The sequence below is a fragment of the Streptomyces sp. NPDC006174 genome (assembly GCF_040614075.1).
Lineage (GTDB): Bacteria > Actinomycetota > Actinomycetes > Streptomycetales > Streptomycetaceae > Streptomyces.
This window is the reverse complement of sequence record NZ_JBEXTJ010000014.1, coordinates 1-57,671: the sequence shown is the minus strand read 5'-3', so window position 1 is coordinate 57,671 and position 57,671 is coordinate 1. Positions and strand designations below refer to the sequence as shown.

Sequence of the window (57,671 nt, the reverse complement as noted above, 5' to 3'; positions counted from 1 at the left end):
CCATGCAGGAGTCCGGCCGCTCGACGGAGGGCCGGCTGTTCCAGGCTCCGTACAACCGTTACGACGCCTATCAGGTGGCCCTCGGCCTGCTCGCCGGCCCGGACCGGCCGCCGGCGATCTTCTGCGCCACGGACGACCAGGCCATCGGCGTGCTGCGGGCGGCGCGTGAGCTGCGCATCGACGTGCCGGGTGAGCTGGCGGTGGCGGGCTTCGACGACGTGAAGGAGGCCGGGCTCACCGATCCGCCGCTGACCACGGTCTTCTCCGACCGGCCGGCGATGGCGCGGGCGGCGGTGGACCTGGTGCTGGACGACTCGCTGCGGGTCGTCGGCTCGCGGCGGGAGCGGCTGAAGCAGTTCCCGTCGGCGCTCGTGATCCGGCGCTCGTGCGGCTGCGGAGAGCCGACGGCGTAGGACCGCTCGCTGGTCTTTACAGCGGGCATACGCGCTTCTTCCGGGCTTCTCAGGACGTACTCAGGTTGCTCTCATGTTCGGTGGCCAGCCTGATGGACATGACGGAGAACCTTCGCCCGAGCGGCGCGCACTCGACGGACCAGGACCCGACCTCGTACGCCTACGGCACCACGGCGTACGACGGCAGCACGGCGTACGACGGCGCGTCGAGCAGCTACCCGCCGCCGCCTCCGTACGCTCCCACCGACCGGCGCAAGGCCAAGCGGCCGGTGGCGCTGCTGGCGGCGGTCGCACTCGCGGCGGCGGTGGTCGGCGGCGGTACGGCGACGCTGGTCGGCCAGCTGAACGGTGGCTCCGCCCAGGCGACCGGCTCCACCGGCACGGTTCAGGGCACCACCGTCTCGCAGAGCAGCAAGGGCACGGTCTCCGGCGTCGCGGAGGCGGTCTCCCCTGCCATCGTCGAGATCGGCGCGGCCTCCTCGGCCGGCAGGTCGACCGGGTCCGGCGTCGTGATCACCGGCGACGGCGAGATCGTCACCAACAACCACGTGATCTCCGGCGCCCAGCAGATCGAGGTCACGCTCTCCACCGGCAAGACCTACACCGCCGATGTCGTCGGCACCGACCCGGACAAGGACCTCGCGCTCATCAAGCTGCGCGGCGCGAGCGGGCTGAAGACGGCCGCGCTCGGTGACTCCTCGCAGGTCAAGGTCGGCGACCAGGTGGTGGCGATCGGCTCGCCGGAAGGGCTGACCGGTACGGTCACCAGCGGGATCATCTCGGCGCTGGACCGGGACGTGACGGTGGCGAAGGACGACTCCGGCGACTCGGGCCAGAGCCAGGGCGGCGGAAGCGAGCGGTGGCCGTTCGAGTTCGGCGGGCAGCAGTTCAACGGCGACACGGGCGAGAAGACGACCACGTACAAGGCGCTCCAGACCGACGCGTCCCTCAACCCCGGCAACTCCGGCGGCGCGCTGATCAACATGGACGGCGAGATCATCGGCATCAACTCCGCGATGTACGCGCCGAGTTCCTCGGCGGCGGGCAGCGGTTCGACGGCGGGCAGCGTGGGCCTCGGCTTCGCGATCCCGGTGAACACGCTCAAGGCCGACCTGGACACCCTGCGCGCCGGGAACACCTCCTGACCGTGCGAGGCTGAACCACTCCCACCGGCCGGAACGAGAAGAGGACGACACCGCGATGAGCCCCGCCGAAGACGATCCGCAGCGCATCCTGATCGTCGACGACGAACCGGCCGTACGGGAGGCGCTGCAGCGCAGCCTCGCCTTCGAGGGGTACGGCACGCAGGTGGCGGTCGACGGCTACGACGCGCTGGCGATGGCCGAGGCGTACGCTCCCGACCTCATCGTCCTGGACATCCAGATGCCGCGCATGGACGGCCTCACCGCCGCCCGCCGCATCCGCGCCACCGGCTCCACCACGCCGATCCTCATGCTCACCGCGCGCGACACCGTCGGCGACCGGGTCACCGGACTTGACGCGGGCGCGGACGACTACCTGGTCAAGCCGTTCGAGCTGGACGAGCTGTTCGCCCGCATCCGGGCCCTGCTGCGCCGCAGCTCGTACGCGGCGTCGGCGGCGGGCGCGGAGGTGTCCGACGACGATGTGCTCTCCTTCGCCGATCTGCGGATGGACCTGGCGACGCGCGAGGTCACGCGGGGCGCGCGCCGGGTGGAGCTGACGCGTACCGAGTTCACGCTGCTGGAGATGTTCCTGGCCCATCCGCGCCAGGTGCTGACCCGGGAGCAGATCCTGAAGGCGGTCTGGGGCTTCGACTTCGAGCCGAGCTCCAACTCGCTGGACGTGTACGTGATGTACCTGCGCCGCAAGACGGAGGCCGGCGGCGAGCCGCGCCTGGTCCACACCGTGCGCGGCGTCGGCTACGCGCTCCGTACGGGCGGGAGCGGCGAGGCGTGAGCACGGCGGCACCTCCTCCCAGGAGGGCTCTGGTACGGCGTTTCCGCGCGCTGCCGCTGCGCTCCCGGCTCGCGCTCCTGGTGGCGACGGCGGTGGCGGTGGCGGTCGCGGCGGTGGCGGTGGCGTGCTGGTTCGTGACCCGGGCCCAGCTGGAGGACCAGCTGGACGACTCGCTGCGCAACGCGAAGATGGACAACGAGCCGATGCGCGACCTGCTGTCCTCGTGCCTGAGCGGCGGCCAGCTGCCGGCGCAGGAGTTCCCGGGCCAGTACACCGTGCAGATCGTGGCCGCGAACGGCAGCTACTGCACGGCCCCGAACACCACGCCCGTCCCGGCTCAGCCGAGTGATGTCGCCGTGGCGGCCGGGCGGCGGAGCGACGCGCTGCACACGACGGCGAACGACGACGGCAAGGACATGCGGGTCTACACGCGCAAGCTGCCGCCGGTGGTCAGCTCCGGCCAGGCCAACAATCAGCTCGCGGTCTCGGTGGCCCGCCCGCTCAGCGAGATCGACGCGCCGCTCTCCACGCTCGCCTGGGTCCTCGCGCTGGTCGGCGGCATCGGCGTGATCGGCGCGGGCGCGGCCGGGCTCTGGGTGGCGCGCGCGGGCCTGCGGCCCGTGGACGAACTCACGGAAGCGGTGGAGCATGTGGCGCGCACGGAGGACCTGACCGTACGGATCCCGGTCGACGGCGAGGACGAGATCGCGCGCCTGTCGCACTCGTTCAACTCCATGGCGGCCCAGCTGGCCTCGTCCCGCGACCGCCAGGCGCAGCTGATCGCGGACGCGGGCCATGAGCTGCGCACGCCGCTCACCTCGCTGCGGACCAACGTGGAGCTGCTGGCGCGCAGCGACGAGACGGGCCGGGTGATCCCGCCGGAGGACCGCAAGGCGCTGATGGCCTCGGTGAAGGCGCAGATGACGGAGCTGGCCGCACTCATCGGCGACCTCCAGGAACTGGCCCGCCCGGACGCCGCCGGTCCCGGCCCGCTCCAGGTGGTGGCCCTGCACGACATCACCCGCACCGCCTTGCAACGCGCCCGCCTGCGCGGCCCCGAGCTGACCATCACCGCCGACCTGGCCCCGTGGTACGTACGGGCCGAACCGGCGGCCCTGGAGCGGGCGATCGTCAACGTCCTGGACAACGCGGTGAAGTTCAGCCCGCCCCGCGCCACGATCGACGTGCACCTGCACCGCGGCGAGCTGACGGTACGTGACCGAGGTCCCGGCATCCCCGCCGAGGAGCTCCCGCACGTCTTCGAACGCTTCTGGCGCTCGCCCTCCGCCCGCCAGCTCCCGGGCTCGGGCCTGGGCCTGTCCATCGTGGCCCGCACGGTCCAGCAGGCGGGCGGCGAGATCACGCTGAAGCCGGTCCCGGAGGGCGACGGCCCGGGCACGGTGGCGACGATCAGGCTGCCGGGGGCGCCTACTCCGCCGCCGGGGATGTGAGCATCCGACGGCGCCTGCTGCCCTCATGACGCTATTTCAGGATTTGCATACGTGATCCTTTTCACTTCACGAATAAGTCATTTAGTGAAGTCCTTGTGGAGGACTCGGCGGATGGCATAGAGATTCCCCTGCTCACCGTCGTTGGCCCTGGGGGATTCCGTGCGCGCCGCACGTTCACACGTCATAGCCGTTGCCTTTCTGATGACCGTTCTGGCGGGTACCGAGACCGCACTGGCGGCCCTGCCCACCGGACGCGACGGGGCAACGCCCGCGGCCGCCACCGGGGACGCACCGGACCAGCGCTGGGGATCGGCCCGCGGCCGTGGCCACGCCGCCGATGCCGAGGCCACCGAGGCAGCCGCCAAGGGCGGCCGGGCGGACGCCCTGACGGCTCCCGGCGAGCTGCCCGCCGAGACTCCTCCTCCGGCGACGGACCTCGGTGGCCTGCCCGAGGTGCCGGAGCCCGGACCGGCGGTCGAGACATCGGTGCCCTCCCCGTCGGAGGTCACCGGGTACGACGCCGAGGCCAGCCGCGAGGTGCCCGAGGAGCGCAAGGAGCGCGAGCGCACGTTCCGGAACCCGGATGGCACCTTCACCACGCGCTTCTTCACCGAGCCGGTCAACTTCCGTGGTCCGAGGGGCGACTGGCCGGCCATCGACACGGAGCTGGTCCGCCGGGAGGAGCAGGGCGCGCGGACGATGAGCGGCGACGGCCAGGAGGAGTGGCACACCCGCTCCACCGAGTCCCCCGTCACCTTCGCTCCCACGGCCGACGGCGACCCCGTCGTGAGCATCGGGCTGCCCGGCGGAACCACGATCGGCTACGCCGTGGACGGCGCCGCCGCGTCGCCCGGCCGGGCCGACGGCAGCGTGATGACCTACGCGGACCTCCGCGAGGACTCCGACCTGGAGTTCATCGCGGCGGCGGATTCCGTCAAGGAGACGATCATCCTCAAGAGCAAGGACGCGCCGGCCGAATGGCGCTTCCCGCTCGCCCTCACCGGCCTGACCGCGAGCGTCGCGGAACACGGCGGAGTGGTGTTCACCGACGCGGCCGGCACTCAGCGGGCCTGGACGCCGGCGGGCTGGATGGAGGACTCCGACTTCGCGGAGAACGCCAACGAAGGCACGATCTCCTCCGGCGTCACCTATGCCGTCGAGTCGTCCGGCGGGCGGCAGGTCCTCGTGGTGCGCCTGGACGAGAGCTGGCTCGACGCTCCCGAGCGGGTCTACCCGGTCCGGGTCGACCCCTCGGTCAAGTCCGTCGACGCCAGCTCCGGTACCTACGTCCAGCACCCGTACAACCAGAACTTCTCCAGTGACTCGGTCCTCAAGACCGGTACGTACGACGGCGGTGGGCACAAGGCCGCGTCCTTCCTCCGCTTCAGCGGTGTGGAGACCACTCTCAAGAACGCCTGGGTCCTCGACACCCGCCTGAACGTCTACAACACCTGGTCCCTCTCCTGCACCGCGCGTCCCGTCACCGTGCACCCGATCAACTCGAACTGGTCGGAGAGCACGACGACGAAGTACCCGGGCCCGACGACCGGCGCCTCGCTGGCCTCCAAGAGCTTCGCCCACGGCTGGCGCCCCTCCGGCACCACCACCTGGTCCTGCGGCCCCGCCTGGGAAGGGATCAAGCTGGGCGAGGCCGGACGCAAGCTGGTCGACGACTGGACGCACGGCCGCAAGCCGAACTACGGCCTCGCCCTCAAGGCGTCCACCAGCGACTCCAAGGGCTGGAAGCAGTTCGGATCGGACGACTACCCGGACGGCAAGCCCCGCCTGGACATCACCTGGACCAAGTACGGAGCGACGTACAAGGTCGGGGCGCTGGTGACGCCGATGACGGCGACCGCCGAGGGCGTGCAGAAGGTGACCGTCACCAACCTGGGCCAGGAGACCTGGCCCAAGGGCGGTAACTACAAGCTGCGTTACAACCTGATGGACGCGTCGGGCAAGGAGATCACCGACGCGGCGAAGATCCGCTCGACCCTCATGCCGAGCGCCGTCCCGCCCGGCGGCACCGTGACGCTGGACGCGAAGATCGCCCCGCTGCCCCCGGCGACCTACACCATCCAGTGGACCATGGACGACGCCGGCGTCAGCAGGTTCACCACCGCGGGCGTGCCCGGCCCCGCCGTGAAGATCTCCGCGGTGAACGTGCCGCCGGGCCTCACCAAGGCCTCGCCCGGCAGCGGCGCGGTCATGGACTCGCTCACCCCGACGCTCTGGGCCCAGGGGAAGGACGTCGACCACTACCCGGGCAGCGCGCTCCAGTACACCTTCGAGGTCTGCGAGGTGGCGGGCAACAACCTGCGCAAGAACTGCCGCACCGGCGCCCGGGGTACCGCCCAGCAGTGGACCGTGCCGCGCGGCTGGCTCTCCTGGGGCCGGACCTACGCCTGGTACCCGTACGCCTACGACGGCCAGGCCACGTCCGCCCGCCCCGGCCCCGCCCTCTTCACCACCCAGGTGCCGCAGCCGGCCGTCACCGGCTTCCTCGGCGGTGAGGACGGGCGCGAGTTCTCCGCCCGCCAGGGCAACTACGCCACCGCCGCCGTCGACGCGGCCATACCCACGGTCGGCCCTGAGCTGGCGGTGCGCCGCGAGTACAACTCGCTGGACCCCCGTACCGACGTCTCCTTCGGCGCGGGCTGGACGAGCCAGTGGGACATGCGCCTGTGGGACGACGCGGCCAACGACACGACGCTGGTCATGCTCGGCAACGGCACCCGCGTCCGCTTCGGCCTCAACCCCGACGGCACCTACACCGGCCCCTCCGGGGGAGCGCTGAGCCTGGTCCGCGAACCGGGCGCCTCCGAGTACCGCGGGTGGGTGCTGCGCGAACGGTCGGGCACCACCTACCACTTCAGCGGCTACAGCGGCAAGCTGATGCGCATCGTCGACGGACTGGGACGCGGGCAGTCGCTCACGTACGCCCAGGAGGGCGAGGGCCCGCTCACCCAGGTGAAGGACGACCTCTCCGGCCGCGCCCTGCGCTTCACCTGGTCCGGCCCGCGCGTGGCGTCGGTGACCACCGAGGGCACCGGAACCGGCGCGCCGAGCCTCACCTGGTCCTACACCTATGACGGCGACCGGCTGACCAGGGTCTGCCCGCCCGCCTCGACCACGGCGTGCACCACCTACACGTACGAGAACGGCTCGCTGTACCGCAGCGTGGTCCTGGACGAGAACCCCGTCTCCTACTGGCGTCTGGGCGAGAGCGAGGGCGGTACCGGCCGCAGCCAGGCGCCCTCCACCTCCGGCCGGAACGACCTCACCTACCGCGACATCGAGCTGGGCCGGCCGGGCGCCGCCACCGGTTCCACCGACACCGCGGCCGCCTTCGACGGCACCGCCTCCTACGCCGAACTGCCGGACGAGGCGCTGAGCACCTCGGCGTTCCTCTCCGTGGAGTTGTGGTTCAAGACGGCCGAGCCAGGTGTGCTGCTGGGCTTCCAGGGCGGAGCCCTCGACGACGGGCAGCCGGACCACTGGAGCCCGCTGGCCATCGGCAGCGACGGCAAGCTGCGCGGCCAGTTCGAGATCACCGGCAAGGCCGTCACCCCCATGGTTTCCCCGGGCGCGGTCACCGACGACCGCTGGCACCACGTGGTCCTCGTCGGTGAGGGCACGACCCAGAGGCTCTACCTGGACGGCAAGCAGATCGGCTCGCTCAGCGGTCCCATCGACCACTACGAGAAGGCCAACGCCTACCTCGGGGCCGGCTGGTCGAGCAGCGCGTGGGACGGGGTGAGCGCCACCGGCGTCCGCTACTTCACCGGCCTGATGGACGAAGTGGCCGTCTACCACCGCCCGCTGAGCCCCGGAACGATCGACGAACACTACGCGGCCCGCACCGGCGCCCCCCGGATGACCAAGGTCACGCTGCCCTCCGGCCGCGTGCACGCACAGAACACGTACGACCCGGCCGGCGGACGCCTGTCCCGTACGACGGACGAGAACGGCGGGGACTGGGAGATCTCCGACCCGTCGTACTCCGCCGCCTCCTCCTCGTACGAGACCACCATCACCCGCTCGGGCCCCACCGGATACTGGCGGCTCGGCGAGCGGAGCGGCGCCACGGCGGTGAGCCCGCTGGACGAGTCGCTCGACGGCGACTACGACGGCGTACGGCTGGGCAGCGCGGGCATCTTCGCCGACGGCGACGACACCGCCGCCACCTTCACCGGCGACAGCTCCCTGAAGGTGCCGGCGGAGTCGCTCGGCACGCAGAAGGCCATGTCGATCGAGATGTGGTTCAAGACCGAGGCACCCGGTGTCCTCGTCGCCATGCAGAGCAGCGAGCTGGACGAGACACCGGCCGGCTACCGCGCCATGCTGACGATCGGCGCCAACGGCGTGCTGCGGGGCAAGTTCAGCCCCGACGCCACCAGCCTCCAGTCCGGCAAGGCCGTGACCGACGGCAAGTGGCACCACGTCGTGCTCACCGGCAACGAGTTCGCCCAGGCGCTGTACCTCGACGGCGACCTCCAGGGCCAGACCGACACCGGTGTGCCGACGTTCCGGCACCCCCACGTCTACATCGGCGGCGGCTACAGCTCCTCCGGCTGGGACGGATCGCCGGCCGGATACCGGTACTTCACGGGCCAGCTGGACGAGGTCGCCTTCTACGACAAGCCGCTCGTCCCCTTCCACCAGGCGTCCGGCGGTCAGTGGACCGTCGAGCCCTCGCCGAACGGGGCCGCGACCGCACCCGAACTGCACTTCCAGGCCCGCGGGGCCCGGCTGTCGGGCAGCGGTGAGCAGTACCGCGGTGTGACGGTCGCCGACGCGCCCGCCGCGTACTGGCGCCTCTCGGAGACCGAGGGCACCACGCTGAGCAGCCAGGTCGGCGACGCGTCCACGGCGGCCGCCTTCCGGCCGGACACCGGGACGGTGCGCACCTCGAAGACCGGGGTGACCGGCATCTTCGGGCAGGGCGACAACCGCTCCCTCAAGCTCGGCAACGGCGGCCACGTACAGCTGCCCGGCGGAACCCTCGCCGGCACGACGGACCTCTCCGTGGAGCTGTGGTTCCGTACGACGGCCCACTCGGCCGTGCTCCTGGGCTTCCAGAACACCCCCATCGGCCAGACGCCGACCTCGTGGCGGTCCGCGCTCAACATCGACGGCGCGGGCAAGCTCCGCGGCGAGTTCTACCTGGCGGCCGGTACCGGTGCCACGCCCATCACCTCCACGCAGGCGGTGACGGACGGCAAGTGGCACCACGTCGTGCTCAGCGGCTCGGGCAGCACTCAGAGCCTCTATCTCGACGGTACGAAGGTCGGCTCACTGGCCGGAGCCATCTCCGACCAGGCACGTCCCTACACCTACCTCGGCGGCGGCCACGGCAGCTCGGGCTGGATGGGCCTGCCGTCGAACACCTACTACTTCCAGGGCGACCTGGACGAGGTCTCCTTCTACCGCCGGGCCCTCACCGAGGACCAGGTGGCCGGCCACTACCGCGCCTGGTCCGAGTCCGCCGACTCGGGGCTGGCCTCGGTCGTCCGGGTGACCGACCCGCTCGGCAACACCAGCAGCACCAGCTACGACGCCGTACGCGGCCAGCGGGTGACCGCCCGCACCGACGAGCGCGGCGGAGTCACCTCGTACGCCTATGACACCGGCGGCTTCCTGCACACGGTGACGGACCCCAACGGGCACTCCACGGTCAGCGGCCACGACGCGCGCGGCAACGTGGTGTCGACCACGACATGCCGGGACGCCGACTCCTGCTGGACGTCGTTCCGCTCGTACCACCTCAACACGGCGGACCCGTTCGACCCGCGCAACGACAAGCTGCTCACCTACCGGGACCAGCGCTCCACCGACCACCGCGACGACCGCTACCGGGTGGCGTACGCCTACAACGCCAAGGGCCAGCCGACGAGCGTGACCCGCCCCGGAAGCGCCTCGACGACGCGGACGTACACGGCCGGGACCGAGGCCGCCGTGGGCGGCGGGGTCGTACCGGCCGGTCTGACCGCCTCCCAGCGCACGCCGGGCGGATCGCAGACCACCTACCGCTACTATGCGAACGGCGAACTGGCGCAGGCCACCGCGCCGTCCGGACTCGTCACCAGGTACACGTACGACGGACTGGGCCGGCTGCTGACGGAGACCCAGGACGCCGCCGGCCACCCCGGCGGAGTCACCACCACCTACGCCTACGACTCCGGCTCCCGCGTGGTGACGGAGACCGGTGCGGGGGTGCGCAACGAGATCACCGGTGTCACCCACACCGCGAGGACCACCCGCACGTTCGACCCGGACGGACTGCTGCTGACCGAGGCCGTGGAGGACCTGACCGGCGGTGACACCGAGCGGACCACCACGTACCACCACGACACCCTGGGCCGGAACGACAGCGTGACCGACGCCGAGGGCAGCACGACCGCCTACGGCCACGACGCCCTCGGCCGCGTGATCCGTACGACGGACTCCGCGGGCAACGTGCTCACCTACGCCTACTCCCCGACCGGCGAACACACCGAGACCGTGCTGAAGGGGTGGACCGGTGGCCCGTCCGGTGCGCCGGCGGACCTGGTGACGGAGTCCAACAGCTACGACCCGGCCGGCCGTCTGGCAGCCGGCACCGACGCGATGGGCGCCACCACCGCGTACACCTACTTCGACGACGGGCTGCCGGCGGCCACGACCGCCAGGCAGGTCAGCCGGCCGGACGGGACGAAGCGCGACATCGTCCTGGAGAGCACCGCCTACGACCCGGCCGGCAACGTGGTCCGGACCGTCGGCGGCGGCGGACGGACCACCGTCGAGCAGACCGTCGACGCCCTGGGCCGCACCACCCGCAGCGTCCTCGACCCCGGCGGCCTCGCCCGGGTCAGCACGTTCGGCTACGACCCGGACGACCGGCTCACCACGCAGACCCGGTCGGTCTCGGCCGGCCGGACGGTGACGGCGGCCTCCGAGTACGACACGGCGGGCAACCTGGTGCAGGAGACCGTGACGGACGGATCCGACTCGTACGTCACGACCAACTCCTACGACGCCCGCGGGCTGCTCCTCACCACGGTCGCCCCGCGCGGGAAGGTCACCGGCGCCGACCCGGCGGCCCACACCACGACCCACCGCTACGACGCGCTGGGACGCGTCGTCGAGCAGACCGCTCCCCCGGTCCGGACCGAACGCGCCGGCCAGGTGGTGGAGGCGGCCAGGCCCACCTCCACCACCGGCTACAACACCTTCGGCGAGGCCACGCACACCAGGGACCCGAACGGAGCCGTCACCCGGACGGAGAGCGACCGGCTCGGCCGGACCGTCGCCGTCACCCTGCCGGACTACACCCCGCCGGGCGGCCAGAAGATCACCGCGGTCGCGCGGACGGAGTACGACGGGCTGGGGCGCACCTCCAGCACGACCGACCCGCTGGGCCGCACCACCCGGTACACCTACGACCAGCTCGGCAACCTGGCGAGCAAGGTCGACCCGGTCGCCGCGACGCCCTCGGTGCAGAACCTGGCCGAGAGCCGGTTCGGTTCGCCGAACCAGGCCCAGGGCGACCTCGACGGCGCGGGCGTGACCCGCTTCACCTGGACCCCGACCGGGCTCCAGCTCTCCGCCACCGGCCCGACCGGAGCCCGTACCGAGGCCACCTACGACGAGCTGGGCCGCAGTCTCACCAGCACCCTCATCGAGAGGTACCCGACCCCGCAGAACCTGGTCACCCGCTTCACCTGGGACGACGCCGGCAACCAGACGGCGTCGGTCACCCCCGGCGGGCGCACCACCACCGCCACCTACAACGCGGCGGGCGAACCCCTGACCGCGACCACCCCGGCAGGCACCACGCGCTTCGGCCGCGACGGCCTGGGCCGGACCACGGAGACCACCGACGCCACCGGCCGGCGCACCACCACGGCCTACGACGCCCTGGGCAACACGGTCGCCACGGCCGACTACGGCACCGGCAGCACCGCCCTGCGCACGGCGACGGCGGAGTTCGACGCGGACGGCAACCGCACCGCCGTGACCTCGCCCACCGGTGACCGGAAGACCTACACGTACGACGCCCTGGGCCGGCTGACGAAGCAGGTCGAGCCGGTCACGGACACCTCGTCCGTCTCCGTCACCTTCGGCTACGACGCGCTGGGCAACCGCACCCGCGTCACGGACGGCAAGGGCAACACGACCGCCTTCACCTTCACCCCGTGGAACCTCCCGGAGTCCACCGTCGAGCCGGCCACCACGGCCCACCCGGCGGCGGCCGACCGGACCTGGACCTCGGTGTACGACGCCGCGGGTCAGCAGGCCGCCGAGCTGCTGCCGGGCGGTGTGAAGCGGGAGAAGGCCTACGACGGCCTGGGCCGGCTGACCCGCGAGACCGGGACGGGCGCGGAGGCGTGGACGATCGCCAGGACGTTCTCGTACGACCTCGCCGGACGGATCACCTCGGCCGGCACCGACGACCTGATGGTCCAGAACACCTACGCGTACAACGACCGCGGCCAGCTCCTGACGACCGCGGGCCACGGAGGCACCAACCGGTACACGTACGACAGCAACGGCGACATGACCCAGCGCAGCACGGAGCGCAACACCACCGTCTACGGCTACGACACCGCGGGGCGCCCGGCCTGGGTCTGGGACGAGGGCACCGCGAGTGACATCTGGTACGAGTACGACGCCGCCGGAAGGCCGCTCGCCGAGAGCTACGTGGTGCAGGCGAACGGCTCGCAGGAGTGGACCCCGACGGCCCGCCGCAGCTACGGCTACGACGACCTCGGCCGCCTGACCACCGACCGGATCACCACACCGGACGGCACCGGTGAGAAGACGGCGACGGAGTACGGCTACGACCTCTCCGACCGGCTCACCGGCAAGAAGACGCGGGGCACGGCCGGGGCCGGCGACGACTCCTACCGCTACGACAGGTCCGGCCGGATGACCGAATGGTCCCGCGGCTCGACCAGCGTCGGCTACGGCTGGGACGCGGCCGGGAACCGCGTGTCCGAGGGCGGCAGGGCGGCGACGTTCGACGAGCGCAACCGCAGGCTCACCGACGGGACCACGCAGTACACCTACACCCCGCGCGGCACGCTCAGCACGCAGACCGAAGCGGGCGGCACACCCCGCGCGAGCACCTTCGACGCCTTCGAGCGCAAGGTGACCGACGGCCCGTCCACCTTCTCGTACGACTCCTTCGACCGGGTCAGCGAGTACGACAGCACCCCGTTCGCCTACGACGGAGGCTCCAACAACCTCACCTACGACGGCACCACCAGCTACAGCCGCACACCGGGCGGTTCCCTGCTGGCAACGTCCGACGCCACCGGCGGCCAGTGGGCCCTCACCGACCGCCACGACGACGTGGTGGGCCGGCTGACCCCCGAAGGCACCCTGACGGGCTCCCGCGCCTACGACCCGTACGGCAAGGTCACCGCCGCCCAGGGGCCCAGCCCGGCGCTCGGCTTCCAGTCCGGCTGGACGGACCCGTCCTCCGGCGACGTGAACATGGCGTCCCGCTGGTACCAGCCCGGCACCGGCTCCTTCGCCTCCCGCGACACCTGGCTGCTGGACCCCTCCCCGGCCGCCCGCGGCAACCGCTACATGTACGGCGACGGCGGCCCGTTGAACGGCACCGACCCCACGGGCCACGCCTTCTGGGACGACCTGCTGAGCTGGGGCCCCAACCTCTTCGGCCCGCCGACCCCGATCGGCCTGGCGGCGAAGGTCTTCTGGTGGTCGTGGACCTCGGGGTCCAACTCGATCGGCAACGGTTCCTGCTACTCGGGGATCGTGGACCGCTGCGCCGGCCAGCGGACGGCGGACGCCCTGCGCCGCCAGGCGGACAACATCGCGGGACAGTCGTGGTCCAAGCCCCGCTCCTCCCCGCGCGGCGGCGGCCGGGCCACCGGGCCGGCTCCGCGTGGCGGAAACAACTCCTACTACAGCGGTGGCAACCGCGGAGGCGGCAGCCGCGGCGGAGGCGGCGGTTACACCACCGTCTGCAACGGCCGCTGCGGCACCCCGGTCAAGCCCCCGAAGCCCCCGATCGACCAGAACCCGAACAACGGCCTGAACCCCATCCCGGCACCCAAGCTGCCGCCGGCGGTGGCGACGTGGACCAGCGCGATCTGGACGGCCGGATCGGCTGTGACGACGACGGTGTCGGCGCAGGCGGTGCTGAACATGCTGGCGGTCGCGATCTTCACGCCCACCACCATCAACGGCAAGGACCTGCTCCCTCTCCCGCAGCGCGACCACCGGCCGGGCGGAGGCAGCGCGGGGCGCAAGCGCAGCGACAAGAAGTGCGACGACGGTCCGGGGATGAGCGCCACCGGGCACGTCACCTATCTGCCGCGCGAGCGGTACTACGACAGCTTCTCGAAGCAGGAGGAATGCCGGGCCACCGGGGTCTACGGCATCATCGACAGCACGGATCTGACGACGAAGGCCCATCCCGGACCCGGGACGGACACCGGCAGCAAGAAGCCCCCGGGGTGGCACGAGATCCGGTCTCAGGGAGAGCAGCCGAACAACGGGCACCTTCAGCCGAAGCTCGGTGGCGGCAACGGCAAGGACCTGAGAAATCTCATTCCTCAGTACGAGCGGATAAACAGCCCCTACATCAGGGACGGCGTCGAGAAGGACATCCGTAACTCCCTGGAAGCCGGAAATTCCGTGACCCTGTGGATCACACCGCGCTACGGGAAGCCGGACTCCGGCATACCGACGACGATCGAATACAACTATGGAGACCTCACCACCGGGGTCACCAAGCACTGTGTCGTGCACAACCAGGCATCGGGCGGCCGGACCACCGGGTCCAGCACCTGCCCCTAGGAGCAAGAAATGTCGACAACCTACGTGGACCGGGTCCGCGCCATGCTGGGCCCGGCCGGGAGTACTCACGCCGATCCTGCGGCCTGGCAGGCGCTCGAAGGCGAGCTCGGTGTGGAGCTGCCCGGCGAGTACAAAACGCTGATCGACCTCTACGGCCCGCTCCAGGTGAACGAGCACCTCTTCCTCAGCCATCCCGCCACGGACGCGTGGAACCTGGGGAAGTGGATGCGGTCCACTGTCGATGCGTTCCGGCAGAGCCGGTTGCAAGGCCCCGAGGGCGAGATCCGGTTCGGCGGCCCTGACGGCCTTGTCCCGCTGGCCAGCACGGACCGCGGCGAGTACGTCTTCGGCGTCCGTGGCCGGAACGGTGAAGGCTGGACGCTCATGGCCTGCGACGGCAACGAGCCGGACTTCTTCGCCTACCGCATGGAGTACGCCGAATGGCTGTACCGCTATCTGATCGGCGAATCGATGTTCGGGCCCGAGACCGAGGTCTTTTACCCAGGGCCGGTGATCATGGAGACCCTGCCGGTGGGCCAGGGTGAGGAGAGCCGCGTCCTCCACGGCCCCGATCGCGGCATGTGATCCCACCCCCTGTCGGCCGAGCAGGCCCCAGGGGTACGCGCGAGAGGGGCGGCGGGCCCACGGGCCCGCCGCCCCTCTCGCGCGTCAGCCGACCCTCACCCGACGGCCACGCTCTCGATCATCACGTGGTGGTCCGAGTACACCGAGTCCGCGACAGCGCACCAGCGCCGGGTCTCGCTGCTGAAGATGTAGTCGATCTTCACTCCGGAGCCGTGGGACGGCCGTCCGGTACGCGACGTCCCCGTCTGGTCGCACTCCTGGTAGCCCTCGGTGCCCGGACCCGTGGAGTAGAGGCCCTGCGGCCACACCCAGGCGTGGGCGTTGTTCGGCGCGTCCGGCGACTTCGCGTTGAAGTCACCGCCGAAGACCGTACGCGGGAACTGGTCCACGACCGCCTTGATCTCCGCGAACTGGTCGTCCCGGTAGTCCCAGGTGGGGTGGTCCGGGTTGATGCCCAGCCAGGAGGCGTGGACATTGCAGAGCCGGATGTTGTCCCAGTACGGGGCCGTCGCGCAGTGGAAGGGAGCCTGGAGCCCCGTCCACGGCTGGGTGGTCGGGTACGTACGGGCGTCCTGGATCCCGCCCTTGACGATGATCGCCGTACCGGCCCGCTCGGGCTTCCCCTCCACGCACGGGCTGTCGTGCTTCACGCCGTTCTGCGACCACCGGTACGGGTGGAACGCCTTGCCCCACCCGGGGCCCAGCTCGGTCATCAGCGTGGTGAGGGTGTTCTCGCAGACCTCCTGGAGGAGGACGGCGTGCACCCAGGTGTTGTCGACGTGCATCTTGACCACGCCCGCCTTCTGGGCGCTCGTGCCGGTGTCCGTACAGCCCCAGCGCGGCACGTCGCACATGTTCCACGACATGACCTGGAGGTTCTTCGGCTCCGCCGCGACCGCCTTGGCCGCCTCGACCCCTTTGGCCGCCTCTACCGCCGCGACCGCCTTGGCCGGCGGCACCGCGGCCACGGCGGCGAGCAGCAGCGCCAGGACGATCAGCGCACCGGCCGGTCTTCTCAGTATTCCGGACAGGTTCATGGCCTTCATGGCATCCCCACCCCTCACGAAATGATCACGTAAGGGGTGAGCCTACGATCCGACCGCTCCTCACCCCACCGGATTGCGCCGGATCAGCGACTCCACCAGCCCGCCGCGCTGATTCGGGTAGTCCAGCGGGACGATGCCGAGACCCGTCCAGCCGGCGGTCTCGGAGCGCTCCAGGAACGAGTGCACCTGCGGGTTGAGGCGGTCGGCGTTCCAGCGCGGCGGCATCAGAGCGGCGGTGGAGACGTAGTTCAGGTGGAACTTGCCGGGCTGCTGCGCGGCCTTGCGGAACTGGGCCTCGATCTTCGGGTACTTGGCGAACGGCTCCGCCATGTAGTCGTCCTGGATGTCGAAGACGGCCGGATCGCCATAACGCACGCCGGGCAGACCGCCGTTGTCGGCCAGCAGCACCACCTTGCCACGCGCCTGCCCGAGCGAGGGCAGCGTGGAGTCCAGCCGGAACAACGACCGCCAGCCCCGTACGTCCAGGTAGTCGTCGAAGATCGCCCGGAACGCCGCGTCACTCTCGGAGGAGTACTCCTGCTTCACCCGCATCAGCACGGTCTCGGTCGGCCGCGCCGCCAGGAAGTCCCGGCAGGCGACGAGGACATCGCCGAACATCATGTTCTGGAAGGCGGCCCCGTGATGGATCGCGAACGACCCGCCGGTGATCCGGCACCGCACGTCGAGAAAGCGCACTCCGCTCTGCAACTGCTGCGCGATGGTGGTGTTCTGGCACTCCGCCCACGGCCCGCCGAACCGCGCACCCGAGTCGTGCGTACCCGGGATCGTCAGCCGCTGGAGCGCGGTGGAGTCGGGCAGCCCGCCCATCCAGTCCTGTGTCCCCCGGACCGCCTTCCGCGTGGCGGCGACGGCCGGCGCGGTCCCGATGACCGCGGTGGCGGAGACGGCGAGCGCACCGGCCAGGAAGCCTCTGCGCGTGCTCAAGAGACCTGCGTGAGCGGGGTAGTTCGGCGGCGTGGACATGGAAGCGCCTCCAAGGCCGTGAGGGGGCAGACCCTTGGATTCTGACGCGCTCACGTCATGACGGGAAGGGGGTGGCCGGGGCGGCCGGCCCTCTGCGTCGTTCGGGGTTTCCGGCCGGGGAGACGGAGGAAGACGAGTAGCGGACGGACCGAGGCACCGAGCGCCGGACGGGGAGCGAGCGATGGTGGCCGCCGACTGGGTGGGAGACCGCAAGCGCCTCGCGGAGTGGGTTCCGGAAGGTGAATGGATGACGGCCGGCTGCCTGGTGGTCCATGAACGGCGTTGGGCGGGCCTGGTGGAACGACGGGCGTCCCTGCTGCTGACCGACCGCAGAGTGCGCCTGCTCCGCCACTTGGGCGGCGACCCGCGGTACGGCATACGCGGAGTGCTATTCGAGATGGTGCGCGGCGAGGGCGCGGCGGCGTGCGTGAATCCCGAGGTCCGTGTGCAGTTCGACCGCGGCCAGGAGATCGAACTGCGACGGCATGACGGCGGAACGCAGCGGATCCGCATCAGCGAGTACGACGCGGTGCACGCCCAGGCGCTGCTCGACGCGTTCCCGCCCCCGGCACGGGAGCACCCCGGCGCCCGGTGAGCCGGGACCGGGCCCAGGAGCCGGCGCCGGGCCGGGAGCCGGGGCCGGGAGCCGCCGGCAGACGCGTCCACCGGAGCGGCTGACGGCGGGCGGCGGCCCCGGCCCTCCTCAGCCCGCGTGCCGGTACGCCGGATACGTGACGTACCCCGCGTCGCCACCCTGGAAGTACGTCGCCGCGTCCTCCGCCGCCAACGGCAGCCCCGCACGCAGCCGTTCGACCAGGTCGGGGTTGGCGATGAAGGCGCGGCCGAAGCTGATCAGGTCCGCACCCAGCCCGAGCCACCGGTCCGCGTCCGGGCGCTCGGCGCGCCGGTCCCCCATCGGCAGCACCGGGTTCATGACCAGGGTCCCGGGCCACGCCCGGCGCAGGGCCACCAGGATCTCGTCCTCGACGGTCGCCTCCAGGTGCACGTACGCGGGCTCCAGCCGAGCCAACTCCCGTAGCAGTAGGGCGTAGAGCTCCGGTACGCCCCTCTCCTCGACGCCCCAGAACGTCCCGCCCGGCGACAGCCGGATCCCGGTCCGCTCCGCACCCACCGCGTCGATGGTCGCCTCCACCGCCTCGACCGCGAACCGTACGCGGCCGGCGACGGAACCTCCGTACCGGTCCGTCCGCAGGTTGGCGTTGGAGGAGAGGAACTGCGAGATCAAGTAGCCGTTGGCACCGTGCAGTTCGACCCCGTCGAACCCGGCGTCGACGGCCCGGCGGGCAGCCGCCGCGTACGACCGCGCGTGCTCGGGCACCTCGGCGGTGTCCAGGGCGCGGGGCATCGGCGCGGTCTGCGGCCCGGTCGGCGTGAACACCTCGCCGACGGCCGGCACGGCGGACGGCCCGACCGGCACCAGTCCGGTCGTGTCCGGATGCGAGACCCGGCCGCCGTGCATGATCTGCGCGAAGATCCGGCCGCCGTTCGCGTGCACGGCGGCGGTGACCGGACGCCACGAGGCGACCTGCTCATCGGTGTACAGCCCCGGCGTACCCGGGTTCGACTGCCCGATCAGGCTCGGCTGCACGCCCTCGCTCACGATGAGCCCGGCGGTGGCCCGCTGGGCGTAGTACGTCGCCATCGACGGCGTCGCCAGACCACCGGCGGCGGCCCGGACGCGGGTCATGGGAGCCATCACGACCCGGTTCGGGAGAGTGAGACCACCGAGCCGGTAGCCGGTGAAAAGGGTCTCCGCGCGGGTGCCGGAGTTGGTCTCGAAATCGCTGTCGACAAGAGTCATGCCGAACGTCCTCCTCGTTCCTCGGCGCCCGCGAACCGGACACTGCGGCTACGCTAAAATCTGACATCAATGTCAGAGGCAAGCCCGCCAAGGACAAGGATCAAGAGGACGGACGACGACATGCGCATCGGAGAACTCGCGAAGGCGGCCGGCGTCAGCGTCCGGTCCCTGCGCTACTACGAGGAGCAGCGACTGCTCACCAGCACGCGCAGCCCCAGCGGGCAGCGGCACTTCCGGGACGCCGACGTCGACCGCGTCGGCTTCATCCAGCGGCTGTACGCGGCCGGCCTCTCCAGCCGCACCATCACGGAGCTGCTGCCCTGCGTGGACGCTCCGAGCGAGGCGACGTCCGACGCCGCCATGGAACGGATGGAGCAGGAGCGCGAACGCCTCTCGGCCCACATCGAGGAGCTGCTCCGCACCCGGGACGCGCTGGACGGCCTGATGGCCACGAACCGGACCCACCGCAGGACGCTGCGACGATCCCCGGCCGCCGCCTCTCCCGCCGGAGGTCAGCCCAGCCTGGAAGTGGCGTAGGCCGCGACGGCGTCCCGCTACGCGGCCAGACCCGGCGCGATGACCTCGTACGCGCCCCGCCACTGCTCGTCTCCACAAGGGGCGCCCGATCGCGCGGAAGACGTGTGCACGGGAGGACTGACCGGCGCGTGATCGTGGCCGATGAGGCAGTTCAAGGCGGCCCGGCGGATTGTCGCAACGACGAGATCGGCCTGCCGCCGCCCGCCCGGATCGGGTCCAACGGCCACCGCCGCTACGAGGAGCGCCAGCTCCTGCTGCTGCAACAGATCCTCGTCCTGCGCGAGTTGGGCGTCGGGCTGCCCGAGATCAGTCGCATCCTGGCCGAGCAGGTCGACGAGGTGGAGGCCCTGCACGGCCACCGCCGGCGGCTGGTCGCCGAGCGGGACCGGCTCGATGCTCTGGCCGCCACCGCCCGTCCCATGCCTCCAGACGCACCAGCGGATAGAACTCATTGTCGCTGGAGGTGAGTGTCAAACCGCTTCCGGGAATCTGAACGACCTCGTCCCCGTTCGGAACCTCGTCGAAGAGAATGGTGCCGACCTGGATCGTGCGGTAGGAGACGCGAGGGCGGATTTCAGCGACGCTCACCAATGACGACATTTCTCACCTCAGAGGGAGGGAAGGGGCTGGCCCTCCAGGCGAAGGGCCAGCGGGCAGCAGATCAGGCGTTCAGCCGTCCGACAGACGCCGCTGCCTGAGGTGCTCCACGTACTCGGCCCGCCGCTGGAGCTGTTCGGGCGTCTCGTGCTGCCTTCGCTGTTCGCGTGGGACCGAGGGGAGCGGGCCAGGGCTCGTCGGCATCGGGTTTCCCTCGGCATCGGTCACCGTGATGAGACCGGCCGGTCCGTCGTCCTGGCTCTGCGCGGCCGAGGCGGCGGAGGCACCGGCAAGACCGGCTCCGGTGAACAAGCCCACGAGCACAGTCCTTCGGTGCATGAACGCCTCATCCCCTCGGCTACCCGTGACCCAGAAGGTACTGCCTTTCGGTGGCTCACCGCTCGCATGGTCCGCAAGCCGGTGCGGGAAGGCGTGAGGGGCGGCAGACCCACCGGCCCACCGCCCCTCACTCATACGTACGGGAGTTACTGCACGACCGTGATCCGGTCCGTAGCCGGCGGGGCCAGCGGGGCCGTGGCCGTGGAGTGGGCCGCCAGGTAGGCGTTGAACAGGTCCAGGTCGGACGGGCCGACCAGCTTGTTCGTGCCCTGGCCGAGGGCCGGGAAGCCGTCGCCGCCGCCTGCGAGGAACTCGTTCATCGCGACGCGGTAGGTGCGCGCCGGGTCGATCGCCTCGCCGTTCAGCTTGATGGTGTCGGTGACCACGCGGGCCGCGCCGGTCTTCGTCAGGTCCAGGGTGTAGGTGAGGCCCTTGGAGACCTGGAGGATCTTCGGGCTCGCCTGGTTGGCGCCGCTGACCTGCTGCTGGAGCGCGGTGACCAGCTGGGCGCCGGTCAGGTCGACGACGTTCATCATGTTGGTGAACGGCTGCACGGTGAACGCCTCGCCGTACGTGACGACCCCGTCGCCCTCACTGCCGGACGCCTTGTACACCAGGTCCGCGCGGATGCCGCCCGGGTTCATGAACGCGACCTGCGCGCCGCCCTTGTCGGCGGGAGCGAGCCCTTCGAGCTGGGCGTCGGCGATGACGTTGCCGAGCGGCTTCTCCGGGGCCGTGGAGCCGCGGCCGTTGATGTCGGCGCTGATCCAGCCCTGCGGCCGGTTGGCGATCGGCGCGGCCAGCTTGTTCCAGCGCTCGATCAAGCTCGTCATGTCGGCGGCCTTGGGCTGGTCCCGGGTCACGACGTGGTTCGCCGACTTCACCGACGTACGGACGATGTCCTTGGTGCGGAGGTCGTAGGTGAGCGTGGTGTCCGTGTACAGCTTGCCGAACGACGCGGCCGAGGTGACCATGCGCGGCTTGCCCGCCGGGTCCGGGACCGTGCACACGTACGCCTGGTGGGTGTGGCCGGTGACGAGGGCGTCCACCTTCGGCGTGATGCCCTTGGCGATGTCGACGATCGGGCCCGAGATGCCGTCGCCGGCGCCGGGACTGTCGCAGTCGTAGTTGTACGAGGTGGAGGCCGGAGCCCCGCCTTCGTGGATCAATGCCACGATGGACTTGACGCCCTTGCGGTCCAGCTCGCGCGCGTACTTGTTGATCGTCTCGACCTCGTCGTGGAACTTGAGGCCCTTGACCCCGTTCGCGGTGACGATGTCCGGCGTGCCTTCCAGGGTCACGCCGATGAAGCCGATCTTGACGCCGTTCTTCTTCCAGATGGTGTACGGCGTGAGCAGCGGCTTGCCGGTCTTCTCCTTGGTGACGTTGGCCGCCAGGTACGGGAAGTCCGCGCCCTTGAACTTCCTGCCCTTCTCGTAACAGCCCTCGACCGCGTGGCAGCCGCCGTTCTGGAGGCGGGCCAGCTCGGCCGCGCCCTCGTCGAACTCGTGGTTGCCGACCGCCGAGACGTCCAGCTTCAGCTTGTTGAGCGCCTCGATCGTCGGCTCGTCGTGGAAGAGGCCCGACAGCAGCGGGCTCGCGCCGACCATGTCACCGCCGGCCGCCGTGACGGAGTACGGGCTTCCCTTGCGCGCGGTGCGCAGCGAGGTCGCCAGGTACTCGACGCCACCGGCCGGGATCGCCTTCACCGTGCCGTCGGGCTGCGTCTCGGAGACGTTGCCCGCCGAACCGGCCGGCGGCTCCAGGTTGCCGTGCAGGTCGTTGAAGGACAGCAACTGCACATCGACGGTACGGGGCTTGTGGCCGTGCCCGTGTCCGTGGCCATGTCCCTGGCCCCGGTCATGAGCGCCGGCCGGCATCGCGGCGACGAGAGCGCCCACGGTGGCCAGCCCGGCCGCGACGGCGAGCACCCGCCGGGAGGCACGTTTCTTCTGCGGAGTCGCTGACATCGGTCCCCTTGTACGTCAGTTACGTCAGTGGTCACTTCTGGAATCCTGCGTGCCGCAGCCTAGAGTCAACGCGCGTAGCGCAACAGGTGTTCGGGGTTACGGACTGGTTGCCATCCGGCCAAATGGCTCGTTGGATTCGTCGCACATCCGCCCTCATCACTCGTAGCGCACGTCCGGGCCCAGCTCAAGGTCAACACCGAGATGCTCCGGATGTACGGGGAGATCGGGCGGGTCATCCTGAGGCGCCGGCGCGGGGAGAAGTGCGGCACGAAGGTCATCGGGCGGGTCGTCACCGAGCTGGGGACGGAGTTTCCGGGGCAGCGGGGATTCAGCACGCGCGACCTTCAGTACATGCGGCAGATGGCCCGGACCCGGCCGGACTCCATTGCGCAACAGACTGTTGCGCAATCGCCCTGGGGCCACGTCGTCCTCCTCATGGGCAAGTGCGCCACCCGCTTCGAGCTGGACTTCTACGCCCAGCACACGGCCCACGGCCGATCCGGGCCTGCCGCCCCGCCCCACTCCACGTACCCCGACCGCCGCCCCGCCCCACATCACGTACAACCGCCCCACCACGCACTCCCCGCCGCCTCCGCACCCCTCTCTCGGTCACCGCACCCGCGTCCCCGCTCCCCGTACGCTCGTCCTCATGACGACTGACGCATCCCTCCCCTCCCCCGGACGCGAGATTCAGGCCCTCGACGCGCTCGATTCCGCCCAGGCCGACGCCGTCCTCGAACTCCTCGGCGAGGCGGCCCGGTTCGACGGCAGGCAGGCGGTCTCCGAGCAGGGGAGGCTCCGGATCCGGGGCGGGCACCGCGTCGGTGTGCGCCACTTCCTGCTCACCAGCAACGGGAGCCTCGCCGGTTACGCGCAGTTGGAGGACACCGACCCCGTCGAGGCGCCGGCGGCCGAGCTCGTCGTCCATCCCGAGCGGCGCGGCACCGGCCACGGACGGGCCCTCGGCGCCGCGCTCCTCGCCGCGACCGGCAAGCGGCTGCGGGTCTGGGCGCACGGCGGCAGCTCGGCCGCCCGGCATCTGGCCCAGGTCCTCGGGCTCTCCCTCTTCCGCGAGCTGCGCCAGCTCCGCCGGAGCCTGATCCCGCTCGACCTCGCGGAGCCCGTACTGCCCGAAGGCGTCACCGTACGGACCTTCGAGCCCGGCCGCGACGACGCCGCCTGGCTGGCCGTCAACCGCGCCGCCTTCGCCCACCACCCCGAGCAGGGCTCCCTGACCCAGCAGGACCTGGACGACCGCAAGGCCGAGCCGTGGTTCGACCCGAAGGGGTTCTTCCTGGCCGAGCGGGACGGGGAGATCGTGGGCTTCCACTGGACGAAGGTGCACGCGGAGGAGCAGCTCGGTGAGGTGTACGTCGTCGGCGTCCTGCCCGACGCCCAGGGCGGCGGCCTCGGCAAGGCGCTCACCGCGATCGGCCTGCACCACCTGGCCGCCGAGGGGCTGCCCACCGTGATGCTCTACGTCGACGCCGACAACACGGCTGCCGTGACGGTGTACGAGCGGATCGGCTTCGCCACCCATGAGGTGGACCTGATGTACCGCACCGAGTCCTGAACCTCGCACCTCCGGTCGGAAGAAAATCTGTCGTGGCGGGAGTAGACATGCCGCCGGTGGTGGGTCTAGTGTTTTTCTCGTAGCCGGACAGCGAGGACGGCACGGCAGTGGAGTGGTGGAGCCGGAAACGGTGGGTTCCATCGCTGGTTGCCGGGCCGGTCGGCCTTCAGGGGCCGTGCAGCGGTACTCCGACCTGTCCGTCCGCACCGAACCGAACCGAACGAGGTAAGGAGCAGACGCCATCAGGATCGCCCGGGCGAGGCACACACCGCTCGGGTACCGCAGGCCCCAGATCGGAAGGTGGTCCCCGGTCACGCATCCGCGATCCCCGCTCACCCGCCCTCACCGGCGGACCGGCGGAAAAAGAAGGCCGACGTAAGTCACGTCGGCAGATGGTGTTGAAGCTCGGGGCCCGAGTGCCGTACGGCACTCGGGCCCCCCGACGTGTCCCCGCGCCGACACCCGGCACGGCCCCGAAAGAAGAGGTGCTATGCCCCCTAGCAGTACCCGCGCCACCGACAACCTGGACGACGACGACTATCCCGCCTTCACCATGGGCCGGGCCGCCGAGATGCTCTCCACCACACCCGCCTTCCTCCGCGCGCTCGGCGAGAACCGCCTGATCACCCCGCTGCGCTCCGAAGGCGGCCACCGCCGCTACTCCCGCTACCAGCTGCGCATCGCCTCCCGCGCCCGGGAGCTGGTGGACCAGGGCACCAAGATCGAGGACGCCTGCCGCATCGTCATCCTCGAGGACCAGCTCGAAGAGGCCCAGCGCATCAACGAGGAACTGCGCGCCGCACGGACGCGGTAGACCGCCCCCTTCCGTACGTGCAGGGGCGGCGTCGGTTGACGCCGCCCCTGCTTTGCGCCACCCTTTCACTACTCAATTAGTGAAAGGGTGGTGAACATGGCAGGATCCGCAGCGGTCGAGTTCCGCATCGACCGGCGCAGCGGCGTCGCCACCTACCTCCAGATCGTCCAGCAGACGAAACAGGCTCTGCGCCTGGGCGTTCTGGAGCCGGGTGACCGGCTGCCGACCGCCCGCGAGGTCGTCGAGGCCACCGCCATCAACCCGAACACCGTGCTCAAGGCGTACCGGGAGCTGGAGCGCGAAGGCCTCGTCGAGGCACGGCGCGGGCTCGGCACCTTCGTCCGCCGGACGCTCGGCGGCGCGGCGGATGCCTCCGCCTCCGACTCACCACTGCGCACCGAACTCGCCGACTGGGCCCGCCGGGCACGGTCGGCCGGGCTGGAGAAGGACGACGTCGGCGCGCTGTTCACCGCCGTGATCGACAGCATCTACCAGGGGGATCAGGACCGATGAGCGACGCGGCGATCGAGGCACGCGGCCTCACCAGGACGTACGGGCGCAGCGGAGGCGCGCGCCAGGCCCTGGACGGCTGCTCCTTCCCGCCGGACGCGTCTGCGCGCTCGTCGGGCCCAACGGGGCCGGGAAGTCGACCCTGTTGAACCTGGCGGCGGGGCTGGCCCGGCCGAGCGCCGGTGCCCTCACCGTCCTCGGCTCCGCCGACCCCTCCGCCGTACGCGGCCGCATCGCCTACGTGTCCCAGGACAAGCCGCTGTACCCGCAGCTCACCGTGGCCGACACGCTGTGGGCAGGCGGCGAGCTGAACCCCGGGCGCTGGGACGCCGCCGTCGCGGGCCGGATCGCCGCACCGCTGCCGCCGAAGGCCCGTGTCCGTACGCTCTCCGGCGGCCGGCGGACCCGGCTCGCGCTGGCCCTCGCGCTCGGCAAGCGGCCCGAAATCATGCTGTTGGAGGAGCCGATGGCCGACCTCGACCCTCTCGCGCGCCATGAGCTGATGGGCGTGCTGATGGCGGAGACCGCCGAGCACGGCACCACCATCGTGATGTCCTCGCACATCCTCACCGAGCTGGAAGGCGCCTGCGACTTCCTCCACCTCGCCGACGGCGGCCGCGTCCGGCTCGGCGGCGAGGCCGAGGACATCGTCTCCGTCCACGCCCTGCTCGCCGGCCGGACCGGCCACGACCTGGCCCCGCACACCGTCGTCGAATCCCGTACGACGTGACGTCAGTTCACCGCTCTCGTACGGAAGGAGGGCCCGGTGGACGAGTCCCTCCGGTCCACACGGAACCCTCGCTGGAGGAGCTCCTCCTCGCCCACCTCCCACTACTGGCCCCTCCAGCTCGTCGAGGCCGGCATCCTCCTCGCCCTCGCCGCGCTCGCCGTGTCCGCCGCCTTCCGGCTCCTGCGCCGCCTGCACGGCTGAGACCGGCCGCACACCTCGCCGTCCGGGCCCGACAGGGGTGGGCCCGGACGGCGATCACGCACCAGGAGACAGTCACGTACAGTCACCGAGCGACCGACCCGCAGGCACACCGCTTCCTGTACGTCATGTCGCCGTTACCGGCCATTCAGACGTCCTTGCGACCCTCACGGGATGCAGCCAGCTCTGCCAGCCCCCCGCCGTAACGGGAGGGCCGGAGGGAACGCCACCTCGGCCTCCTCCGGCCGAGACCCCGGCCGTGACCCCGGGTTTCCCGGGCCTTCCGCGATCTTTCCCGGCTCCGACGCGCCTGCTTCGGCCTCCGCGCGGAACAATAGGTCCATGAGCCAGCAGCCCAGCTCCGAGGTCCCGGTCCAGCCCGCCCAGCCGTCCGTCGGCGCTCTCGCCGCGCACCGGCCGCACGCCGTCGCGCACCCTTCATCCAGCAACGTCGGCTTCTCCACAGCCGCCCACCTGGACCCCGATCTCGATGCCGACGCGGACGCGTACGAGCCCGACCGGGACGGCGACGAGCTGCCCCAGGGCCGCTTCCTCGACCGCGAGCGCTCCTGGCTCGCCTTCAACGAGCGCGTCCTGGAGCTGGCCGAGGACCCGGCGACACCGATCCTGGAGCGCGCCAACTTCCTCGCGATCTTCGCCTCCAACCTGGACGAGTTCTTCATGGTCCGGGTGGCCGGCCTCAAGCGCCGCATCGCCACCGGCGTCGCCACCCGCTCCGCCTCCGGCCTCCAGCCCCGCGAGGTCCTCGACCTGATCTGGACCCGTTCGCGCGAGCTCATGGCCCGGCACGCCGCCTGCTTCCAGCAGGACATCTGCCCGGCGCTCTCCGACGAGGGCATCCAGCTCCTGCGGTGGCCGGATCTGACCGAGAAGGAGCAGGCCCGCCTCTTCACCTTCTTCCGGCAGCGCGTCTTCCCCGTGCTGACCCCGCTGGCCGTCGACCCCGCGCACCCCTTCCCGTACATCTCCGGGCTCTCGCTCAACCTCGCCGTCGTCGTCCGCAACCCGGTCAGCGGCCACCGCCACTTCGCCCGCGTCAAGGTCCCGCCGCTGCTGACCCGCTTCCTGGAGGCGTCGCCGCAGCGGTACGTGCCCATCGAGGACGTCATCGCGGCCCACCTGGAGGAGCTGTTCCCGGGGATGGAGGTGCTGGCGCACCACATGTTCCGGGTCACCAGGAACGAGGACCTGGAGGTCGAGGAGGACGACACGGAGAACCTGCTCCAGGCGCTGGAGAAGGAGCTCATGCGGCGCCGCTTCGGCCCGCCGGTGCGGCTGGAGGTCGAGGAGTCCATCGACCCGTACGTGCTGGATCTGCTGGTCCGCGAGCTGAAGGTGTCCGACGCGGAGGTCTACCCGCTGCCAGGACCGCTGGACCTGACCGGCCTCTTCGCCATCGCCTCGCTGGACCGGCCGGAGCTGAAGTTCCCGAAGTTCATCGCCGGCACCCACCGGGACCTGGCCGAGGTGGAGTCCGCCTCCGCGCCCGACATATTCGCCGCGCTGCGCGAGCGGGACGTGCTGCTCCACCACCCGTACGACTCGTTCTCCACCTCCGTCCAGGCCTTCCTGGAGCAGGCGGCGGGCGATCCGGACGTGCTGGCGATCAAGCAGACGCTGTACCGCACCTCCGGCGACTCGCCGATAGTGGACGCTCTCATCGACGCGGCCGAGTCCGGCAAGCAGGTCCTCGTCCTGGTCGAGATCAAGGCCCGCTTCGACGAGCAGGCCAACATCAAGTGGGCCCGCAAACTGGAGGAGGCGGGCTGCCATGTGGTGTACGGCCTGGTCGGGCTGAAGACCCACTGCAAGCTCTCGCTCGTCGTCCGCGAGGAAGGCGACACGCTGCGCCGCTACTCGCACGTCGGCACCGGCAACTACCACCCCAAGACCGCCAGGCTGTACGAGGACCTCGGCCTGCTCACGGCGGACCCGCAGGTCGGCGCGGACCTCTCCGACCTGTTCAACCGGCTCTCCGGCTACTCCCGCCGCGAGACCTACCGCCGCCTCCTGGTCGCGCCGAAGTCGCTGCGGGACGGGCTGATCGCCCGGATCAACAAGGAGATCGCGCACCACCGCGCCGGACGGCCCGCGTACGTACGCATCAAGGTCAACTCGATGGTCGACGAAGCGATCATCGACGCCTGCTACCGGGCGGCGCAGGCCGGTGTGCCGGTCGACATCTGGGTGCGCGGGATCTGCGCGATCCGGCCCGGGGTCGCCGGGCTCTCGGAGAACATCCGGGTCCGCTCCATACTCGGGCGCTTCCTCGAACACTCCCGGGTCTTCTCGTTCGGCAACGGCGGCGAGCCCGAGGTGTGGTTCGGCAGCGCCGACATGATGCACCGCAACCTCGACCGCCGGATCGAAGCCCTCGTCCGGGTCACCGACCCCGCCCACCGCGCCGCACTCAGCCGACTCCTGGAGACCGGTATGGCCGACACCACCTCTTCCTGGCACCTGGGCCCCGACGGCAACTGGACCCGGCACGCCACGGACGCGGAGGGGCAGCCGCTGCGGCACGTCCAGGAGATGCTCATCGATGCCCGGAGGCGCAGGCGTGCGACGCCCTGACCACCAGACGACAGCCACCCGTCCTGTTACCGCGACCTCCGTGACCGCTGCGGACGGAGACCCGGAGAGCGGGATCCCGGGGAGCGCAGGCGCGGGAGGCCGAGGCCCGGAAGGCCGAGGCCTGGGAAGCCGAGGCCCGGAGGGCGGGGCTCCTGAGGCGGTGGGTCCGCCGGCCGGTGGGCCCGAGGCCGGGGTCCCGCAGGCCGGGGTCACTGCGGAGGCGACCCTTCCGGAAGGCGCCACCCCGCTCCCCCGAACCACCGGCATCCTCCCCGCCGACGGCGCCGGCGCCGAAGCCGTCCTCGCGCCCTACCTGCGCGGGCAGGCCGCCGACTTCCTGCGGAGCCTGCGCCTCCACCGCGAGCACAGTGCTCCCTCCGACGCGGGCGGCCAAGGCGCCGAGGCCGCGGCCCGCGCGCTGCGGCGCTCCGCACGGCGTATCAGCGGCTCGCTCCACACCTTCCGGGCCGTCCTCGACCCGCTGTGGGCCGACCACCTCCGTACGGAACTGGCCTGGCTCTCCGGCACGCTCGCCCGCGAACACGCGTACGCCGGCCGGCTCACCCGCCTCCTCGACGCGCTGCACCAGCTCTCCGGGTCACCCGTCCCGGCGGCGCGTGGCGCGAAAGCCGCCGCGCGACCGGCCACCACGCCGGACGCGCAGGGCCGGGCCGCGCTCGGTGTCGGGACCGCGCGGGCCGGAGCACTGCTGGAGCGCCAGCTCACCCTCGCCCGGACCCGGGCCCACTCCGCCGCGCTCCAGGCTCTCGGCTCGTCCCGGTTCCACGCGGTCGCCGACGCCGTGGCTCTGCTCGCCTCCGAGGTCCCGCTGGCGCCCGGCACCGCGGCCCGGGGAGCCGAGGCGCTGCTGGAGCCCGCGGAGCGCGCCGAGCAGCGGCTGATCGTGGCGGTGGCGGCCCTTCCGCCGGACGCGTCGGCGGAGCCGTACAACGAGGCGCAGGACGCGCCGTGGCACCAGACCCGCCTGCTGCTGCGGCTGCACCGGTACGCGCACGAGGTCGTCCTCGGCGCCGCCGACCCGGTCCTCACCGGCGCCGGCCACGCCCTGGACCTGCACCGGGACGCGGCGGAGGCGGCCACGGCGGCGGCAGCGGCCGCCCGCACCCCGCGGATCGCGCCGGCCACCGCGTACGCGCTCGGCGTGCTCCACGCGGACCAGCGCCACGAGGTGGAGGCCGCACGCGCGGTGTTCCGGGAGACCTGGCCGTACGCGGCGGCCGTGACGGGCCCATGAGCGGCACCCCGGGCTCGACGGTCCTGGCGGCGGGCTGCGTCCTGTGGCGCCGCGCCCCGGGCGGAGGCGGCGCGGTGGAAGTGTGCCTGGTACACCGACCGCGCTGGGACGACTGGTCCCACCCCAAGGGCAAGCTGAAACGCGGCGAGGAACCGCTGGCCGCCGCCGTACGGGAGGTCCTGGAGGAGACCGGCCACCACTGCGTCCCGGGCCGCCGCCTCCCCACCGCCCGGTATCTAGTCGACGGACGGCCCAAGGAGGTCGCCTACTGGGCCGCCGAGGCGACGGGCGGCGCCTTCGTGGCCGGCGACGAGGTGGACCGCATCCTGTGGCTGGCGCCCGAGGCCGCCCACGTACGCCTCACTCAGCCGCGCGACCGCGAGCAGCTCACCGCCGCCCTGCTCGACACGCTTCCCGGCAGCTGAGCCGCAGGTCCCGCACCCGCCTGCCCGACACGGTTCACCTGCCGTTCACTCTCCCCCGTAGGCGGCTTCACCTGTTCTGCCTAATTTCGGACGTACACGGTGCGCGGCGCCAAGCCGCAGCAACCCTCCTCATCGCACGCCGTCGTAGAACGAACAGATCTCGGCGGCTCCTGGAAGGAACACCCGAAAGTGAAGCTTCAGCGCAAGAACCGGCTTCGTGCCACCGCGCTCGGTGCCCTCGCCGTCTCCGGCGCCCTGGTCCTCACGGCGTGCGGTTCGGACGACAACACCGCCGGCGGCGACACGCCCGGCACCGGTGGCAAGACCACGGCGGCGTCGAGCATCGACTGCGGCAAGGCCAAGGGCCAGCTCCGTGCCTCCGGCTCCAGCGCGCAGAAGAACGCCATGGACCTCTGGGTCAAGAACTACATGGCCGCCTGTTCCGGTGTGGAGATCAACTACAACTCCTCCTCGTCCGGTGAGGGCATCGTCGCCTTCAACCAGGGCACCGTGGGCTTCGCCGGCTCCGACTCCGCGCTGAAGCCGGAAGAGGTCGCGGAGTCGAAGAAGGCCTGCAAGACCGGCCAGGGCATCAACCTTCCGATGGTCGGCGGCCCGGTCGCGATCGGCTACCACCTGGAGGGTGTCGACAAGCTCACGCTGGACGCGCCGACCCTCGCCAAGATCTTCGACACGAAGATCAAGAAGTGGAACGACCCGGCGATCGCCAAGCTCAACGACGGCGTCAAGCTGCCGGACAAGGCGATCCAGGCCTTCCACCGCTCCGAGGACTCCGGCACCACGCAGAACCTCGGCAAGTACCTCGGCGCCGCCGCTCCGAAGGACTGGAAGTACGAGGCCGAGAAGAAGTGGCCGGCCCCCGGTGGCCAGGCCGCCTCCGGCTCCTCCGGCATCGCCGCCCAGGTGAAGCAGGTCGACGGCGCAATCGGCTACTTCGAGCTCTCCTACGCCAAGTCCCAGAGCATCTCCACGGTCTCCATCGACACCGGCGGCTCCGCCCCGGCCGAGGCCACCTCGGAGAACGCCTCCAAGGCCATCGCCGCCGCCAAGATCAAGGGCACCGGCAAGGACCTGGCGCTCGACCTCGACTACACCACCAAGGCCGACGGCGCCTACCCGCTGGTCCTCGTGACGTACGAGGTCGTCTGCGACACCGGCAACAAGCCCGAGACGCTCGACACCGTCAAGTCCTTCCTCTCCTACGCCGCCTCCGACGACGGCCAGAAGATCCTCACCGAGGCCGGCTACGCCCCGATCCCGGCCGAGATCAACGCGAAGGTCCGCGAGACCGTCAACGGCCTCTCGTAACCACCCGCCGCGTCGCCGGGGCCACCCGGTCACGCGGCACGGCAGGCCGGCCCGGCGCACCCCTCCGGACCGGCCCGCCACCCCGGTACCACCAGTCCCAGCCCCAACCATCCGGTGCACCGCCGCCAGGGGAGCCCCCGGCTCCCCCACACAGACCGGAAAGACCATGGCTTCCACCACACCGATAGACACACCACCGGCCCCGCCGGCACCCCCGGACCTCAAGGAGCGCCCGCAGTCCACCGGGCGCATGGGCGACAAGGTCTTCGTCGGCCTCTCGCGCGGTTCGGGCATCCTGCTGCTCGTGCTCATGGCGTCGATCGCGGCGTTCCTCAGCTACCGGGCCGCCATCGCCATCTCGAAGGACGAAGGCAACTTCCTCACCACCTTCGACTGGAACCCGGCCGGCGACCCGCCGGTCTTCGGCATCGCCGTCCTGCTCTTCGGCACGGTCGTCAGCTCGATCATCGCGATGATCATCGCGGTTCCGATCGCTGTCGGCATCGCGCTGTTCATCTCGCACTACGCGCCGCGCAAGCTGGCCGCCCCCATCGCGTACGTCGTCGACCTGCTCGCCGCCGTCCCCAGCATCGTCTACGGCATCTGGGGCGCGCTCGTCCTGGTGCCGTACCTGGAGGGCCTGAACCTCTGGCTCGACCAGTTCTTCGGCTGGACGTACATCTTCGAGAAGACCGAGGTCGGCGTCGCCCGCTCGCTCTTCACCGTCGGCGTGCTGCTGGCGATCATGATCCTGCCGATCGTGACCAGCGTCAGCCGCGAGGTCTTCCTCCAGGTCCCGAAGATGAACGAGGAGGCCGCGCTCGCGCTCGGCGCCACCCGCTGGGAGGTCATCCGCCTCTCGGTGCTGCCGTTCGGCCGCTCCGGCATCATCTCCGCCTCGATGCTCGGCCTCGGCCGCGCGCTCGGCGAGACGATGGCCGTCGCCACGGTCCTCTCCCCGAGCTTCATCATCTCGCTGCACGTGCTCAATCCGGGCGGCGGAACGTTCGCGCAGAACATCGCGGCCAAGTTCGGCGAGGCCGACGAGTTCGGGCGTGACGCCCTGATCGCCTCGGGCCTCGTCCTCTTCGTCCTCACCCTGCTGGTCAACGGCGCGGCCCGGCTCATCATCGCCCGCCGCAAGGAGTACTCGGGGGCCAACGCATGAGCCACGCAACCGCCGTACAGGACCGTCCGACGCCGCCCACCGGGCCCGCGCCGAAGAAGTCCGCTCTGACCAGCCGCTCGCTGCCCCGCCTCGCTCCCGTCGGCTTCGCCGCCGTGGCGATCGCGCTCTCCGTCGGCATCAGCACCGCCGCCGGCTGGCACAGCAAGGTGCAGTGGGGCATGATCGCCGCGCTGTTCTTCCTGGCCATCTCGTACGTCACCACCTCCGTGGTGGAGAACAAGCGCCAGGCCAAGGACCGCCTGGCCACCAGCGTCGTCTGGGTCTGCTTCCTGATCGCGATCGTCCCGCTGGTCTCGCTGCTGTGGACGACGATCACCCGCGGTGCCGAGCGCCTGGACGGCTACTTCCTCACCCACTCCATGGCCGGTGTGCTCGGCTCGGAGGCCAGCGGCGGCGTCTACCACGCGCTGATCGGCACCCTGGAGCAGGTCGGCATCGCCACGGTGATCTCCGCGCCGCTCGGTCTGCTGACCGCCGTCTACCTGGTCGAGTACGGCAAGGGCGCGCTCGCCAAGGCCGTCACCTTCTTCGTCGACGTGATGACGGGCATCCCGTCCATCGTGGCCGGTCTCTTCATCCTGTCGATCATGCTGATCTTCGAGATCCAGCCGTCCGGCCTGATGGGTGCGCTCGCGCTGACGATCCTGATGATCCCGGTCGTGGTCCGCTCCACCGAGGAGATGCTCAAGCTCGTCCCGAACGAGCTGCGCGAGGCCTCGCTCGCCCTGGGCATCCCGAAGTGGCGCACTATCCTGAAGGTGGTCCTGCCGACCGCGATCGGCGGCATCACCACCGGCGTCATGCTGGCCATCGCCCGTATCGCCGGTGAGACCGCCCCGATCATCCTGCTGGTCTTCGGCAGCCAGCTGATCAACATGAACCCCTTCGAAGGCGCTCAGTCCTCGCTGCCGTTCTACATCTACGAGCAGTACAAGATCGGCGAGGCGGCCGCGTACGACCGCGCCTGGGCAGCGGCCCTGGTGCTGATCGCCTTCGTCATGATCCTCAACCTCGTGGCCCGCGGCATCGCCCGCTGGAAGGCCCCGAAGACCGGTCGCTGACGCGGCCATCAGCGACCTCCGAAAGAAGCAGTGATCACACCATGGCCAAGCGCATCGACATCAGCGGCCTCAGCGCCTTCTACGGCAGCCACAAGGCCATCGAGGACATCTCGATGACCGTGGAGCCCCGCTCCGTGACCGCCTTCATCGGCCCGTCCGGCTGCGGCAAGTCCACCTTCCTGCGCACCCTGAACCGCATGCACGAGGTCACCCCCGGCGGCCGCGTCGAGGGCAAGGTGCTGCTGGACGACGAGAACCTGTACGCCTCCAACGTCGACCCGGTCACCGTGCGCCGCACGGTCGGCATGGTCTTCCAGCGCCCGAACCCCTTCCCCACCATGTCGATCTTCGACAACGTGGCGGCGGGCCTGCGGCTCAACGGCAGCTACCGCAAGAGCGAGCTGAACGACGTCGTGGAGAAGTCGCTGCGCGGCGCGAACCTCTGGAACGAGGTCAAGGACCGCCTCAACAAGCCCGGCTCCGGCCTCTCCGGCGGCCAGCAGCAGCGCCTGTGCATCGCCCGCGCCATCGCGGTGGAACCGCAGGTCCTGCTGATGGACGAGCCGTGCTCGGCGCTCGACCCGATCTCGACCCTCGCCATCGAGGACCTGATCGGCGAGCTGAAGGAGCGCTTCACGATCGTCATCGTGACGCACAACATGCAGCAGGCGGCGCGCGTCTCGGACCGCACCGCGTTCTTCAACCTCGCGGCGGTCGGCAAGCCCGGCAAGCTCATCGAGATAGACGAGACGGAGCGGATCTTCTCCAACCCGTCGGTCCAGGCCACGGAGGACTACATCTCGGGCCGCTTCGGCTGAGTCACTCCGTCATATACGGCCTTGCGGTGCTGCATGGCGGTGCCACCACAAGGCGAAAGGGTCCGCCCCCGCTCTCCCTGGTACGGAGAGCGGGGGCGGACCCATGTCTCTTCTACGAGTACGTCTTCCACGAGCTCGGCTCAGCCGAAGAGCAGCAGCACCGCGCCGTAACTCAGCGCCGCGACGAGCGCGGCGGCCGGCATGGTGATGAACCAGCCGAGGATGATGTTCTTCGCGACGCCCCAGCGCACGGCGTTCACGCGCTTGGTGGCGCCGACGCCCATGATCGCCGAGGTGATGACGTGCGTCGTGGAGATCGGGGCGTGGAAGAGGAACGCCGAACCGAACATGATCGACGCGCCGGTCGTCTCGGCGGCGAAGCCCTGCGGCGGGTCCAGCTCGATGATCTTCCGGCCGAGCGTACGCATGATGCGCCAGCCGCCCGCGTACGTACCCAGCGAGAGCATCACCGCACAGGCGATCTTGACCCAGACCGGGATCTCGTCGTTGGGGCCCTCGACGTCGGCGATGACCAGGGCCATCACCACGATGCCCATCGTCTTCTGCGCGTCCTGGAGGCCGTGGCCGAGCGCCATGCCTGCCGCCGAGACCGTCTGCGCGATCCGGAAGCCGCGCTTGGCCTTGTGCGGGTTGGCGTTCCGGAACATCCACATGATGCCGACCATCACCAGATAGCCGGCGATCAGGCCGACGAACGGGGAGATGAACATCGGGATGACGACCTTCTCCAGCACGCCGGACCAGATCACATCCGTCCCGCCGGCCAGCGCCGCGCCGACCATGCCGCCGAACAGCGCGTGCGAGGAGGAGGACGGGAGGCCGAAGTACCAGGTGACGAGGTTCCAGATGATTGCGCCGACCAGCGCCGCGAACAGGATGCCCATCCCCTTCTGCCCGACGGGCGTGGCGATCAGGCCTTCGCTGACGGTCTTGGCGACCCCTTGGCCCAGGAAGGCGCCGGCGAGGTTCATCACCGCGGCCATCGCCAGAGCCGCACGCGGGGTCAGCGCCCGGGTGGAGACCGAGGTGGCGATGGCGTTCGCGGAGTCGTGGAAGCCGTTCGTATACGTGAAGCCGAGCGCGACACCGATGGTCACGATCAGCGCAAAGGTGTCCACGAGGTTCAGGACTCCTTGACCGCGATGGTCTCCACGGTGTTGGCGACGTGCTCGAACGCGTCAGCCGCCTCTTCCAGCACGTCCACGATCTGCTTGAGCTTCAGCACCTCCATGGCGTCGTACTTGCCGTTGAAGAGCTGGGCCAGCAGCTTGCGGTGGATCTGGTCGGCCTGGTTCTCCAGGCGGTTGACCTCGATCCAGTACTCGGTGAGGTTGTCCATGGTCCGCAGCCCCGGCATGGCCTCGGCGGTCAGTTCCGCCGCCCGGGCCAGCACCTCGATCTGCTGCTCGACGCCCTTGGGGAGCTCCTGGACCTGGTAGAGGACGACCAGGTCGACGGCCTCCTCCATGAAGTCCATGATGTCGTCGAGCGAGGACGCCAGCTTGTAGATGTCCTCGCGGTCGAACGGCGTGATGAAGGAGGAGTTCAGCTGGTGGAAGATCGCGTGGGTGGCATCGTCCCCCGCGTGCTCCGCTGCCCGCATACGCTCCGCGATCTCGACTCGGGAGGCAGAATCCGCCCCGAGCAGTTCCATCAGGAGTTTCGAGCCCGTGACAATGTTGTCCGCGGACGCGGAGAACATGTCGTAGAAGCTCGTCTCCCTGGGGGTCAGACGAAAGCGCACGTGGGGTCCTCGGGATGCTTTGGATTCGGTCAGGCTGATGCTAGGCGCATCATCCGGCCACGGCTAACCGGCGTTCTTCAGTGTCGCCCATCGGCAACGGGGATCGGCACGGGCCCCCGGTCACGTTTCCGCCGGTTTCGTTACGATATACCCGGCAGGGGTATATCGGGTCAGGGTCGTATCAGGCCGGAGCGCCATCGCGGCAGGCGGTGACGGGTGCACGAGGACTACGGGAGGACGCAGATGACCACCAGCGGGACGACGGACACGGGCGCTGGAGCGGAAGCGGGAGCGGAGTCGGTGGGCATCGCGGCGGGGACTCCGGCCGCGGCCGCGGCTCCTGTCGGCGCCGAGGAGATCGTGACCGACCACGACCTCGGCATCCACGGCTACCACCACCAGAAGGACGAGCACCTCAAACGGCTGCGCCGGATCGAGGGCCAGATCCGCGGCCTGCAGCGCATGGTCGACGAGGACGTCTACTGCATCGACATACTCACGCAGGTCTCGGCCTCCACCAAGGCCCTGCAGTCCTTCGCCCTCCAACTGCTGGAGGAGCACCTGCGCCACTGCGTCGCCGACGCGGCGGTCAAGGGCGGCGAGGAGATCGACGCGAAGGTCGAGGAGGCCACGAAGGCGATCGCCCGGCTGCTGCGGACGTGAGGGGAGGTGCGCGCCGGGACGGCTTCACCGCTGGTGAGCGGCCTGGCGGTGGGCGGCGGCCTGACGGTTGGCGGCCTGGCGGGGGACGGTCGTGCACGCGTCGGCGGCGAGGGTGGCATTCAGGCCACCGTCACCGGCCTCTTGAGGAGCACCGGCTCCTTGAGGAGCAGCGGCCTCTTGAGGAGCACCGGCTTCTTGAGACGTACGGTCGCCGGCGTCGGCTCCTTGAGGAGCTCCTTGAGGAGCACGGTCACCGTCGCCGGGCGTCTCGTCCCCGACGTTGAGCACCTCGTCGATACGGTCAGGACTGAGGCGTTCCTCACGCGCCGCCGAGGCCGCGATCATCAGCTCCCCGCACAGCTCGATCTCGGCGAGAGCCACGTAGTCCTGAGCGTTCGGAGCGCTGAGCGTCACCACCTGCGTCACCTCTCTCTGCCGTCGCCGACCCTTCGCCGACCCTTTGGCGCACCGGCTTCCTAGCGTAGGGAGCGCGATACGCGCCGCGCATGGCACGGACGGACCATTTAGTCCCCCTCCCAACCGGCCCCTCCCGCCCCGCCCTTCCCGTAGGGGTCGTGGCGGCGGCCGACGGCCGGCCGCTCAGCCCTGCCGGATCTCGCCCGTGTAGATGTCGTCCTCGTCCGGCAGCACCACAGTGACCGGCGCTCCGAACCCGTACAGCAGCAGCGTCGAGACCACCGTGACCTCCGCCGCCTCCTGGCCCTCCGTGGCGAAGGTGAAGCGGTGGCGGACCTTCCGCAGCCTCCCCCCCTCGTCGAGGTACGCGTCGAACGGGACGGCGTCCTTGCTGAACCCTTTCGCCGCCGCGCTCAGCGCCCCGCGCGACTGCGGCGACGCGGCGCGCGCCGCACGGTTCAGGTCGGCGACGCCCCGGTAGTGATGGACCGTCACGCCGGCCAGCTCGGACGTCCCGACGTAACTCACCTCGCCGGCGCCGCGCAGCAGCTCGGCGGCGGCCATCGGATCGGTGACCCCGCCGGTGACGAGGTTGCCGTCCTTGAGCGCGGTCGTGTCGATCCTGACCCACTTGTCGTCGGGAACGCCGGCGCCGCGGTTCTTCATGTAGAGCGCGCCCGGCGCCAGCAGCTCGGTGATCGGCCGGTGGTCGTCCGCACCCGCCGCGTCCGTGGGCAGCGCCACCATGACCCGCCCCGTCTGCCTGCGGAAGTCGTACGTGCCCTCGCCCCGGATCGTCACCCGCGTCCCGCCGGCCGCCGTCTCCATCGACGTACGGGCTTGTGCGCCACCCGCGTCGGCGAGTACGCCGGCGGCTCGGCCGAGCACGTCGAGCGGCCGCTGCGCGGCCACGGCACGCTGCCCGGAGCCGTCGCTCCCGCCGCCCGCACCCGCCTCGCCGACGCAACCGGCGGTGACCGCGATCACTCCGGCCACGGCGAGGGCGCGCACAGCACGGGCCCCGCCTCCGTCCCTGTACTGCTGCACCACCATCGCCTGCCAACCCCCAACGACTGCCGCACGACCGAGCCCTCACCCGTCCCGCATAACGACCACCGGCGCCCCCCGTCACGCGGCCCCGGCGCGTCCGCCGTGCGGCGAGCGGGTTCTCCGGCCCTCGGAACCCGTTCGGAGGCGGTCACCAGTACCGTTGGCCGGGTGCACGAGGAACCCTCCGCCCCAGCCCGCACCACGGCCCCGCCGCCTCCTTCGTGCCCCGCACCGCCGCCGGCGGGACACAGCGCCACGACGACCGAACGCGGCTCGTTCTGCCTGGCCCGCTGCACCTGCGGCTGGACGGGCGCGGCGCGCAGATCGAGAGACCGGGCCCGCACGGACGCCGCTGAACACCTCGCGGCGTCCTGATCCCCGGAGGACCTGGCCGAAAACAGCGCGATCCCCCAGGTGCGCGAAGCGCCTGGGGGATCGTGAAAGCGGCTCTTGGGGCCCGGGTCAGGCGGCGAGGTCCTTCTCTCCCGGATAGCCGCGCCCGGTGCCCGGCCGGGGCTCGGGGATGGAGCGTGTGTCCCCGCGCTCCTCGCCGTACGCCGCGTTCGCCTTCTTCGACCGGACGATCCAGCCGACGCGGTCGGAGCGGGAGATCGCGCCCGTCAGCGGGGTCAGCAGGGCCATCGCGAGCGGCGCCAGCAGCAGGGCGACGGCCGTGCCGAGAGCGAATCCGCCGATCACGTCGGTCGGGTAGTGGACGCCCATGTAGATCCGGCTGACACCGGCGAAGACCGCGAGGCCGAGCGCGACGAAGCCGAACTTCCGGTTGGCCACGAAGATGCCGACGGCGAGGGCCATGGCGAGGGTGGAGTGGTCGCTGACGAAGGAGTAGTCCGTCTTGCCGTGGATCAGGACCTCAAGGCCCTCATGGTCGTTGAACGGGCGTGGCCGTTCGACGAATCCACGGATCGGGATGTTGATCACGACCGCGAGCGCGGCGGCGAGCGGCGCCCAGACGAGCGCGGCGACGGTGGCAACCGAATCCTCGGCGCTCCCGCGCTTGCGCATGCTCCACCAGCACCAGAGGCCCACCAGGACGAGGCCCAACATGGTCCCGTACTCACCGACGAACTCCATGACCTGGTCCAGCCAGGTCGGAGCGGCCTTCGCCAGCCCGTTGATGCCGTAGAGCACACTGACGTCCGGGTTCGACCCTTCGAGTTCGAGTCCAGCCATCTGCTGCGGCCCCTTGCCTTGTCTGCTTCATCTGTGGCGACGCGCGTCCATGCGCGCCACCGTGGTCGAACCCCCGTGATTCGGTGTGGTCCCGTTCTGCGCACGCATGGTCGGTGCGCATGCTGTCCGCTGTCCCTGTCCAGGGAACGGCCCGTTCCTCGCCCGCGTTCCACTCTCCACCGAATGATCACCATGACGTTATCGAAGAGTGACTCGTCGTCGCAGCTCAGGGCCCAGGCTTCACGGAGAGTTCCGGCCACGGCCGACTGTCCGTCAGCCCCGGAGGACCACCTGGACGAGAGATGGATCACCCCGGAGCAGAATCCTTCGGAAGGTCGGTCGGCAGAGCCGCGGCGCCGTCCTTGGTGACGCGGGTCGCACCGAAGTAGTCCGGCGTATCGATCTTGTCGAACCGGATGACCGCTCCCGTGAAGGGAGCGTTGATCATATATCCGCCTCCGACGTACAGACCCACGTGCCGAATGGCCCGCGAATTGGTCAGATCGTCGGAGAAGAAGACGAGATCTCCCGGAAGCAGCTCGTCCCGCGAAGGATGCGGTCCGGCGTTGTACTGGTCGTTGGCGACGCGCGGCAGCTCGATCCCGACGGTCCGGTACGCGGCCTGGGTCAGCCCCGAGCAGTCGAACCGCCCCTGCTGCTCGGGCGTCCCGTTCCCACCCCACAGATACGGCGTACCGAGCTTCTTCTGCGCGAAGTAGATGGCTCCGGCCGCCTGCCGGGAGGGCGCGACCCGGCCGACGGGCCGGGCGAAGCTCTTCTCCAGCGAACGGATGATCTTTACGTAGTTCTGCGTCTCCTTATAAGGAGGCACGCCGCCGTACTTGATGACCGCGTAGGCACCGGCGTTGTACGCGGCCAGCATGTTGCTCGTCGGATCACCCGGCACCTTCTTGACGTACCCGGCGAGCTCACAGTCGTACGAAGCGGCCGAAGGAATCGCGTCGGCCGGGTCCCACACGTCCCGCCTGCCGTCACCGTTGCCGTCGATACCGTGCGTGGCCCAGGTGCCCGGGATGAACTGCGCGATGCCCTGCGCGGCGGCGTGGCTCTGCGCCTGCGGGTTCCAGCCACTCTCCTGGTACAACTGCGCGGCCAGCAGCGCCGGGTTGATGGCGGGACAGAGGTTGCCCCACTTCTGGACCAGCGGCTGGAACCGCGCCGGCACCGCACCCTTGGCCAGCGCGACGGCACCACCGCCGCCCGCTCCGGCGAGACCGGCGGCGGCCGAGTACGTACCGACGAGGAGCAGCGCCATGAAGGCCGCCGCCATGCCCACGCCGATGCCACCGAGGACCCAGAATTTCCGCACCCCTCAACCATCCCTCATCGCGGAACGGTTCAGGGGTGTTTTCGACGGTGTGTACGAGTCATCCGCGGCACACCACCGGCGCACCCGGAGCACACGGGGGCGGTGACGGCTCAGGAGCACCGCGCGTGACGGCGGTCCAGGTCACGTCTCACGACCAGAAGCCGGGGCGGACGTTGGGCCGGGTCAGCGGGTAGACGCCTTCATACGCGGGCCCGTTCGGCTCGGCGGTCGGCGGAGCCACCTTCGACTCCTCCGCCCAGGGACTGTCCGCCTCCGGAAGGCCTGCCGCCACAGCGCGGCCACACCATCCGCCCAGGCCGAACGGCCGCCACCCCGCTCACCCACCGACACCCGAGCCGGAACCACCGCCGGCCGCCTCCCGTTCCGCGCCGGCAGAACGAGGACCGCCACCGGCATCCCCACCCGCGCGCCCCTTGCGCCCCGGCCCCACCGCCCAGCCCAGAGAGCGCCCCGGGGACGAACCGGACCTGTGCGGCGACGAACCCACGCCGGACGCCGATGCGGCCGGTACGGACGTACGGGGGCAGCCCGAAGGCGCTGGCGCCGGGTAAGGAGGCGTAGAGCAGTAGCCCGAACAGATACCCGTCCACGGCGTCCACCGAGGCGGCCGTGGAGAGGGCCTCGATCGCGCCCCCCGGCGTGGCCACGAACATCAGCTGAACGAGGATCAGGTCCGCCTGTAGCAATCGGGGTATGACCCGTCGGCCCGACCCGACACCAGCAGAAACCGCACCTCCTCATATGCCGGACAAGGGCAGTCCCCTACTTCGTGAGTGGGCGGCACGGCGACGGGTCAGTCACTCCACACATGCGACCACACGAGCAGGGGACAGGACATGGGCCCGTGGGCCTAAGAGTTGGCTCAAACTCCTCAGCCAGAAGGCGAGTTGCATGCCCTCGCCAGAGTCAACGGCCGGATGTCACTCCGACCTCTGGCACCTCGGACGACCAGAAGTCGGAGTGGATGTTGGGGCGAGGGATGACCTCGGCCTCCGGGTCGAGCGGCGCGGTGGCCTGACTGGTGGGGTCGGCCACCTCGGATTCCTGGACGCAAGGGCTGTCCACATCAAGGTGGACTTGCCCCTTGTCAGCGACGATCAGGCTCACCACATATCCGTCCATGGTCTCTGCATACATCGCAGGAGCGTCCACATGGCTATTGATCGCCCTCAGACGGTATCCACTCTTTCTCCAGTACCGATCCACCACACCCAGAAAACTGCCCCGCCGCTCAGCAGAGACGATCGTCATGACCGTTCTTCTCCGGGTGACCGTGCAACTTCCCACAGTCGTCGGACCGTGAACCCAACGCACGTTCGGTTCGATCTCCGCGAAAGTTCCATCGAGAATCTGATCCGCGCGTTCTGCAGCACCTTGCATATCCACGTTCTCACCCCGCATCCCGATACACCCGGACAGTGAAGCCACCAAGAGAAGGGCCGCCAAAACCGATAGAGCTCGAATTTTCAACGGCGTTCCTCCGCTCTGACCAGATGAGAACGCCCTGCGGCGATCAATGCCATATTGTCCACAGCAGTTCTATCTGCCACTGGGTTGAAGTATTCCGAGTGCGCATCGATCGAAAACCCACCCAGCCCGACCAATGGTGGGCCGTCTCCCACCTCGAACCTCCTCGCGCTGAACGACTCGCTGGCCGGGTCCCGCCCGAACCAGACGTCGTCGTCCCCCGGATCAGCGAGGTCACCGAAGAGGTGCGCCGCCACTGGCCCACCTACCAGTATTTCGGCCGCGCCAACAGCAAGCTGTTCCTTGGCGGGGAGCTTGGTCACGATGTCGTTGGAAGCGGCTCCGACGAAGACGTGATCCCGCCCCACCCCCAGGTCGTCAGCGCTGTCGACACCCACCCCCGGGCTTCCCACGAACACGATGTCATCGACGCCGGGAATTCCACCCTCCTGTTGCGTCGCTGCACCTACGGTTCGGGAACCGTAGGAGTGACCAATGGCTGTCATGTGCGGATCCGCATGTTCATTGGTCGCCACGAGGCCACCCATGAACTCGCTGAAGGACCGCCCACCGTCCGCAGCTCTGCCACCCCCGGCAACAGCAAGGCTTCCCCACCCGTCCGGCGACTGGGGCGCGTCGTATCCAAGCCAGGTGATGGCAGAAGTCGACTCCCCATGACGGTTCGAGGCAACGGCAAGGTCATGCGCTCGCTTGAGATCGTCTTTGGCAAATCCTTCATCCAGCGATGTATTCAGCCCCGGGACATATGCCGCAACATTCCGCGACGTATCCGGGTTCCCGTAAGACACGACCGCCCGACCATTCCCCTGATCTCCGATTCCAAGCAAATACATCGGCGGCTCCCCCGGCTTAGGCACCGCCTCCAACTGCCGGTCGATCTCCCGCAGCGCCGCCAGCTTCGTCACCGCGTCCTCGTCGTCCCGCCCCGCGAGCTTTCCGATCAGCAGCTGGAGGTTGTCCCGGTTCGCCGCATCGCGGACCAGGGCCGGGATCCCGTCCAGGTTGCCGATCTGGTCCGGGTACACCGCGAGGTACTCCTCGCGGTGTTCGTCCGTCAGCCCCTCCCACCACGCCTTCCGCTCAGTCGGAGACGCATCGTGCGGGATCCCCTGCCGGAGGTACCCGTTCGCCGCCTCCCGCACCGCCGCCGCGTCGCCCGCCGCGTCCGTCCACGTCGCCGCCGGCACCCCCAGGCCGTCCTCCGCCTTCAGGGCCCGCAGGATTCTCGCGTACCGCCAGTCCACATCGGCCGCCGTCCGCACCGCCCGGGCGACCCGGTCCGCGATGTCCTGGGCTTTCGCCGCGTTCGGGTTGGGCGCGACGAGCCCGGAAGGGCTCGCCAGCCCTGGATTGGGCACCCCTGTCGCCCGGCCACTCGCCAGCGGCTTACCGTCGACCAAGCCCTCGCCCGCCGCCGGATACGTCACCGAACCGTCCGGGTGCACCGTGAACTTCAGGGCCGCCGCGTCGTCGAGCGCCCCTTGGAGCACGCGCTGCTGGGCCTTCAGCTCATGGGCCAGACTGTTCAGCGTGGTCCGTAACAGCCCGCATTCCGTATAGACGTACTGGAAGTTCGTCGACAGCCGGCGCAACCGCCTGACCGCCGCCTGCGCCGCCTCGCCCTTCTGCGTCCGGCGCAGGTCGTTGACGAGCTGGGTGTCGATACGGTCCCGGGCGGCGTCGGCACGGTTGCTGGCCCGGCCCCACCCGTCGGCCGCCTCCTCCAGTTCGGCGCACCTCACCTCACGTAACTTCGCCCATGTCAGCGTCGCCCCCAGCGCGCCCGGCCCACCAGCCCCGCTCACCGCGCCTCACCCACACCCGAGCCCGGACCCAAGCCCGCACCGAAACCGGACCCAGCACCAGCACCAGCACCAGCACCAGCACCAGCGACCCTCACCCGGTCGAAGGAGCCCTTCACCGCTCCGTTCACCTCGGACTGGGTGGCGGCCACCGCCCGCAGCTTCCCGGTCAGGCTCCGGCACTCGTCGCGGGCGGTCTCGATCCGCCGCTCCCACGAAGCCCGTACGGCACCCAGCTCGGCGAGTGCCGACAGCCCGCCGGCCCCCGCCGCCAGCCCCTGGTGCGCACGGCCCAACTCGGCCTTCACCGGACCGAGGTGCGCGACCAGGCCCTCCGCACCACCGGCCGCCCTGAGCCACGGCCCATCACTGTGCTTGAGGTCGCCCCCGCCGCCGCCCTCCTCACCGTGCGGCTCCGCCCACCACCACGGCCGGTCGCCGCCCGGCTGCGCCAGCACACCCACACCGCTCACACCGCTCACCCCGTTCCTCGATCATGGAGCGGCACTGTGCCAAACACGGCGTGGCCGACGCGCCGTCCACCTGCACGGCCAAGTCGCACGGCCGGGGGCGGACGCCCCGCGATCACCGGGCTTCTCGCCGCACGAGCCGGACACGGAATTCACCCGGACGATGGACGCGGCCTCTCCACCTCCCCCAGCGCCCGACCGCTCTGACGGCGCATCGAACCGGCTCACCGGCGCACCGGCGGCCCTCGAACGGCGCATACGAACACGTCGTGCCCCACGAACGCTGCAACCGCATCAGGAACCCATGGCCACCGTCATTGCTCGCAGTCACACCGCGTGATACACAGAGTAACCAGGCGTATGTGTGTGAATATCGGGACGAGCCGCAGGTCAGGGCGGCTGTGTCGGTCGAACGTGCGAGATCCGGGTAAAGAGACCGGGAAGGCGTCGTACGAGGGCGGTTTCATCAGCGAAGATAGAAGGCAACCCGTGCCAGACGGGCACGGAAAGCTAACTACCCAACAGGGGCGGTGACTTACATGATCCTGGCAGCAGAGAAGGGCGACATCACCACCATCATCGGCGGAATCGCCCCCAACTGGGGGCCGTTCGGCACGCTGGGCAACGAGGCGCGCATCATGATCGAGGTGGTGATGGCGATCGCCATCCTGCTCTGCCTCGGCATCGCGATCTGGGGCGCGGCGAAGCAGCGCATCGGAGCGACGGCGCTGCGCGACACGTTCAGCGCGGAACAGGGCAAGGGCCTGATCGTGGCGGGCCTGACCGGAGTCTTCATCATCGGCTCGCTCGGCACACTCTTCACCATCGTGTACGGAATGGCTGTCTGACCCACCGTCGGCCAGCCCGCACCGGGCCGTCCCCGCCCGCTCCCCACCATCCGTCCGTCGTGCCCACCGGCTGAGGTTGCGTCTCCCTGATGTCGAGTCACTCCACCGCGCTCACGCGGCAACCAGCACAGCTACCGTCGTCCTGCGCGGAATCGCGCACGACCGAGGGAGCGAACGCGGCATGAGTCCCGGCGACGACCACGACTACCGCGGCATGGACCAGGGCGGGCGCGCGGACGACCCGTACAGCACCCTCGGCGGCACCCGCCAGACCCGTACGCGCCTCCCGGACGGCGACGCGGACCACCCGCACACCCGCCGGCCCGTCCGGAACTCGCGCTCCATCGTCACGATCACCGGTGTGGTGGTCCTCCTCATCGCCGCGATCGCCTTCGCCAACCGGGGTGGCACGGGTGACGACGACAACGCCTCCCCGGGCGCGAAGAGCTCCGGGGCCGCGGGCTCCAATCCGACCGCACCCACCGGCACCAAGCCGGTCCAGGGCAAGAACGGAACGATCGCCTCCGGCTTCGCCCAGGACGAGCAGGGGGCGCAGAGCGCGGCGGCGAACTACTCGGTCGCGCTGGGCTCGGCGGAGATGTTCAAAGCGGAATCCCGCAACGGCATCATTCAAGCGACCCATGATCCAGCGGTGGCCCAGAAGCTCCAGGACAACCTGAACGCCGCCTACTCCCCAGCGTTCTACAAGAACGTCGGTCTCAACGACGACGGCAGCACACCCACCGGGCTGACCTTCGTCTCACGGACCGTCCCGGTCGGTACGAAGGTCGTCGAGATGGAGACCGATACCGCCACCGTGGAGGTCTGGTGCACCGGTCTCGTGGGGCTGGCCGGGCAGAGCTCCACCAAGCCGGTCACCGAGACCTGGTTCACCATCTCGCAGAAGCTCAAGTGGGTCGGCGGCGACTGGAAGATCTCATCGTCGAGCCAGACGGAGGGGCCGACACCGGTCAACGGTGACAACCGTGCCTCCACGGCTGACGAGATGGCCGCAGCGGTCGATGCGTACGGAGGCTTCACCTATGCCCGATAGCCGCCGATTCCGCCTCTCCTCGCTGGTCGGCGCCGCAGGTCTCGCGCCCGCCGCGCTGATCGTCATGGCGCCGGGCGCCGCCGCGGATCCCACGCCGACGCCGACCCCGACACCGTCCCCCAGCGGCAGCGACAACCCGTGCGACCTCATCGTCGGGCTCGCCCGGGACTACTGCGAGGACGGTGAGAACGCCCGCAGCGGTTCGCGCGCTCCTACCGACATCGACAATCCCGCCGACCCCCTCACCTCCCTGGCCCAAGGCTGCGCCGACGCCGCCGCCTACATCGTCGGCGAGCTCAGCGAGGCCGTCGAATCCACGGCGAACGTCGACTTCACCAACCCCGCCTTCCGCCAGCAGTACGCCGTCATCTTCGCGGCCTCCACCTTCCTCACCCTCGTCCTCTGGCTCCTCGCCGTCGCCAAGCGCGCCATCCGCGGCGTCCCTTTCGCCACAGCGATCTCCGAGGCCGTCGGCTTCCTCTGGCTCACCGTCCTCGCCTCCGCCTTCACGCCGCTGATCCTCTACACGATCGTCTCCGCCACCGACGGCGTCACCGAGGTCATCGCCACCGCCACCGGAAGCCAGACCGACGTGTTCTTCGGGTCGTTCGCCGAGGCCCTCAAGAAGGGCACCGACATCGGCGGCGGACCGATCATGCTGATCGTCGTCTCGCTCGTCTCGATCGTCGCCGCCGGCGTCCTGTGGCTGGAGCTCGTCATCCGCGCCGCCCTGCTTTACGTCGGTGCGCTGCTCGGCATCGTCGTCTACGCCGGCCTCGTCGACAAGAACATGTGGGGCCACGTCCGTCGCTGGGCCGGCATCATGATCGCGGTGATCATGGTCAAGCCGGTCATCGTCATCGTCCTCGGCCTCGCCGGAGCGCTCTCCGCCGGTGACGGCCCCGACGCCTTCTCCGCCGTCGTCTCCGGCCTCGCCATCATCCTGCTGGCCATCTTCGCCTCCGCCATGATCTACCGCTTCGTCCCCGGCTTCGGCGACGAGATCCAGGGCGCGCGCACCAACCGCAAGCAGGCCACCGACGGTGCCCAGGCCGCCGCCCTCATCAGCTCCCCGGCCGCCCTCGTCTCCCAGGGCATCAAGACCCACAGCGGCCGCACCGAACAAGGCGGCGGAGGCGGCGGAGGCGGCGCCCGTCCCTCCAACCCGGTCAGCGGCGGCGTCGCCGCCCACAGCTCCCGCACCTCCGGCGGCGGCGGATCCGCCCCCTCCGCCGCACCCTCGCCCCGCAGCGGCGGCTCCGGCCCCACCTCCGGCACCCCCCACAGCAGCCGCCCCTTCAGAGGAGGCGGCTCCGGCACCACAGGTAACTCGAGCACAGGAGGTGGAGGGCGTTGACGACTCAGTCCCACACGATGACGCCCCGCCGTACGTATCTCATCGGCCGCGCCCGGCCGAACGCGATCGTCGGCAAGAACCGCGAGTCCGGCGAGATCGCGTTGATCATCGTCGGCGCGTTCCTCGGCATGATGAGCGGACTCCTCGTCCCCGTCCTCTCCCTGCGCATCGTCTGCCTCGTCGGCTTCCCGATGCTGGCCCTCGCCGTCGTGTACGTCCCGTACAAGGGCCGCACCTTCTACAAGTGGTTCGAGATCAACCGCAGCTTCAAGCGCTCCCTGCGCCGCGGCACCGCCTACCGCTCCGGCGTCATGGAAGCGGGCGTCAGCGTCGACGGCCGCGAGGTCGAGATCGGCCCGCCGCCCGGCATCGGCCGCATCAGCTGGCTCGCCGCACCCTTCGGCCCCGACGAGATCGCCGTACTCCTCCACGCCGACCGCCGCACCGTCACCGCCGCCATCGAGATCGAGGGCCCCGGCGTCGGCCTCCGCGACAGCGAGGACCAGGAAGCCCTGGTCGACCGCTTCGGCACCCTCCTCAAGCACGTGGCCAACGGCGACGGCTTCGTCACCCGCCTCCAGATGCTCGCCCGCACCCTCCCCGCCGACCCCGACGCCCACGCCAAGGACGTCGCCCAGCGCGGCGACAAGGCGGCACCCGGCTGGCTCCAGGACTCCTACGACCAGCTCCAGTCCATGGTCTCCACCTCCAGCGAGCAGCACCGCGCCTACCTCGTCGCCTGCATGCACTACAGCCGCGAGCTCGCCGCCGAGGCCAACGCCATCGCCCGCGCCGCCCGTCCCCACGGCGGCCGCAAGCTCGACCGCGACGCCGGACTCGCCATCGTCATGGCCCGCGAGCTCACCGACATCTGCGCCCGCCTCGCCGAGGCCGACATCCGGGTCCGCCAGCCGCTCGGCCAGAGCCGCCTGGCCTCCCTCGTCCACTCGATGTACGACCCCGACCACCCCATCGACCACATCCAGGCCATGACCAAGCGCAACGCCTGGCCCGCCGAACTGGACGCGGTGGAGCCGACGTTCCTCCAGGCCAAGACCCGCGAGTCCACCACCCGCGCTCCCTGGTGCCACGCCACGGCCTGGGTGAAGGAGTGGCCGATGACCCCCGTCGGCGTCAACTTCCTCGCCCCGCTCCTCGTCCACACGCCCGACGTGATCCGTACGGTCGCCGTCTGCATGGACCTCGAACCCACCGAGGTCGCCATCGAGCGCATGCTGACCGAGAAGACCAACGACGACGCCGAGGCCAGCCGCCAGGCCAAGATGAACCGTACGGTCGACCCCCGCGACATCGCCGCCCACGGCCGGCTCGACCAGCGGGGTGAAGATCTCGCCAGCGGCGCCGCCGGAGTCAACCTGGTGGGGTACATCACGGTGTCGTCCCGCTCACCCGAGGCCCTCGCCCGCGACAAGCGCACGATCCGCGCCTCGGCCGGCAAGTCCTACCTCAAGCTGGAGTGGTGCGACCGCGAACACCACCGCGCCTTCGTGAACACGCTCCCGTTCGCCACCGGCATCCGCCGCTGACGCGGCCACCCCCACAGCACACCGAACCGACCCGCAACCAGAGAGGGCACCCACGCCATGCGAGACCCCCTGTCCGCAGTGTCGGATGCCTTCACCTCCTTCCTCTTCGGCAAGGTCGAGACGACCCGCCTTCCCGTCCGTACGTCGACGGGCCAGGCCCAGGCCGTCTACCTGCCCACCGCCGCCCCCGGCCTCGGCGACTCCGGCGTGATCATCGGCCGCGAGGTCTACAGCGGCAAGGGCTACATCTACGACCCCTTCCAGCTGTACGGACAACAGCTCCCGGCTCCGCACTGGCTCGTCCTCGGCGAGTCCGGCAACGGCAAATCGGCGCTGGAGAAGACCTACGTCCTGCGCCAGCTCCGCTTCCGCGACCGCCAGGTCGTCGTCCTGGACGCGCAAGGCGAGGACGGCGTCGGCGAATGGAACCTCATCGCCCAGGAGCTGGGCATAACCCCCATCCGCCTGGACCCGACCGCCGCCCTCAACGGCGGCATCCGCCTCAACCCGCTCGACCCGTCCATCACCACCACCGGCCAGCTCGCCCTCCTCCGTACGATCATCGAAGTCGCCATGGGCCACGGCCTGGACGAGCGCTCCGGCTTCGCGCTGAAGGTCGCCCACGCCTACGTGACCGCGACCATCACCGAACGCCAGCCGGTCCTCATGGACATCGTGGAGCAGCTCCGCCACCCCAAGCCCGAGTCGGCCGAGGCGATGAACGTCGACATAGACGATGTACGGGCCTGGGGCCTGGACGTCGCCCTCGTCCTGGACCGGCTCGTCGACGGTGACCTGCGCGGCATGTTCGACGGCCCCACCACCGTCGGCATCGACCTCGACGCGCCCCTCATCGTCTTCGACCTCTCGCACATCGACCGCAACTCGATCGCGATGCCGATCCTGATGGCGATCGTCGGCGTCTGGCTGGAACACACCTGGATCCGGCCCGACCGCAAGAAGCGCATCTTCCTGGTCGAAGAGGCCTGGCACATCATCAACTCGCCTTTCGTCGCGCAGCTCTTCCAGCGGCTGCTGAAGTTCGGACGCCGGCTCGGCCTCTCCTTCGTCGCCGTCGTCCACCACCTCAGCGACGTCGTGGACGGAGCCGCGGCGAAGGAAGCGGCGGCCATCCTCAAGATGGCCTCCACCCGCACGATCTACGCCCAGAAATCGGACGAGGCACGCGCCACCGGCCGGGTCATCGGCCTGCCACGATGGGCGGTCGAGATCATCCCGACCCTCACTCCGGGCATCGCGGTCTGGGACGTCAACGGCAACGTCCAGGTCGTCAAACACCTGATCACCGAAGCCGAACGGCCCCTCGTCTTCACCGACCGCGCCATGACCGAGGGGTCGTCGGACGACCTGCTGCCCGAGGACATCCGCGCCGCGGAGCTGGAGACGGAGCAGCGGGCGGCCCGGATCGAGAACCAGCAGCGGCTCGACGACGCGTCCCGCTCCACGGTGGCCTGACATGGCACGCCGGCCGGCACGCGGCCCCGTACCGGAAAGAGCCCGCCGAGCGGAGAGGCACCGCCGCCACGAGGACTCCTCCAGCGGCGGCATCCCCGACGGCCTGCTGGTCGGGCTCCTCGGCTTCCTCCTCGCGGCGACGCTGCTCGCCTGGACGGCCACCGGCCTGGCCGGCCTCCTCACACACGGCTCCTGGCCGGGCGGCGTCACGTTCACCCAGACCCCTCTCGCCCTCCGCGAACTGGCCACCGCACCCCAGGACCTCCCAGGCGCCTGGCCGCACACGCCCGCGTCCCAGCTCTCCGGCTACGGCCTGTTCTGGGGCCTGTTCATCGGCGAGCTGATGGTGCTGGTGGTGCTGACGGTGTTCGCGCTCGGTGTCGTGGCCCGTTGGCGACTCGTACGAGAACAACGCCGCGAGGAACGCCTGTACGGGTCACCTCAGGAGACGTACGAGGCGTACGAGCCCGGCAAGGCGTACGAGTCCCACCAGCCGCACCAGCCCCACGAGGCCCCCACACCACTCACGCCCACGCCCACCCCCTCACTATCCAAACCCACACCCGAAACCCCCCTCACCCTCCCCTCCCCCCGCACCCCCCTCCTCATCTACGCCCCCGCTCCCGACCGCCGCCCCACCGTCGTCCAGGCCATCCAGGACGCCGAGGGCCCCGCGCTCGTCGTCACCTCGGACCCCACGGTCTGGGCCGAGACGAAGGACGCCCGGGCCAAGCTCGGCCCGGTCCTCGTCTACGACCCCGGCCACCTCTGCGACACCCCGGCCCGCCTCCACTGGCCGCCCACGACCGGCTGCGAGGACCCCGACACCGCCGCCGTACGCGCCGCCGCCCTCCTCGCCCCGGTCCGCCCGCAGGCCAGGATCGACGCGGCGGTGGCCGACACCGCACAGACGCTCCTCCAGTGCTGGCTGCACGCCGCGGCGGTGGACGGCCGCCCGTTCCGCCAGGTCGCCCGCTGGGCCTCGGGCGCCGCCGCCCACGAACCCGTACGCCTCCTCCGTACGCATCCCAAGGCCGCCTCCGGCCTCGCCGGCCTCCTGGAGTCCGCGCTCACGGCGTACCCGGAACGGCGGGACGTCGCGCAGGAGTTGAACGTACGGGCCTTCTCGGCCCTCTCCTCGGTGCACATCCGCGAGGCCTGCACGGCCAACCGACCGGATGCGGCCGCGCTGGATTCCTTCGCCCGCGAGGGGGGAACGCTCTATGTGGTCGGTGAACCCATCGAGGATCCCCGCACCCGACCCGGCGCGATGCCCCTCCTCACCGCGCTCGCCTCACACGTGGTCGAGCACGGCCGCCGCATGGCCGCACGGTCATCCGACGGTCGGCTCGACCCACCAATGACGCTGGTCCTGGACGACGTGGCCGCCGTGGCGCCGCTGCCTCAGCTTCCCGAACTGCTGGCGAGCGGACAGGACTTGGGACTGCCCGCGATCGTCCTGCTCCGCTCCCGCGAGCAGGGCCGGGCCCGCTGGCAGCAACACCTGCACGCGCCGGCGCCGGGCACCCTCTGAGGAATCCGGCTACGTCCGCTCGATCACGTACTCCAGCTCCCACTCAGGCCGTTCGGCCGAAACCGGCATGCGCTGTCCCGACGGTACGAACCCGAACCGCCGGTAGAACGCCGCGGCCCGAGGGTTGTCCTCGTGCACATACAGCCGCACCCGCTCCAGCCGAGGCGCGGCGAGCGACCAGCACCAGTCCACAGCCACCCGGAACAACGCGTCCGCCACCCCGCTCCCCCGCACCTCCGGCCGGACGAAGACTCCGACCAGATGCCCCTGGTCCACCGCGGGAGCCTCACCGAACCGCACGTCGTCCCCGGGCCGCTCGACCAGCACGGTCACCGTGCCCGCCCACACCCCTTCGGGCGACTCCGCGACGAACTGCCGTACGTCCCTGCCCTCGGCGGCCGCGGCCGTACGCTCCTGCCAGAAGGCGTCCGGCCGCTCCACCGCCGCCTCGTACGAGTCCAGGAACGCCACAGGCGCCGCCGGATCCCGCAACGCCTCCAGCCGCAACCGTCTGGCCGCCGGCCACTCCTCGGCCCGCACGGCACGCATCACATAGTCCATGGCCCGATCCTCACCCGCCGCCCGCACACGGCTCAACCGACTAAAACCACCGACCACCAACCCCGTCGTACCCCGGTACTACACCGCCGCCCACCTCCCGCCCCCGGTCGGACGACCACCACCGGGCCGGCTCCGTAGCGTCGACCGCATGATCAAGGCATACGGACTCACCAAGCGGTACGGCGACCGAACCGTCGTGCAGGACCTCGACTTCACCGTCCACCCCGGTACGGTCACCGGCTTCCTCGGCCCCAACGGCGCCGGGAAGTCCACCACCATGCGCATGCTCCTCGGCCTCGATACGCCGACGCGCGGCCGCTCCACGATCGGCGGCCGCGCCTACGCCGCCCACGGAGCACCTCTCACCCAGGTCGGCGCGCTGCTGGAGGCCCGCTCCGTCCACCCGGGCCGCTCCGCCCGCAACCACCTGATCGCCTTGGCCCACACGCACGGCATCCCGCGCGCCCGGGTCGAGGAGGTCATCGCACTGGCCGGCCTGACAGGAGCCGCCGACCGCCGGGTCAAGGGCTTCTCGCTCGGCATGGGCCAGCGCCTCGGCATCGCCGCCGCACTCCTCGGCGACCCGGCCACCGTCATCCTGGACGAACCGGTCAACGGCCTCGACCCGGAAGGCGTGCTCTGGATCCGCACGCTGCTCAGGTCGCTGGCCGCCGAAGGCCGTACGGTCCTCGTCTCCTCGCACCTGATGAGCGAAATGGCCCTCACCGCCGATCGCTTGATCGTGATCGGCCGAGGCCGGCTCCTCGCCGACACGACGGTCGACGAATTGGTCCGCCAGGCAGGCGGCGCCTCGGTCAAGGTCATGACCCCACAACCGGCTGAGCTGAAAGCTCACTTGAGCGCGCCGGACGTGAAGATCACCTCAACCACCGCCGACTCCGGACCCGTTCACGAACTCCGCATCCACGGCACCGAGGCGGCCCACGTCGGCGCCGTCGCCGCCGCGCACGGGATCACCCTCCACGAACTCACGCCGCAGACGGTCTCGTTGGAACAGGCCTTCATGGACCTCACCCAGGACGCGACCGACCACCGCTCACAACCACCGGCCACCACGGCCCCCGCCCACCTCACCGGAGCCGCAGCATGACCACGACGACACCACACGCCACCACCACTGCCACGCGGCAAGCACCTCCGTACCGCATCACCAAGACCCGCGTCCTCCGCTCCGAATGGCACAAGCTCCGTTCCCTGCGCTCCACTTGGATCACGCTGACGGCAGCGGCCGCGCTCATCCTGGGTGTCGGCCTGATCATGGGCGGGACGTACACCTCCGGCGGCGGGGACTCCGACGTCGACACGGTCATCCTCACCCTGTACGGCAGCATGCTCGGCCAGCTGTGCCTGGTGGTCCTGGGCATCCTGGTCACCGCCGGCGAGTACGCGACCGGCATGATCCGCTCCTCCCTCACCGCCGTACCGGCCCGGCTACCGGTCCTGTGGGCCAAGGCGGCGGTGTTCACGGCCACCGCGTTCTCGCTGATGTTCACGACGGCGCTGATCACCTTCGTAGCGGCCCAGCTCTTCCTCCACGACACCGACCAGGCGGCCTCGCTCACCGACCCGGGAGTGCTGCGGGCCGTGGCGGGCACGGCGGCGGGAATCACCCTGATGGGTCTCCTCGCGCTCGGCCTCGGCGCTCTCCTGCGCTCGGTGCCCGGCGCGGTCGGCGCGTTCGTCGGCGGAGTCATGCTCCTCCCCGAGATCCTCGGGATGCTCCCGTACGAGGCCGTCGAGCAGGCCGTCCGGTACTTTCCCGCCCAGGCCGCCGGAGCGCTCGGCTCCGCCACACCGCTCCCGGGCGCGGCGACCCCCGCCACGGCCCTGCTCGCCCTCTCCTTGTGGGTGGCGGCCGTCCTGGCGGCGGCGGGCTGGACACTGCGCCGCCGGGACGCCTGAGACCGGGAAAGAAGAGGAAGAAGGGGAAGAAACAGCAGGTGACGGACGACGACCGAGGCGAGGGCGACCACGCCGACGACCTACACCACGCGACCGGCACCGCCGCGGCCCCGCTCACCCGGACCATCCGCAGCACACTGGACCGGCTCCGCGCCTTCGACCGACGCCGGCCACGGGTCTGGGACGCGGCGGTGACCGCGTTCTGGGCCGTGGCGGCGGCCCTCGACTACACCTCCGGCGGCTGGCGCACCGTGGCCCGGGACGTGACCGCACCGGAACCGCTGGTGCTGCTGATGAGCCTGTGGTTCTCGCTCCCGCTGCTGTGGCGCCGCACGCACCCGATGACCGTGCTCCTGCTGTCGGCCCCGGTGAACCTGGTCAACATCTGGACGGGTGCCGTGGTCCAGGCCGCCCTCCTCCAGCTGATCCCCGTCTTCCACATCGCGCTGCGCTCGTCCCTCCGTACGCTCGGCACGGCGGCGCTGGTGTTCTGCGCCCCGCTCCTCGCGGGCGCCGTCAGCATCCCGGGCATCTGGGGCCAACAAATCGTCTCGTACGTATGGGGGTTGGTCTTCGTCGCCCTTCTGGGCATCGCCGTACGGACGCGCCGCGAATACACCGAGGCCCTCGTCGAACGCGCCCACCGACTCGAGCACGAACGCGACCAGCAGGCCCGCCTCGCCGCGGCCGCCGAACGCACCCGCATCGCCCGCGAGATGCACGACATCATCGGCCACAACCTCTCGGTCATCACGGGCCTGGCGGACGGCGGGTCCTACGCGGCCGCCAAGAGCCCGGAACGCGCGGCGCGGGCCCTGGAGACGATCGGCACCACCAGCAGACAGGCCCTCTCCGAACTCCGCCGTCTCCTGGGCGTCCTGCGCGACGACCACCCCGACGCCGACCGCGCCCCTCAGCCGACCCTCGACGACCTGGCCCCCCTCATCGACCAGCTCCGCCGAGCGGGCCTCCCCGTAACCCTGGACCTCCACGGCGATCCCGGCCGACCGCACGCCGCACTCACGCCGGGCCGCCAACTGACCGTCTACCGAGTGGTCCAGGAGTCACTGACCAACACCCTCAAACACGCCTCCCCGCCCGCCGACGCACCTCTCTCCGCAACGGTGACCCTCACCTACACACCGACGCACATCGAAGCCACCATCACGGACACAGGCGTCGGCGCACCCATGGATGGACAGGACGCTCCTGCCATCACCCTCGGCCAGGGCATCATGGGCATGCGCGAACGCGCGGCGCTCTACAACGGCACGATCGAAGCCGGCCCTCTGCCGGACCACGGCGGATGGCGCATCCACCTCCGTCTCCCTCTGGAGGACCGACCGCAGTGACGACCGTACTCATCGCCGACGACCAGCCGATGCAGCGCTTCGGCTTCCGCATGCTGCTGGAGAGTCAGGACGACGTGACGGTCGTCGGCGAGGCGGGCAACGGCACCGAGGCCATCAACCTGATCGCCCGACACCAGCCGGACGTCACGCTGATGGACATCCGCATGCCCGGCCTGGACGGTATCGAGGCGACCCGCCGCATCATCAGGTCGGGCTCCCGGACCCGCATCCTCATCGTCACGACCTTCGACCTCGATGCGTACGCGTACGACGGCCTCCGCGCCGGAGCCAGCGGCTTCCTGGTCAAGGACGCCCAGCCGGAGGAACTCCTCTCCGGCATCCGCGCGGTCGCCGCCGGCGACGCCGTGGTCGCCCCGTCCCTGACCCGCCGCCTCCTGGACGCCTACGCCCAGCACCTGCCGGCCGCACCCGGCTCCCCGGCAACCTCGTCGGACCCGCGCATCACCGCGCTGACGGACCGGGAACGGGAGACCCTCACGGTCATCGGCCAGGGCTGGTCCAACACGGAGATAGCCACCCGACTCCACCTCGCCGAGTCCACCGTGAAGACGCACGTGACCCGCATCCTCGCCAAAACGGGCTGCCGGGACCGCGTGCAGGCGGTCATCCTGGCCTACGACATCCGCCTGGTGACGCCTTCGTAGGACGGCGGCAGGAGACCGACCGTAAAACGCAGAAAAGCCCCGTGCCTTAAGGCACGGGGCTTTCCCGAAAAAATTGTTCGGCGGCGTCCTACTCTCCCACAGGGTCCCCCCTGCAGTACCATCGGCGCTGAAAGGCTTAGCTTCCGGGTTCGGAATGTAACCG

46 protein-coding genes, 1 rRNA gene and 3 pseudogenes (1 of these 50 running past the window's edge) are annotated in these 57,671 nt (G+C 70.5%); 34 read left to right on the top strand and 16 right to left on the bottom strand.

What is annotated here, in order from left to right; all coding sequences use genetic code 11:
- From ABZ267_RS27575 to ABZ267_RS27550, 6 genes are all read left to right on the top strand, one after another.
- Positions 1 to 413: the 3' end of a LacI family DNA-binding transcriptional regulator gene (locus tag ABZ267_RS27575; protein WP_356755754.1), read on the top strand. The gene continues 622 nt to the left of window position 1, outside the view; 413 of the gene's 1,035 nt are visible here — the last part of the coding sequence; its start codon lies beyond the left edge, outside the window; its stop codon occupies positions 411 to 413.
- Between the two features lie 92 nt (positions 414 to 505).
- Positions 506 to 1,558, top strand: coding sequence for a trypsin-like peptidase domain-containing protein (locus ABZ267_RS27570; RefSeq protein WP_356755785.1), 1,053 nt, complete (start codon positions 506 to 508; stop codon positions 1,556 to 1,558).
- 55 nt (positions 1,559 to 1,613) lie between these two features.
- On the top strand, positions 1,614 to 2,351 hold the full coding sequence (locus tag ABZ267_RS27565) for a response regulator transcription factor (RefSeq protein ID WP_356755755.1): 738 nt from the start codon (positions 1,614 to 1,616) through the stop codon (positions 2,349 to 2,351).
- Complete coding sequence (locus tag ABZ267_RS27560) at positions 2,348 to 3,802, top strand: HAMP domain-containing sensor histidine kinase (protein WP_356755757.1); 1,455 nt, start codon at positions 2,348 to 2,350, stop codon at positions 3,800 to 3,802. The genes ABZ267_RS27565 and ABZ267_RS27560 overlap by 4 nt, the downstream gene beginning before the upstream one ends.
- 201 nt (positions 3,803 to 4,003) lie before the next feature.
- Positions 4,004 to 14,614: a LamG-like jellyroll fold domain-containing protein gene (locus tag ABZ267_RS27555; protein WP_356755759.1), complete on the top strand. Its 10,611-nt coding sequence runs from the start codon at positions 4,004 to 4,006 to the stop codon at positions 14,612 to 14,614.
- 9 nt (positions 14,615 to 14,623) lie between these two features.
- Positions 14,624 to 15,199: an SMI1/KNR4 family protein gene (locus tag ABZ267_RS27550; protein ID WP_356755761.1), complete on the top strand. Its 576-nt coding sequence runs from the start codon at positions 14,624 to 14,626 to the stop codon at positions 15,197 to 15,199.
- 95 nt (positions 15,200 to 15,294) lie between these two features.
- On the opposite strand, the gene ABZ267_RS27545 is transcribed toward ABZ267_RS27550, so the two are convergent.
- Entirely contained in the window at positions 15,295 to 16,245 is a 951-nt protein-coding gene (locus ABZ267_RS27545) for an endonuclease/exonuclease/phosphatase family protein (RefSeq protein WP_356755763.1), read from the bottom strand.
- A gap of 60 nt (positions 16,246 to 16,305) precedes the next feature.
- Positions 16,306 to 17,229 (bottom strand): phosphatidylinositol-specific phospholipase C, encoded by a 924-nt coding sequence (locus ABZ267_RS27540; RefSeq protein WP_356755765.1) that lies wholly within the window; start codon positions 17,227 to 17,229, stop codon positions 16,306 to 16,308.
- A gap of 181 nt (positions 17,230 to 17,410) precedes the next feature.
- Between ABZ267_RS27540 and ABZ267_RS27535 the strand changes: the two genes are divergently transcribed.
- A complete protein-coding gene (locus ABZ267_RS27535; RefSeq protein WP_356755767.1) occupies positions 17,411 to 17,824 on the top strand; it encodes a hypothetical protein in 414 nt (137 codons plus the stop codon).
- Positions 17,825 to 17,932: 108 nt separating this feature from the next.
- Here the strand turns inward: ABZ267_RS27535 and ABZ267_RS27530 are convergent, their stop codons facing one another.
- Entirely contained in the window at positions 17,933 to 19,051 is a 1,119-nt protein-coding gene (locus ABZ267_RS27530; protein WP_356755769.1) for an alkene reductase, read from the bottom strand.
- A gap of 120 nt (positions 19,052 to 19,171) precedes the next feature.
- Between ABZ267_RS27530 and ABZ267_RS27525 the strand changes: the two genes are divergently transcribed.
- Positions 19,172 to 19,588: a MerR family transcriptional regulator gene (locus ABZ267_RS27525; RefSeq protein ID WP_356755771.1), complete on the top strand. Its 417-nt coding sequence runs from the start codon at positions 19,172 to 19,174 to the stop codon at positions 19,586 to 19,588.
- Between the two features lie 128 nt (positions 19,589 to 19,716).
- A pseudogene (locus tag ABZ267_RS27520) lies at positions 19,717 to 19,998 on the top strand (MerR family transcriptional regulator); the annotation flags it as partial.
- A 259-nt stretch (positions 19,999 to 20,257) separates the two neighbouring features.
- Here the strand turns inward: ABZ267_RS27520 and ABZ267_RS27515 are convergent.
- Positions 20,258 to 20,503 carry a hypothetical protein gene (locus ABZ267_RS27515; RefSeq protein ID WP_356755773.1) on the bottom strand — a complete coding sequence of 82 codons (246 nt, stop codon included), beginning with the start codon at positions 20,501 to 20,503 and terminating at the stop codon, positions 20,258 to 20,260.
- 167 nt (positions 20,504 to 20,670) lie between these two features.
- Positions 20,671 to 22,494 carry a bifunctional metallophosphatase/5'-nucleotidase gene (locus tag ABZ267_RS27510; protein WP_356755775.1) on the bottom strand — a complete coding sequence of 608 codons (1,824 nt, stop codon included), beginning with the start codon at positions 22,492 to 22,494 and terminating at the stop codon, positions 20,671 to 20,673.
- Between the two features lie 201 nt (positions 22,495 to 22,695).
- Between ABZ267_RS27510 and ABZ267_RS27505 the strand changes: the two genes are divergently transcribed.
- The 13 genes and pseudogenes from ABZ267_RS27505 (at position 22,696) to pstB (ending at position 34,991) form a co-directional block, all read left to right on the top strand.
- The gene (locus ABZ267_RS27505) at positions 22,696 to 23,154 is read left to right on the top strand and encodes a DUF1016 N-terminal domain-containing protein (protein ID WP_356899729.1); all 459 of its coding nucleotides are present in this window, start codon (positions 22,696 to 22,698) and stop codon (positions 23,152 to 23,154) included.
- The gene (gene mshD, locus ABZ267_RS27500; protein WP_356755777.1) at positions 23,144 to 24,067 is read left to right on the top strand and encodes a mycothiol synthase; all 924 of its coding nucleotides are present in this window, start codon (positions 23,144 to 23,146) and stop codon (positions 24,065 to 24,067) included. The genes ABZ267_RS27505 and mshD overlap by 11 nt, the downstream gene beginning before the upstream one ends.
- A 490-nt stretch (positions 24,068 to 24,557) precedes the next feature.
- Entirely contained in the window at positions 24,558 to 24,881 is a 324-nt protein-coding gene (locus ABZ267_RS27495; protein ID WP_356750877.1) for a MerR family transcriptional regulator, read from the top strand.
- 96 nt (positions 24,882 to 24,977) lie between these two features.
- The gene (locus tag ABZ267_RS27490; RefSeq protein ID WP_356750875.1) at positions 24,978 to 25,394 is read left to right on the top strand and encodes a GntR family transcriptional regulator; all 417 of its coding nucleotides are present in this window, start codon (positions 24,978 to 24,980) and stop codon (positions 25,392 to 25,394) included.
- Positions 25,391 to 26,219 (top strand): annotated as a pseudogene (locus tag ABZ267_RS27485) (ABC transporter ATP-binding protein); the annotation flags it as partial. The gene ABZ267_RS27490 and the pseudogene ABZ267_RS27485, both read left to right, overlap by 4 nt.
- Positions 26,212 to 26,322, top strand: a pseudogene (locus ABZ267_RS27480) (ABC transporter permease); the annotation flags it as partial. The pseudogenes ABZ267_RS27485 and ABZ267_RS27480, both read left to right, overlap by 8 nt.
- Positions 26,323 to 26,661: 339 nt before the next feature.
- Positions 26,662 to 28,914: an RNA degradosome polyphosphate kinase gene (locus tag ABZ267_RS27475; RefSeq protein WP_356750873.1), complete on the top strand. Its 2,253-nt coding sequence runs from the start codon at positions 26,662 to 26,664 to the stop codon at positions 28,912 to 28,914.
- A complete protein-coding gene (locus ABZ267_RS27470; RefSeq protein ID WP_356750871.1) occupies positions 28,883 to 30,169 on the top strand; it encodes a CHAD domain-containing protein in 1,287 nt (428 codons plus the stop codon). The genes ABZ267_RS27475 and ABZ267_RS27470 overlap by 32 nt, the downstream gene beginning before the upstream one ends.
- Positions 30,166 to 30,594: an NUDIX hydrolase gene (locus ABZ267_RS27465; protein WP_356750869.1), complete on the top strand. Its 429-nt coding sequence runs from the start codon at positions 30,166 to 30,168 to the stop codon at positions 30,592 to 30,594. Before ABZ267_RS27470 ends, ABZ267_RS27465 begins: the two co-directional genes overlap by 4 nt.
- Before the next feature lie 189 nt (positions 30,595 to 30,783).
- Positions 30,784 to 31,923, top strand: a complete 1,140-nt coding sequence (pstS, locus tag ABZ267_RS27460; protein ID WP_356750867.1) for a phosphate ABC transporter substrate-binding protein PstS — start codon at positions 30,784 to 30,786, stop codon at positions 31,921 to 31,923.
- Between the two features lie 166 nt (positions 31,924 to 32,089).
- On the top strand, positions 32,090 to 33,091 hold the full coding sequence (gene pstC, locus ABZ267_RS27455; protein ID WP_356750865.1) for a phosphate ABC transporter permease subunit PstC: 1,002 nt from the start codon (positions 32,090 to 32,092) through the stop codon (positions 33,089 to 33,091).
- Positions 33,088 to 34,173 carry a phosphate ABC transporter permease PstA gene (gene pstA, locus ABZ267_RS27450; RefSeq protein ID WP_356750863.1) on the top strand — a complete coding sequence of 362 codons (1,086 nt, stop codon included), beginning with the start codon at positions 33,088 to 33,090 and terminating at the stop codon, positions 34,171 to 34,173. The genes pstC and pstA overlap by 4 nt, the downstream gene beginning before the upstream one ends.
- Positions 34,174 to 34,214: 41 nt before the next feature.
- Positions 34,215 to 34,991 (top strand): phosphate ABC transporter ATP-binding protein PstB, encoded by a 777-nt coding sequence (pstB, locus tag ABZ267_RS27445; RefSeq protein ID WP_356750861.1) that lies wholly within the window; start codon positions 34,215 to 34,217, stop codon positions 34,989 to 34,991.
- 140 nt (positions 34,992 to 35,131) lie between these two features.
- Here the strand turns inward: pstB and ABZ267_RS27440 are convergent, their stop codons facing one another.
- Together ABZ267_RS27440 and ABZ267_RS27435 are read right to left on the bottom strand one after the other, a co-directional pair.
- Entirely contained in the window at positions 35,132 to 36,130 is a 999-nt protein-coding gene (locus ABZ267_RS27440) for an inorganic phosphate transporter (protein WP_356750859.1), read from the bottom strand.
- 5 nt (positions 36,131 to 36,135) lie between these two features.
- Positions 36,136 to 36,756 (bottom strand): DUF47 family protein, encoded by a 621-nt coding sequence (locus tag ABZ267_RS27435; RefSeq protein WP_007449359.1) that lies wholly within the window; start codon positions 36,754 to 36,756, stop codon positions 36,136 to 36,138.
- A gap of 243 nt (positions 36,757 to 36,999) precedes the next feature.
- Here ABZ267_RS27435 and ABZ267_RS27430 point away from each other — a divergent pair, with 243 nt between their 5' ends.
- Positions 37,000 to 37,419: a metal-sensitive transcriptional regulator gene (locus ABZ267_RS27430; RefSeq protein WP_356750857.1), complete on the top strand. Its 420-nt coding sequence runs from the start codon at positions 37,000 to 37,002 to the stop codon at positions 37,417 to 37,419.
- Between the two features lie 24 nt (positions 37,420 to 37,443).
- Here ABZ267_RS27430 and ABZ267_RS27425 read toward each other — a convergent pair whose 3' ends face one another.
- Together ABZ267_RS27425 and ABZ267_RS27420 are read right to left on the bottom strand one after the other, a co-directional pair.
- Positions 37,444 to 37,836 carry a hypothetical protein gene (locus ABZ267_RS27425; RefSeq protein WP_356751250.1) on the bottom strand — a complete coding sequence of 131 codons (393 nt, stop codon included), beginning with the start codon at positions 37,834 to 37,836 and terminating at the stop codon, positions 37,444 to 37,446.
- Positions 37,837 to 38,019: 183 nt separating this feature from the next.
- The gene (locus ABZ267_RS27420; RefSeq protein ID WP_356750855.1) at positions 38,020 to 38,889 is read right to left on the bottom strand and encodes a hypothetical protein; all 870 of its coding nucleotides are present in this window, start codon (positions 38,887 to 38,889) and stop codon (positions 38,020 to 38,022) included.
- A gap of 165 nt (positions 38,890 to 39,054) precedes the next feature.
- Here ABZ267_RS27420 and ABZ267_RS27415 point away from each other — a divergent pair, with 165 nt between their 5' ends.
- The gene (locus tag ABZ267_RS27415) at positions 39,055 to 39,261 is read left to right on the top strand and encodes a hypothetical protein (RefSeq protein ID WP_356750853.1); all 207 of its coding nucleotides are present in this window, start codon (positions 39,055 to 39,057) and stop codon (positions 39,259 to 39,261) included.
- Positions 39,262 to 39,348: 87 nt separating this feature from the next.
- Here ABZ267_RS27415 and ABZ267_RS27410 read toward each other — a convergent pair whose 3' ends face one another.
- The 5 genes from ABZ267_RS27410 to ABZ267_RS27390 form a co-directional block, all read right to left on the bottom strand.
- The gene (locus ABZ267_RS27410; RefSeq protein WP_356750851.1) at positions 39,349 to 40,080 is read right to left on the bottom strand and encodes a phosphatase PAP2 family protein; all 732 of its coding nucleotides are present in this window, start codon (positions 40,078 to 40,080) and stop codon (positions 39,349 to 39,351) included.
- 307 nt (positions 40,081 to 40,387) lie between these two features.
- Positions 40,388 to 41,410 (bottom strand): bifunctional lytic transglycosylase/C40 family peptidase, encoded by a 1,023-nt coding sequence (locus ABZ267_RS27405; RefSeq protein WP_356750849.1) that lies wholly within the window; start codon positions 41,408 to 41,410, stop codon positions 40,388 to 40,390.
- Positions 41,411 to 42,337: 927 nt separating this feature from the next.
- Positions 42,338 to 42,682 (bottom strand): hypothetical protein, encoded by a 345-nt coding sequence (locus ABZ267_RS27400; RefSeq protein WP_356750847.1) that lies wholly within the window; start codon positions 42,680 to 42,682, stop codon positions 42,338 to 42,340.
- 215 nt (positions 42,683 to 42,897) lie between these two features.
- The gene (locus ABZ267_RS27395; protein WP_356750845.1) at positions 42,898 to 44,724 is read right to left on the bottom strand and encodes an alpha/beta hydrolase; all 1,827 of its coding nucleotides are present in this window, start codon (positions 44,722 to 44,724) and stop codon (positions 42,898 to 42,900) included.
- Complete coding sequence (locus ABZ267_RS27390) at positions 44,721 to 45,203, bottom strand: hypothetical protein (protein ID WP_356750843.1); 483 nt, start codon at positions 45,201 to 45,203, stop codon at positions 44,721 to 44,723. Before ABZ267_RS27390 ends, ABZ267_RS27395 begins: the two co-directional genes overlap by 4 nt.
- Before the next feature lie 527 nt (positions 45,204 to 45,730).
- Between ABZ267_RS27390 and ABZ267_RS27385 the strand changes: the two genes are divergently transcribed.
- The 6 genes from ABZ267_RS27385 to ABZ267_RS27360 all read left to right on the top strand — a co-directional run bounded on the left by ABZ267_RS27385 (position 45,731) and on the right by ABZ267_RS27360 (position 53,007).
- Complete coding sequence (locus ABZ267_RS27385) at positions 45,731 to 46,039, top strand: hypothetical protein (RefSeq protein WP_015610155.1); 309 nt, start codon at positions 45,731 to 45,733, stop codon at positions 46,037 to 46,039.
- A 181-nt stretch (positions 46,040 to 46,220) separates the two neighbouring features.
- Positions 46,221 to 47,093, top strand: a complete 873-nt coding sequence (locus tag ABZ267_RS27380; RefSeq protein ID WP_356750841.1) for a hypothetical protein — start codon at positions 46,221 to 46,223, stop codon at positions 47,091 to 47,093.
- Positions 47,083 to 48,450 (top strand): hypothetical protein, encoded by a 1,368-nt coding sequence (locus ABZ267_RS27375; protein WP_356750839.1) that lies wholly within the window; start codon positions 47,083 to 47,085, stop codon positions 48,448 to 48,450. The genes ABZ267_RS27380 and ABZ267_RS27375 overlap by 11 nt, the downstream gene beginning before the upstream one ends.
- The gene (locus ABZ267_RS27370) at positions 48,447 to 49,997 is read left to right on the top strand and encodes an SCO6880 family protein (RefSeq protein ID WP_356750837.1); all 1,551 of its coding nucleotides are present in this window, start codon (positions 48,447 to 48,449) and stop codon (positions 49,995 to 49,997) included. Before ABZ267_RS27375 ends, ABZ267_RS27370 begins: the two co-directional genes overlap by 4 nt.
- Before the next feature lie 57 nt (positions 49,998 to 50,054).
- Positions 50,055 to 51,473, top strand: a complete 1,419-nt coding sequence (locus ABZ267_RS27365) for an ATP-binding protein (protein WP_356750835.1) — start codon at positions 50,055 to 50,057, stop codon at positions 51,471 to 51,473.
- 1 nt (position 51,474) lies between these two features.
- Positions 51,475 to 53,007, top strand: coding sequence for a type IV secretory system conjugative DNA transfer family protein (locus ABZ267_RS27360; RefSeq protein WP_356750833.1), 1,533 nt, complete (start codon positions 51,475 to 51,477; stop codon positions 53,005 to 53,007).
- A gap of 9 nt (positions 53,008 to 53,016) precedes the next feature.
- On the opposite strand, the gene ABZ267_RS27355 is transcribed toward ABZ267_RS27360, so the two are convergent.
- Positions 53,017 to 53,568, bottom strand: coding sequence for a GNAT family N-acetyltransferase (locus tag ABZ267_RS27355; protein ID WP_356750831.1), 552 nt, complete (start codon positions 53,566 to 53,568; stop codon positions 53,017 to 53,019).
- A gap of 148 nt (positions 53,569 to 53,716) precedes the next feature.
- On the opposite strand from ABZ267_RS27355, the gene ABZ267_RS27350 reads away from it, so the two are divergent.
- From ABZ267_RS27350 to ABZ267_RS27335, 4 genes are all read left to right on the top strand, one after another.
- Entirely contained in the window at positions 53,717 to 54,679 is a 963-nt protein-coding gene (locus ABZ267_RS27350; protein WP_356750829.1) for an ABC transporter ATP-binding protein, read from the top strand.
- Positions 54,676 to 55,491, top strand: coding sequence for an ABC transporter permease (locus ABZ267_RS27345; protein ID WP_356750827.1), 816 nt, complete (start codon positions 54,676 to 54,678; stop codon positions 55,489 to 55,491). The genes ABZ267_RS27350 and ABZ267_RS27345 overlap by 4 nt, the downstream gene beginning before the upstream one ends.
- Positions 55,492 to 55,616: 125 nt before the next feature.
- Positions 55,617 to 56,843 (top strand): histidine kinase, encoded by a 1,227-nt coding sequence (locus ABZ267_RS27340; protein ID WP_356751224.1) that lies wholly within the window; start codon positions 55,617 to 55,619, stop codon positions 56,841 to 56,843.
- Positions 56,840 to 57,508 carry a response regulator transcription factor gene (locus ABZ267_RS27335; RefSeq protein ID WP_356750825.1) on the top strand — a complete coding sequence of 223 codons (669 nt, stop codon included), beginning with the start codon at positions 56,840 to 56,842 and terminating at the stop codon, positions 57,506 to 57,508. The genes ABZ267_RS27340 and ABZ267_RS27335 overlap by 4 nt, the downstream gene beginning before the upstream one ends.
- 75 nt (positions 57,509 to 57,583) lie before the next feature.
- On the opposite strand, the gene rrf is transcribed toward ABZ267_RS27335, so the two are convergent.
- Positions 57,584 to 57,671, bottom strand: a 5S ribosomal RNA gene (gene rrf, locus ABZ267_RS27330); the annotation flags it as partial.

Bases quoted from the DNA above. Each gene is read 5' to 3' on its own strand.
- pstA (WP_356750863.1), top strand. From the start codon at position 33,088: ATGAGCCACGCAACCGCCGTACAGGACCGTCCGACGCCGCCCACCGGG.
- pstC (WP_356750865.1), top strand. From the start codon at position 32,090: ATGGCTTCCACCACACCGATAGACACACCACCGGCCCCGCCGGCACCC.
- ABZ267_RS27365 (WP_356750835.1), top strand. From the start codon at position 50,055: ATGCGAGACCCCCTGTCCGCAGTGTCGGATGCCTTCACCTCCTTCCTC.
- ABZ267_RS27350 (WP_356750829.1), top strand. From the start codon at position 53,717: ATGATCAAGGCATACGGACTCACCAAGCGGTACGGCGACCGAACCGTC.
- ABZ267_RS27355 (WP_356750831.1), bottom strand. From the start codon at position 53,568: ATGGACTATGTGATGCGTGCCGTGCGGGCCGAGGAGTGGCCGGCGGCC.
- ABZ267_RS27525 (WP_356755771.1), top strand. From the start codon at position 19,172: ATGCGCATCGGAGAACTCGCGAAGGCGGCCGGCGTCAGCGTCCGGTCC.
- ABZ267_RS27490 (WP_356750875.1), top strand. From the start codon at position 24,978: ATGGCAGGATCCGCAGCGGTCGAGTTCCGCATCGACCGGCGCAGCGGC.
- ABZ267_RS27505 (WP_356899729.1), top strand. From the start codon at position 22,696: ATGCTCCGGATGTACGGGGAGATCGGGCGGGTCATCCTGAGGCGCCGG.
- ABZ267_RS27540 (WP_356755765.1), bottom strand. From the start codon at position 17,229: ATGTCCACGCCGCCGAACTACCCCGCTCACGCAGGTCTCTTGAGCACG.
- ABZ267_RS27470 (WP_356750871.1), top strand. From the start codon at position 28,883: ATGCCCGGAGGCGCAGGCGTGCGACGCCCTGACCACCAGACGACAGCC.
- ABZ267_RS27430 (WP_356750857.1), top strand. From the start codon at position 37,000: ATGACCACCAGCGGGACGACGGACACGGGCGCTGGAGCGGAAGCGGGA.
- ABZ267_RS27535 (WP_356755767.1), top strand. From the start codon at position 17,411: ATGGTGGCCGCCGACTGGGTGGGAGACCGCAAGCGCCTCGCGGAGTGG.
- ABZ267_RS27510 (WP_356755775.1), bottom strand. From the start codon at position 22,494: ATGTCAGCGACTCCGCAGAAGAAACGTGCCTCCCGGCGGGTGCTCGCC.
- ABZ267_RS27495 (WP_356750877.1), top strand. From the start codon at position 24,558: ATGCCCCCTAGCAGTACCCGCGCCACCGACAACCTGGACGACGACGAC.
- pstB (WP_356750861.1), top strand. From the start codon at position 34,215: ATGGCCAAGCGCATCGACATCAGCGGCCTCAGCGCCTTCTACGGCAGC.
- ABZ267_RS27380 (WP_356750841.1), top strand. From the start codon at position 46,221: ATGAGTCCCGGCGACGACCACGACTACCGCGGCATGGACCAGGGCGGG.
- ABZ267_RS27360 (WP_356750833.1), top strand. From the start codon at position 51,475: ATGGCACGCCGGCCGGCACGCGGCCCCGTACCGGAAAGAGCCCGCCGA.
- ABZ267_RS27530 (WP_356755769.1), bottom strand. From the start codon at position 19,051: ATGACTCTTGTCGACAGCGATTTCGAGACCAACTCCGGCACCCGCGCG.
- ABZ267_RS27465 (WP_356750869.1), top strand. From the start codon at position 30,166: ATGAGCGGCACCCCGGGCTCGACGGTCCTGGCGGCGGGCTGCGTCCTG.
- ABZ267_RS27565 (WP_356755755.1), top strand. From the start codon at position 1,614: ATGAGCCCCGCCGAAGACGATCCGCAGCGCATCCTGATCGTCGACGAC.
- ABZ267_RS27345 (WP_356750827.1), top strand. From the start codon at position 54,676: ATGACCACGACGACACCACACGCCACCACCACTGCCACGCGGCAAGCA.
- ABZ267_RS27545 (WP_356755763.1), bottom strand. From the start codon at position 16,245: ATGAAGGCCATGAACCTGTCCGGAATACTGAGAAGACCGGCCGGTGCG.
- ABZ267_RS27555 (WP_356755759.1), top strand. From the start codon at position 4,004: ATGACCGTTCTGGCGGGTACCGAGACCGCACTGGCGGCCCTGCCCACC.
- ABZ267_RS27385 (WP_015610155.1), top strand. From the start codon at position 45,731: ATGATCCTGGCAGCAGAGAAGGGCGACATCACCACCATCATCGGCGGA.
- ABZ267_RS27550 (WP_356755761.1), top strand. From the start codon at position 14,624: ATGTCGACAACCTACGTGGACCGGGTCCGCGCCATGCTGGGCCCGGCC.
- ABZ267_RS27570 (WP_356755785.1), top strand. From the start codon at position 506: ATGGACATGACGGAGAACCTTCGCCCGAGCGGCGCGCACTCGACGGAC.
- ABZ267_RS27375 (WP_356750839.1), top strand. From the start codon at position 47,083: ATGCCCGATAGCCGCCGATTCCGCCTCTCCTCGCTGGTCGGCGCCGCA.
- ABZ267_RS27420 (WP_356750855.1), bottom strand. From the start codon at position 38,889: ATGGTGGTGCAGCAGTACAGGGACGGAGGCGGGGCCCGTGCTGTGCGC.
- ABZ267_RS27475 (WP_356750873.1), top strand. From the start codon at position 26,662: ATGAGCCAGCAGCCCAGCTCCGAGGTCCCGGTCCAGCCCGCCCAGCCG.
- ABZ267_RS27410 (WP_356750851.1), bottom strand. From the start codon at position 40,080: ATGGCTGGACTCGAACTCGAAGGGTCGAACCCGGACGTCAGTGTGCTC.
- mshD (WP_356755777.1), top strand. From the start codon at position 23,144: ATGACGACTGACGCATCCCTCCCCTCCCCCGGACGCGAGATTCAGGCC.
- ABZ267_RS27400 (WP_356750847.1), bottom strand. From the start codon at position 42,682: ATGACGATCGTCTCTGCTGAGCGGCGGGGCAGTTTTCTGGGTGTGGTG.